Origin of the sequence: Streptomyces sp. NPDC050418, assembly GCF_044458745.1 — a bacterium.
Lineage (GTDB): Bacteria > Actinomycetota > Actinomycetes > Streptomycetales > Streptomycetaceae > Streptomyces.
The window spans coordinates 169,453-223,961 of record NZ_JBITIG010000007.1; the positions used below are offsets into that span (position 1 = coordinate 169,453).

The 54,509-nt window shown below is 70.9% G+C and carries 56 protein-coding genes, 1 tRNA gene and 1 pseudogene; 30 read left to right on the top strand and 28 right to left on the bottom strand.

Annotated features, from left to right (window positions below):
- The first annotated feature begins 153 nt into the window (after positions 1-153).
- The gene (locus tag ACIBI4_RS18480) at positions 154-345 is read left to right on the top strand and encodes a hypothetical protein (protein WP_399204971.1); all 192 of its coding nucleotides are present in this window, start codon (positions 154-156) and stop codon (positions 343-345) included.
- 41 nt (positions 346-386) lie between these two features.
- Here the strand turns inward: ACIBI4_RS18480 and ACIBI4_RS18485 are convergent, their stop codons facing one another.
- The 3 genes from ACIBI4_RS18485 to nth all read right to left on the bottom strand — a co-directional run bounded on the left by ACIBI4_RS18485 (position 387) and on the right by nth (position 3,328).
- A complete protein-coding gene (locus ACIBI4_RS18485; RefSeq protein ID WP_399204972.1) occupies positions 387-1,583 on the bottom strand; it encodes a MarP family serine protease in 1,197 nt (398 codons plus the stop codon).
- Between the two features lie 139 nt (positions 1,584-1,722).
- A complete protein-coding gene (locus ACIBI4_RS18490; RefSeq protein ID WP_399204973.1) occupies positions 1,723-2,421 on the bottom strand; it encodes an NUDIX hydrolase in 699 nt (232 codons plus the stop codon).
- 79 nt (positions 2,422-2,500) lie between these two features.
- Positions 2,501-3,328, bottom strand: a complete 828-nt coding sequence (nth, locus tag ACIBI4_RS18495; protein WP_399204974.1) for an endonuclease III — start codon at positions 3,326-3,328, stop codon at positions 2,501-2,503.
- A gap of 230 nt (positions 3,329-3,558) precedes the next feature.
- Between nth and ACIBI4_RS18500 the strand changes: the two genes are divergently transcribed.
- Positions 3,559-4,731, top strand: coding sequence for a sensor histidine kinase (locus tag ACIBI4_RS18500; protein ID WP_399205293.1), 1,173 nt, complete (start codon positions 3,559-3,561; stop codon positions 4,729-4,731).
- Between the two features lie 364 nt (positions 4,732-5,095).
- Entirely contained in the window at positions 5,096-5,770 is a 675-nt protein-coding gene (locus tag ACIBI4_RS18505; RefSeq protein ID WP_055515728.1) for a Crp/Fnr family transcriptional regulator, read from the top strand.
- A gap of 91 nt (positions 5,771-5,861) precedes the next feature.
- On the opposite strand, the gene ACIBI4_RS18510 is transcribed toward ACIBI4_RS18505, so the two are convergent.
- The 4 genes from ACIBI4_RS18510 to ACIBI4_RS18525 all read right to left on the bottom strand — a co-directional run bounded on the left by ACIBI4_RS18510 (position 5,862) and on the right by ACIBI4_RS18525 (position 8,475).
- Positions 5,862-6,692: an MBL fold metallo-hydrolase gene (locus ACIBI4_RS18510; RefSeq protein ID WP_399204975.1), complete on the bottom strand. Its 831-nt coding sequence runs from the start codon at positions 6,690-6,692 to the stop codon at positions 5,862-5,864.
- Entirely contained in the window at positions 6,689-7,561 is an 873-nt protein-coding gene (locus tag ACIBI4_RS18515; protein WP_399204976.1) for an NUDIX hydrolase, read from the bottom strand. Before ACIBI4_RS18515 ends, ACIBI4_RS18510 begins: the two co-directional genes overlap by 4 nt.
- Positions 7,562-7,846: 285 nt before the next feature.
- Complete coding sequence (locus tag ACIBI4_RS18520) at positions 7,847-8,317, bottom strand: RidA family protein (RefSeq protein ID WP_399204977.1); 471 nt, start codon at positions 8,315-8,317, stop codon at positions 7,847-7,849.
- On the bottom strand, positions 8,314-8,475 hold the full coding sequence (locus tag ACIBI4_RS18525; RefSeq protein WP_018386146.1) for a DUF4177 domain-containing protein: 162 nt from the start codon (positions 8,473-8,475) through the stop codon (positions 8,314-8,316). Before ACIBI4_RS18525 ends, ACIBI4_RS18520 begins: the two co-directional genes overlap by 4 nt.
- Before the next feature lie 126 nt (positions 8,476-8,601).
- On the opposite strand from ACIBI4_RS18525, the gene ACIBI4_RS18530 reads away from it, so the two are divergent.
- Entirely contained in the window at positions 8,602-9,576 is a 975-nt protein-coding gene (locus ACIBI4_RS18530) for an ArsA-related P-loop ATPase (protein ID WP_399204978.1), read from the top strand.
- Entirely contained in the window at positions 9,573-10,886 is a 1,314-nt protein-coding gene (locus ACIBI4_RS18535; RefSeq protein WP_399204979.1) for an ArsA family ATPase, read from the top strand. The genes ACIBI4_RS18530 and ACIBI4_RS18535 overlap by 4 nt, the downstream gene beginning before the upstream one ends.
- Here the strand turns inward: ACIBI4_RS18535 and ACIBI4_RS18540 are convergent.
- Positions 10,883-11,224, bottom strand: coding sequence for a WhiB family transcriptional regulator (locus tag ACIBI4_RS18540; RefSeq protein WP_399204980.1), 342 nt, complete (start codon positions 11,222-11,224; stop codon positions 10,883-10,885). The two genes, ACIBI4_RS18535 and ACIBI4_RS18540, sit on opposite strands and share 4 nt — an antisense overlap.
- Positions 11,225-11,719: 495 nt before the next feature.
- Between ACIBI4_RS18540 and ACIBI4_RS18545 the strand changes: the two genes are divergently transcribed.
- The gene (locus ACIBI4_RS18545; RefSeq protein ID WP_399204981.1) at positions 11,720-13,978 is read left to right on the top strand and encodes a transglycosylase domain-containing protein; all 2,259 of its coding nucleotides are present in this window, start codon (positions 11,720-11,722) and stop codon (positions 13,976-13,978) included.
- Positions 13,979-14,081: 103 nt separating this feature from the next.
- On the opposite strand, the gene ACIBI4_RS18550 is transcribed toward ACIBI4_RS18545, so the two are convergent.
- Positions 14,082-14,546 (bottom strand): GatB/YqeY domain-containing protein, encoded by a 465-nt coding sequence (locus tag ACIBI4_RS18550; protein ID WP_399204982.1) that lies wholly within the window; start codon positions 14,544-14,546, stop codon positions 14,082-14,084.
- A gap of 146 nt (positions 14,547-14,692) precedes the next feature.
- Here ACIBI4_RS18550 and ACIBI4_RS18555 point away from each other — a divergent pair, with 146 nt between their 5' ends.
- From ACIBI4_RS18555 to ACIBI4_RS18565, 3 genes are all read left to right on the top strand, one after another.
- Complete coding sequence (locus tag ACIBI4_RS18555; RefSeq protein WP_399204983.1) at positions 14,693-15,652, top strand: metallophosphoesterase; 960 nt, start codon at positions 14,693-14,695, stop codon at positions 15,650-15,652.
- The gene (locus ACIBI4_RS18560) at positions 15,649-16,398 is read left to right on the top strand and encodes a Pr6Pr family membrane protein (protein WP_399204984.1); all 750 of its coding nucleotides are present in this window, start codon (positions 15,649-15,651) and stop codon (positions 16,396-16,398) included. Before ACIBI4_RS18555 ends, ACIBI4_RS18560 begins: the two co-directional genes overlap by 4 nt.
- Positions 16,399-16,451: 53 nt before the next feature.
- Positions 16,452-16,525 (top strand) — tRNA-Pro (locus ACIBI4_RS18565).
- An 83-nt stretch (positions 16,526-16,608) separates the two neighbouring features.
- On the opposite strand, the pseudogene ACIBI4_RS18570 reads toward ACIBI4_RS18565, so the two are convergent.
- Positions 16,609-16,776 (bottom strand): annotated as a pseudogene (locus ACIBI4_RS18570) (site-specific integrase); the annotation flags it as partial.
- A gap of 45 nt (positions 16,777-16,821) precedes the next feature.
- On the opposite strand from ACIBI4_RS18570, the gene ACIBI4_RS18575 reads away from it, so the two are divergent.
- Positions 16,822-17,274 carry a hypothetical protein gene (locus ACIBI4_RS18575; protein WP_399204985.1) on the top strand — a complete coding sequence of 151 codons (453 nt, stop codon included), beginning with the start codon at positions 16,822-16,824 and terminating at the stop codon, positions 17,272-17,274.
- A 452-nt stretch (positions 17,275-17,726) separates the two neighbouring features.
- Positions 17,727-18,869: an ATP-binding protein gene (locus tag ACIBI4_RS18580; RefSeq protein WP_399204986.1), complete on the top strand. Its 1,143-nt coding sequence runs from the start codon at positions 17,727-17,729 to the stop codon at positions 18,867-18,869.
- A 77-nt stretch (positions 18,870-18,946) separates the two neighbouring features.
- Here ACIBI4_RS18580 and ACIBI4_RS18585 read toward each other — a convergent pair whose 3' ends face one another.
- Entirely contained in the window at positions 18,947-19,609 is a 663-nt protein-coding gene (locus ACIBI4_RS18585) for a Uma2 family endonuclease (protein WP_399204987.1), read from the bottom strand.
- A 113-nt stretch (positions 19,610-19,722) separates the two neighbouring features.
- Here ACIBI4_RS18585 and ACIBI4_RS18590 point away from each other — a divergent pair, with 113 nt between their 5' ends.
- Both ACIBI4_RS18590 and ACIBI4_RS18595 read left to right on the top strand, forming a co-directional pair.
- Positions 19,723-19,860, top strand: a complete 138-nt coding sequence (locus tag ACIBI4_RS18590; protein ID WP_399204988.1) for a hypothetical protein — start codon at positions 19,723-19,725, stop codon at positions 19,858-19,860.
- Between the two features lie 28 nt (positions 19,861-19,888).
- Positions 19,889-20,170 (top strand): hypothetical protein, encoded by a 282-nt coding sequence (locus ACIBI4_RS18595; RefSeq protein ID WP_399204989.1) that lies wholly within the window; start codon positions 19,889-19,891, stop codon positions 20,168-20,170.
- On the opposite strand, the gene ACIBI4_RS18600 is transcribed toward ACIBI4_RS18595, so the two are convergent.
- Both ACIBI4_RS18600 and ACIBI4_RS18605 read right to left on the bottom strand, forming a co-directional pair.
- Positions 20,167-20,724, bottom strand: coding sequence for a hypothetical protein (locus ACIBI4_RS18600; protein ID WP_399204990.1), 558 nt, complete (start codon positions 20,722-20,724; stop codon positions 20,167-20,169). The two genes, ACIBI4_RS18595 and ACIBI4_RS18600, sit on opposite strands and share 4 nt — an antisense overlap.
- A 129-nt stretch (positions 20,725-20,853) precedes the next feature.
- A complete protein-coding gene (locus tag ACIBI4_RS18605) occupies positions 20,854-21,306 on the bottom strand; it encodes a VOC family protein (protein ID WP_399204991.1) in 453 nt (150 codons plus the stop codon).
- A 148-nt stretch (positions 21,307-21,454) separates the two neighbouring features.
- On the opposite strand from ACIBI4_RS18605, the gene ACIBI4_RS18610 reads away from it, so the two are divergent.
- The 5 genes from ACIBI4_RS18610 (at position 21,455) to ACIBI4_RS18630 (ending at position 27,065) form a co-directional block, all read left to right on the top strand.
- Entirely contained in the window at positions 21,455-23,350 is a 1,896-nt protein-coding gene (locus tag ACIBI4_RS18610) for a serine/threonine-protein kinase (protein WP_399204992.1), read from the top strand.
- A gap of 136 nt (positions 23,351-23,486) precedes the next feature.
- Positions 23,487-23,963: a hypothetical protein gene (locus ACIBI4_RS18615; RefSeq protein ID WP_399204993.1), complete on the top strand. Its 477-nt coding sequence runs from the start codon at positions 23,487-23,489 to the stop codon at positions 23,961-23,963.
- Between the two features lie 129 nt (positions 23,964-24,092).
- A complete protein-coding gene (locus ACIBI4_RS18620) occupies positions 24,093-25,274 on the top strand; it encodes a PLP-dependent cysteine synthase family protein (RefSeq protein WP_399204994.1) in 1,182 nt (393 codons plus the stop codon).
- Positions 25,271-26,524 (top strand): MDR family MFS transporter, encoded by a 1,254-nt coding sequence (locus tag ACIBI4_RS18625; RefSeq protein ID WP_399204995.1) that lies wholly within the window; start codon positions 25,271-25,273, stop codon positions 26,522-26,524. Before ACIBI4_RS18620 ends, ACIBI4_RS18625 begins: the two co-directional genes overlap by 4 nt.
- Before the next feature lie 94 nt (positions 26,525-26,618).
- Entirely contained in the window at positions 26,619-27,065 is a 447-nt protein-coding gene (locus ACIBI4_RS18630; protein WP_399204996.1) for a hypothetical protein, read from the top strand.
- 65 nt (positions 27,066-27,130) lie between these two features.
- On the opposite strand, the gene ACIBI4_RS18635 is transcribed toward ACIBI4_RS18630, so the two are convergent.
- On the bottom strand, positions 27,131-29,389 hold the full coding sequence (locus tag ACIBI4_RS18635) for an MMPL family transporter (protein ID WP_399204997.1): 2,259 nt from the start codon (positions 29,387-29,389) through the stop codon (positions 27,131-27,133).
- A gap of 215 nt (positions 29,390-29,604) precedes the next feature.
- Between ACIBI4_RS18635 and ACIBI4_RS18640 the strand changes: the two genes are divergently transcribed.
- The 8 genes from ACIBI4_RS18640 to ACIBI4_RS18675 all read left to right on the top strand — a co-directional run bounded on the left by ACIBI4_RS18640 (position 29,605) and on the right by ACIBI4_RS18675 (position 35,568).
- The gene (locus ACIBI4_RS18640) at positions 29,605-30,138 is read left to right on the top strand and encodes a hypothetical protein (RefSeq protein WP_399204998.1); all 534 of its coding nucleotides are present in this window, start codon (positions 29,605-29,607) and stop codon (positions 30,136-30,138) included.
- Positions 30,139-30,325: 187 nt separating this feature from the next.
- Positions 30,326-30,838 (top strand): toxin-antitoxin system HicB family antitoxin, encoded by a 513-nt coding sequence (locus tag ACIBI4_RS18645; RefSeq protein ID WP_399204999.1) that lies wholly within the window; start codon positions 30,326-30,328, stop codon positions 30,836-30,838.
- A gap of 78 nt (positions 30,839-30,916) precedes the next feature.
- Positions 30,917-31,759 (top strand): DUF4097 family beta strand repeat-containing protein, encoded by an 843-nt coding sequence (locus ACIBI4_RS18650; RefSeq protein WP_399205000.1) that lies wholly within the window; start codon positions 30,917-30,919, stop codon positions 31,757-31,759.
- 93 nt (positions 31,760-31,852) lie between these two features.
- Complete coding sequence (locus ACIBI4_RS18655) at positions 31,853-32,848, top strand: ATP-binding cassette domain-containing protein (protein ID WP_399205001.1); 996 nt, start codon at positions 31,853-31,855, stop codon at positions 32,846-32,848.
- On the top strand, positions 32,845-33,669 hold the full coding sequence (locus tag ACIBI4_RS18660) for an ABC transporter permease (RefSeq protein WP_399205002.1): 825 nt from the start codon (positions 32,845-32,847) through the stop codon (positions 33,667-33,669). The genes ACIBI4_RS18655 and ACIBI4_RS18660 overlap by 4 nt, the downstream gene beginning before the upstream one ends.
- Before the next feature lie 108 nt (positions 33,670-33,777).
- On the top strand, positions 33,778-34,350 hold the full coding sequence (locus ACIBI4_RS18665) for a DM13 domain-containing protein (RefSeq protein WP_399205003.1): 573 nt from the start codon (positions 33,778-33,780) through the stop codon (positions 34,348-34,350).
- A 78-nt stretch (positions 34,351-34,428) separates the two neighbouring features.
- On the top strand, positions 34,429-35,250 hold the full coding sequence (locus tag ACIBI4_RS18670) for an SURF1 family protein (RefSeq protein WP_399205004.1): 822 nt from the start codon (positions 34,429-34,431) through the stop codon (positions 35,248-35,250).
- 156 nt (positions 35,251-35,406) lie between these two features.
- Positions 35,407-35,568: a hypothetical protein gene (locus tag ACIBI4_RS18675; RefSeq protein WP_399205005.1), complete on the top strand. Its 162-nt coding sequence runs from the start codon at positions 35,407-35,409 to the stop codon at positions 35,566-35,568.
- Between the two features lie 90 nt (positions 35,569-35,658).
- Here ACIBI4_RS18675 and ACIBI4_RS18680 read toward each other — a convergent pair whose 3' ends face one another.
- The gene (locus ACIBI4_RS18680; protein WP_399205006.1) at positions 35,659-37,458 is read right to left on the bottom strand and encodes a prolyl oligopeptidase family serine peptidase; all 1,800 of its coding nucleotides are present in this window, start codon (positions 37,456-37,458) and stop codon (positions 35,659-35,661) included.
- Between the two features lie 171 nt (positions 37,459-37,629).
- Between ACIBI4_RS18680 and ACIBI4_RS18685 the strand changes: the two genes are divergently transcribed.
- The gene (locus tag ACIBI4_RS18685; protein WP_399205007.1) at positions 37,630-38,013 is read left to right on the top strand and encodes a nuclear transport factor 2 family protein; all 384 of its coding nucleotides are present in this window, start codon (positions 37,630-37,632) and stop codon (positions 38,011-38,013) included.
- A 41-nt stretch (positions 38,014-38,054) separates the two neighbouring features.
- Here the strand turns inward: ACIBI4_RS18685 and ACIBI4_RS18690 are convergent, their stop codons facing one another.
- From ACIBI4_RS18690 to ACIBI4_RS18705, 4 genes are all read right to left on the bottom strand, one after another.
- The gene (locus tag ACIBI4_RS18690; RefSeq protein ID WP_399205008.1) at positions 38,055-39,323 is read right to left on the bottom strand and encodes a hypothetical protein; all 1,269 of its coding nucleotides are present in this window, start codon (positions 39,321-39,323) and stop codon (positions 38,055-38,057) included.
- Positions 39,320-39,916 (bottom strand): SigE family RNA polymerase sigma factor, encoded by a 597-nt coding sequence (locus ACIBI4_RS18695; RefSeq protein ID WP_399205294.1) that lies wholly within the window; start codon positions 39,914-39,916, stop codon positions 39,320-39,322. The genes ACIBI4_RS18690 and ACIBI4_RS18695 overlap by 4 nt, the downstream gene beginning before the upstream one ends.
- 546 nt (positions 39,917-40,462) lie before the next feature.
- The gene (locus tag ACIBI4_RS18700) at positions 40,463-41,533 is read right to left on the bottom strand and encodes an aspartate-semialdehyde dehydrogenase (protein WP_399205009.1); all 1,071 of its coding nucleotides are present in this window, start codon (positions 41,531-41,533) and stop codon (positions 40,463-40,465) included.
- Entirely contained in the window at positions 41,530-42,801 is a 1,272-nt protein-coding gene (locus tag ACIBI4_RS18705; RefSeq protein ID WP_399205010.1) for an aspartate kinase, read from the bottom strand. Before ACIBI4_RS18705 ends, ACIBI4_RS18700 begins: the two co-directional genes overlap by 4 nt.
- Positions 42,802-43,158: 357 nt before the next feature.
- On the opposite strand from ACIBI4_RS18705, the gene ACIBI4_RS18710 reads away from it, so the two are divergent.
- Positions 43,159-43,893 carry a tRNA-dependent cyclodipeptide synthase gene (locus ACIBI4_RS18710; RefSeq protein WP_399205011.1) on the top strand — a complete coding sequence of 245 codons (735 nt, stop codon included), beginning with the start codon at positions 43,159-43,161 and terminating at the stop codon, positions 43,891-43,893.
- Entirely contained in the window at positions 43,890-45,092 is a 1,203-nt protein-coding gene (locus ACIBI4_RS18715) for a cytochrome P450 (RefSeq protein WP_399205012.1), read from the top strand. Before ACIBI4_RS18710 ends, ACIBI4_RS18715 begins: the two co-directional genes overlap by 4 nt.
- A 79-nt stretch (positions 45,093-45,171) precedes the next feature.
- On the opposite strand, the gene ACIBI4_RS18720 is transcribed toward ACIBI4_RS18715, so the two are convergent.
- The 4 genes from ACIBI4_RS18720 to ACIBI4_RS18735 all read right to left on the bottom strand — a co-directional run bounded on the left by ACIBI4_RS18720 (position 45,172) and on the right by ACIBI4_RS18735 (position 47,165).
- The gene (locus ACIBI4_RS18720) at positions 45,172-45,885 is read right to left on the bottom strand and encodes a DUF5063 domain-containing protein (protein WP_399205013.1); all 714 of its coding nucleotides are present in this window, start codon (positions 45,883-45,885) and stop codon (positions 45,172-45,174) included.
- A gap of 74 nt (positions 45,886-45,959) precedes the next feature.
- Positions 45,960-46,112, bottom strand: a complete 153-nt coding sequence (locus ACIBI4_RS18725) for a hypothetical protein (protein ID WP_399205014.1) — start codon at positions 46,110-46,112, stop codon at positions 45,960-45,962.
- On the bottom strand, positions 46,105-46,704 hold the full coding sequence (gene recR, locus ACIBI4_RS18730; RefSeq protein WP_399205015.1) for a recombination mediator RecR: 600 nt from the start codon (positions 46,702-46,704) through the stop codon (positions 46,105-46,107). The genes ACIBI4_RS18725 and recR overlap by 8 nt, the downstream gene beginning before the upstream one ends.
- Before the next feature lie 116 nt (positions 46,705-46,820).
- Complete coding sequence (locus tag ACIBI4_RS18735; protein ID WP_187814992.1) at positions 46,821-47,165, bottom strand: YbaB/EbfC family nucleoid-associated protein; 345 nt, start codon at positions 47,163-47,165, stop codon at positions 46,821-46,823.
- 241 nt (positions 47,166-47,406) lie between these two features.
- On the opposite strand from ACIBI4_RS18735, the gene ACIBI4_RS18740 reads away from it, so the two are divergent.
- On the top strand, positions 47,407-48,162 hold the full coding sequence (locus ACIBI4_RS18740) for an SLATT domain-containing protein (protein WP_399205016.1): 756 nt from the start codon (positions 47,407-47,409) through the stop codon (positions 48,160-48,162).
- A gap of 18 nt (positions 48,163-48,180) precedes the next feature.
- Here ACIBI4_RS18740 and ACIBI4_RS18745 read toward each other — a convergent pair whose 3' ends face one another.
- From ACIBI4_RS18745 to ACIBI4_RS18765, 5 genes are all read right to left on the bottom strand, one after another.
- The gene (locus ACIBI4_RS18745) at positions 48,181-48,831 is read right to left on the bottom strand and encodes a hypothetical protein (protein ID WP_399205017.1); all 651 of its coding nucleotides are present in this window, start codon (positions 48,829-48,831) and stop codon (positions 48,181-48,183) included.
- A 114-nt stretch (positions 48,832-48,945) separates the two neighbouring features.
- Complete coding sequence (locus ACIBI4_RS18750; protein ID WP_399205018.1) at positions 48,946-51,348, bottom strand: dolichyl-phosphate beta-glucosyltransferase; 2,403 nt, start codon at positions 51,346-51,348, stop codon at positions 48,946-48,948.
- A gap of 6 nt (positions 51,349-51,354) precedes the next feature.
- On the bottom strand, positions 51,355-52,029 hold the full coding sequence (locus tag ACIBI4_RS18755) for a GntR family transcriptional regulator (protein WP_399205019.1): 675 nt from the start codon (positions 52,027-52,029) through the stop codon (positions 51,355-51,357).
- 161 nt (positions 52,030-52,190) lie between these two features.
- The gene (locus ACIBI4_RS18760) at positions 52,191-52,952 is read right to left on the bottom strand and encodes a hypothetical protein (RefSeq protein ID WP_399205020.1); all 762 of its coding nucleotides are present in this window, start codon (positions 52,950-52,952) and stop codon (positions 52,191-52,193) included.
- A gap of 98 nt (positions 52,953-53,050) precedes the next feature.
- On the bottom strand, positions 53,051-54,415 hold the full coding sequence (locus ACIBI4_RS18765) for an aspartate aminotransferase family protein (RefSeq protein WP_399205021.1): 1,365 nt from the start codon (positions 54,413-54,415) through the stop codon (positions 53,051-53,053).
- Positions 54,416-54,509 lie beyond the last annotated feature (94 nt).

Here is a 54,509-nt window from a genome sequence, read left to right on the forward strand (position 1 = left end):
CCGCGTTCCGTGCCGGGCAGGCGGCCGCGCGCCGCGTCCTGTCGCGGGCGTCCGGCGAACACCCGTGCTTCGAACGGCCTTTGCCCCGCGCATAAGCCAATTGAGTGGCGTGCGCGCGGTTACCGACCATGAGGCACGGGCAGAGGTCGGGGTATGGGCTGGACGCACGACTACAGTGACGCAGCACGCAACCGCCGCTCGGCCTCGGGGCCGAACCCGTTCCAGGGAGGCGGCCCACAGGGCCAGGGTCACCGGTCCTCCGGAGCGGCGATCGGGATTCCCCGTATTCTGCGCCGCCGCGCCCGCTGGGTGTCGGCGCGGCTGCGGCATACGTCGAGGGCGTGACCATCCCGTCGCCCTGATCACCTCCCCCGCCTCCGCGGGAGTTACAGCGCACACCTCTGGCTGTCGACCTGCTGGTTCGCCTTGCGGCCCTGGGTGATGTCGTCACGGATCTCGTCGACCGTGAGCGCGTAGCCGGTGTCGGGGCTGTCCAGGGACTTCGCGAAGATCACCCCGTACACCTTGCCGTCCGGGGTCAGGAGCGGGCCGCCGGAGTTGCCCTGGCGGACGTTCGCGTACAGCGAGTAGACGTCGCGGCGGACATTGCCCCGGTGGTAGATGTCCGGTCCGCTCGCGTTGATCCGGGCGCGGACGCGGGCCGAGCGGACGTCGTACGGACCGTTCTCCGGGAAGCCGGCGACGATCGCGCCGTCGCCCGTGCTCGCGTCGCGGTCAGTGAACTGCAGGGGCCGGGCGTCGAGATCCGGGACGTCGAGGACGGCGATGTCCCGCTCCCAGTCGTAGAGCACCACCGTGGCGTCGTATTTGCGGCCCTGGCCGCCGATCTGCACGACGGGCTCGTCGACGCCGCCGACCACATGCGCGTTGGTCATCACGCGACGGTCGGCGAAGACGAAGCCGGAGCCCTCCAGGACCTTGCTGCACTCGGTCGCCGTGCCGAGGACCTTCACGATCGAGCCCTTGGCGCGGGCCGCGACGGGGCTGCCGGCGAGCTTGGGGTCGGGCGGGCGGACCTCGGTGATCGGCTCGTTGGCGAAGGGGCTGAAGACCTGCGGGAACCCGTTCTGCGCGAGCACCGAGCGGAAGTTCGTGAACCAGGTGTCGGCCTGGCCCGGCAGCGCGCGGTCGATCCCGGTGAGCACCTTGGAGTTACGGACCTCCTTGCTCACCGTCGGCATCGTGGTGCCCGCGAGGAGCGAGCCGATCAGCCAGCTGACGATGAGCAGGGCCAGGACGTTGACCACCGCGCCGCCCGTGGCGTCCAGGGCTCTCGCGGGGGACCAGGTGATGTAGCGGCGCAGCTTGTTGCCCAGGTGCGTGGTGAAGGCCTGGCCGACCGAGGCGCAGACGATCACGACGACGACCCAGACCACGACGGCCGTGGTGCCCGCCTGCTCCTCCGTGAACTGCTTCCAGATCACGGGCAGCACATAGAGCGCGACGAGACCGCCGCCGAGGAAGCCGAGCACCGAGAGGATGCCGACGACGAAGCCCTGCCGGTAGCCGACGATCGCGAACCAGACCGCGGCGAGCAGGAGCAGGATGTCCAGCACGTTCACCGAATCACGCCTCGCCTCGCGTCACAGTCGCCACTCCTCGGCTGTCGGGTCTCCCGGGACCGTCCCGGGCCGGGCACAGGTCCCGGAGTCTCTGCCTGGCCACAGGCCCGGTCTGCGCCGGGCACGAGGGCCAAGCCTGTCATGCGCGCCAGTCGAGAGGGACCTGCTTCGTGCGGTCCCACGGCAGCTCCCAGCCCGCATAGTGCAGGATCCGGTCGATCAACCCGGCGGTAAAACCCCAGACCAGAGCCTCGTCGACCAGGAATGCGGGACCTTCGTGGCCGCGCGGATGGACCGAGGTCACGCGGTACGCGGTGTCCGTGAGATGTGCCACGGGAACCGTGAAGACCCGGGCCGTCTCGGCCGGATCCACCACGCCGACCGGGGTCGGCTCGCGCCACCACGCAAGGACGGGGGTGACGACGAAACCGCTGACCGGGATGTACAGCTTCGGCAGCACCCCGAAGATCTGGACGCCCGTGGGGTCGAGTCCGGTTTCCTCCTCGGCCTCGCGCAGCGCGGCGCGCAGCGGACCGTCGCCCGCCGGATCGCCGTCCTCCGGGTCGAGCGCGCCGCCCGGGAACGACGGCTGGCCCGCGTGCGAACGCAGCGAACTGGCCCGCTCCATGAGCAGCAGCTCCGGACCTCGCTCGCCCTCGCCGAAGAGGATCAGGACCGCCGACTGGCGGCCCGCGCCGCTCTCGGGCGGCAGGAAGCGGCTGAGCTGCTTCGGCTCGATCGTCTCGACCGCGCTCACCACCGGGTCGAGCCACTCGGGCAGCCCCTTGCTGGACACGGTCACGTCACCGCCGTACGTACCGCTGCTTGCGTGCGTCATGCCTCACCCCCGTACGAAGCCCTCAACGCACCGACGGCGCCCGATCGTTCCCCCGGCCGCCACCCCGGTCGTTCCCCCGTCACGCAGCCCCCATCGGCGGCGCGGCCTGCCCCGGGTAGTCCGGCGGGGGCTTCAGGCGCTGGCCGGGCAGCCCGCCCTTCTCGTACTTCAGGAGCTTCTTCGCCTTCTCCGGGTCGATCTCCCCTTCCCCGTACGACGGGCAGAGCGAGGCGATCGGGCAGGCGCCGCAGGCGGGCTTGCGGGCGTGGCAGATGCGGCGGCCGTGGAAGATGATCCGGTGCGAGAGCATCGTCCAGTCCGACTTCGGGAAGATCTCGCAGATCAGCGCCTCGACCTTCTCCGGGTCCTCCTCGTCGGTCCACTTCCAGCGGCGCACGAGGCGGCCGAAGTGGGTGTCGACGGTGATGCCGGGGACGCCGAAGGCATTGCCCAGGACGACGTTCGCCGTCTTGCGGCCGACGCCCGGCAGCTTCACCAGGTCCTCCAGGCGGCCGGGGACCTCACCGCCGTGCTCGTCGCGCAGGGCCTTGGCCAGGCCCATGATCGACTTGGTCTTCGCGCGGAAGAAGCCCGTGGGGCGGATCAGCTCCTCGACCTCCTCGGGGTTGGCCGCGGCCAGGTCCTCGGGGGTCGGGTACTTCGCGAACAGGCCCGGCGTCGTCTGGTTCACGCGCAGGTCCGTGGTCTGCGCCGACAGGACGGTGGCGACGAGGAGCTCGTACGGATTCTCGAAGTCCAGCTCCGGGTGCGCATACGGATAGACCTCGGCGAGCGCCCGGTTGATCTTCCGGGCCTGCCGCACCAGGCCGGTCCTGGTCTGCGGGGCCTTGGCCTTCCTGATCACCGGAGGGCCCGTGGCACCCGGCTCCTTGTCGCTCTTCGCCATGCCACGAGGGTACGGGGAGGGGGTGACAGCGGGTGGGTTGTTCACATTCCCGTCCGGCTCGCTGTCCGCTCCGTACGAAATGAGAATGGTGGCGACGGTCGGTTGCGGAGAGGGGTGCGGTGCGAGTGGACGCGGAACGGGCCGCAGGGGCGGAGCCTGCCGTCGGGCCGGCCGCCGGGCTGCCGCCGGCGGAGGAGGCCGATCCCGACGCGGGCTGGCTGACCGTCGTCATGCACCTGACGTTCTTCGCGCTGCACGGGACGGCCCTGATCCGCTTCATCTACCGGCACCCGCCGTCGGTGAACACCACGGTCGTGATCATTCTCGCCGCGCTCCTCGCCGTCCTGTACGCGACGGGCATGGGCCGTGACGCGTACGCGGCGAAGAACCCGTCCGCCCGGCGCCCGCAGTCGTGGCGGGTCGCGTGGCTGGCCGCCGTGGTCGTGGTCTGGGCGGTCCTGGTGGAGTTGGCGCCCAGCTTCGCGTGGGTGGCCGTACCGCTGATCTACGCGGCGCTGCGGATCCTGCCGCCGGTCGCCGCGTGCGTCCTGGTCGGGGTCCTGACCCTCTTCGTGATCATCGCGCAGATCACGCTCGCGCCCCGCTTCGACCTCGACCTCGTCATCGGCCCGGCGGCCGTGGCCGGGTTCGCCACCGCCGTGTTCCTGCACATGAAGCGGCTCGCGCAGCGGCAGCGGCTGCTGATCGACGACCTGATCCGTACGCGCCGCGAGCTCGCCGCCACCGAGCGGCGGGCCGGCACGCTCGCCGAGCGGCAGCGGCTGTCCATCGAGATCCACGACACCCTCGCGCAGGGCCTGTCCAGCCAGCAGATGCTGCTGCAGGCCGCCGAGCGGACCTGGGACCGGGATCCGGCCAAGGCGCACGGGCACGTACGGGCCGCCACGAAGATCGTCGAGCACAACCTGACCGAGGCCCGGCGCTTCGTGCACGACCTGGCGCCCGCGGACCTGGCGCTCTCGGGCAGCCTGCCGGACGCGTTGCGGGCGCTGGCCGAGCGCGAGAGCGACGAGCGGCTGCGGGTGTTCGTGCACCTGGAGGGGCAGCCCGAGCACGAACTGCCGGAACGCGTGCAGTCGACGCTGCTGCGGGTCGCACAGGGAGCGCTGGCTAACGTGCGGGAGCACGCGCGGGCCTCCACGGCCGTCCTGACGCTGACCACGCTCGACGACCGCGCTGTGCTCGACATCGCCGACGACGGCCGCGGCTTCGACCCGGCCACGCTGCCGGACACGCCCGATGGCACCCGCGGGCACGGCCTTCCGGCGATCCGGGTGCGGGTGCGGCAACTGGGCGGGACGCTGGCGGTGGAGTCGGCACCCGGGGAAGGGGCGGTGCTGACGGTGACGGTGCCGTTGGGGGGTGCGCGGGTGGACGGGTGAGAGGGGGTGTGCGGTGGGGTGTGCGGTGGCGTAACCGACTGACCCTTATGCCCTATTTGGGCGATTTATTGCCGCTCGCGTCGGCCCGTTCGAGCCGTGTTCGCCCACAGCAGAATCGATACGCGCAACCCTCCCTCCGTACACCCTTGGCCAGCGCTCTCACCGGCCTGTTGGACCTTCGGGCCTGTTCACGGGGACGGGCCCGAGGATGGCCGGAACTCGCCTTGCCGCCCCCGATTGGGCCCCCTGTCGCACTGGAGGCCCCTTCGGTACGGCAAACTTGTTGTGACTGATCACACTGTTTGCTACGTCCGGCAAGATGGGCACCACAGCCCCTTGAGCCGGTCGACATAGGAGAGAACTCGTGGACGACGTTCTGCGGCGCGCCCCGCTCTTCGCGGCGCTCGATGACGAGCAGGCGGCGGAGCTGCGCGCCTCCATGAGTGAGGTGACCCTCGCGCGCGGCGACGCGCTGTTCCACGAGGGCGACCCGGGTGACCGCCTCTACGTGGTCACCGAGGGCAAGGTGAAGCTGCACCGCACCTCCCCCGACGGCCGCGAGAACATGCTCGCCGTGCTCGGCCCCGGCGAGCTCATCGGTGAGCTCTCGCTGTTCGACCCGGGCCCGCGCACCGCGACCGCCTCGGCACTGACCGAGGTCAAGCTGCTCGGCCTCGGCCACGGCGACCTCCAGCCGTGGCTCAATGTGCGCCCCGAGGTCGCCGCCGCGCTGCTGCGCGCCGTCGCCCGGCGCCTGCGCAAGACCAACGACCAGATGTCCGACCTGGTCTTCTCCGACGTGCCGGGCCGCGTGGCCCGCGCGCTCCTCGACCTGTCGCGCCGCTTCGGTGTGCAGTCCGAGGAGGGCATCCACGTGGTGCACGACCTCACGCAGGAAGAGCTGGCCCAGCTGGTCGGCGCCTCGCGCGAGACCGTCAACAAGGCGCTGGCCGACTTCGCCGGGCGCGGGTGGCTCCGCCTGGAGGCGCGTGCGGTGATTCTGCTCGACGTCGAGCGGCTGGCCAAGCGGTCGCGCTGAGGCGCATTCGTCTGGATTACGTGGACGGGGTCCGGCCTTTTGGGCGGGCCCCGTTTGCGTGCCCGCCCCGTTCGAGTCGTGCCCGTCCCGCCTAGATGAGCCCGTGCTCCCGCAAATACTCCAGCTGCGCCCGTACCGAGAGTTCCGCCGCCGGCCACAGCGAACGGTCCACGTCCGCGTAAACCGACGCGACGACCTCCGAGGGGGTCGTATGGCCGGATTCGACCGCCGTCTCGACCTGGGCCAGGCGGTGGGCGCGGTGGGCGAGGTAGAACTCGACGGCGCCCTGGGCGTCCTCCAGGACCGGGCCGTGGCCCGGCAACACCGTATGGACGCCGTCGTCGACCGTCAGGGACCGCAGACGCCGCAGGGAGTCCAGGTAGTCGCCGAGGCGGCCGTCGGGGTGGGCGACGACCGTCGTGCCGCGGCCGAGGATCGTGTCGCCGGTCAGGACGGCCTGGTCGGCGGGGAGATGGAAGCAGAGCGAGTCGGCGGTGTGGCCCGGGGTGGGGACCACCCGGAGTTCGAGGCCGCCGGCCTCGATGACCTGACCCGCCGCCAGACCCTCGTCGCCCAGACGCAGGGCCGGGTCGAGGGCCCGTACATCCGTCCTGGTGAGCTCGGCGAACCGCGCCGCGCCCTCCGCGTGGTCGGGATGACCGTGCGTCAGGAGCGTGAGCGCGACCCGCTTGCCCGCCTGCTCCGCCGTGGCGATCACGTGCCGCAGATGGCCCTCGTCGAGCGGCCCCGGGTCGATCACCACCGCCAGCGGCGAGTCCGGCTCGGAGACGATCCACGTGTTCGTACCGTCCAGGGTCATCGCATTCGCGTTGGGCGCGAGCACGTTGACCGCCCGGGCCGTCGCCGGACCCGAGAGCACCCCGCCGCGGGGCTGGCCGGGCAGGGCGGAAGCGTCGGTCATCCCGTGGCGCCGTTCTTGAGTGCGATGTGCTTGGTGAACTCGTCGTGGCCCGGCCAGGAGAGCACCAACTCGCCGTTCTCCAGGCGCGCCTGGGCCAGTACGGGGGTGAGGTCGCGGTCCGCGGAGGAGGCGAGCGCGTCCTCGGACGTCGCGTACGGCTCCAGCTGGCGCAGCGTCGTGATCGTCGGCGGCATCATCGTCAGCTCGCCCCGGTCGTAGCCGCCCGCGGCCTCGGACGGCCGGATCCAGACCGTACGGTCGGCCTCCGTCGACGCGTTGCGCGTGCGCTGCCCGGCCGGGAGCGCCGCGACGAAGAACCATGTGTCATAGCGGCGCTGCTCGAACTCCGGGGTGATCCAGCGCGCCCACACGCCCAGCAGGTCGGAGCGCAGCACCAGGCCGCGGCGGGCCAGGAACTCCGCGAAGGACAGCTCACGTTCGACCAGGGCGGCCCGGTCCGCCTCCCAGTCGTCGCCCGTGGTGTCGCCGACGACCGAGTCCGCTGTCGGGCCGGCGAGCAGTACGCCCGCCTCCTCGAAGGTCTCGCGCACGGCGGCGCACACAATCGCCTGCGCCTCGGCCTCCGCGACGCCGAGGCGCGCGGCCCAGTCGGCGAGCGAGGGCCCGGCCCAGTCGACGTGCCGGTCGTCGTCGCGCGGGTCGACGGAGCCGCCGGGGTACGCGTACGCGCCGCCGGCGAACGCCATGGAGGCGCGGCGCCGCAGCATGTACACGTCCGTGCCCTGCTCACCGTCGCGCAGCAGCAGAACGGTGGCGGCCCGGCGCGGCGTCGCGGGCGTCAGCTCACCATCGGCGAGCGCCCTGATCCGGTCGGGCCATTCGGGCGGGTACCACTGGCCATTGGACATGGCCGGAGGCTATCTGCTCACGGCAGGATGTTCGAGAGGCAACCAAATTGGGGTGGGGGGTGGTGTGGGGCGGGTGCGTGCGCGGTGCGTGTTGGGGCCGGATCGTCTCCGTGCCCGGACAGTCCCCTCCCGCCCGGGGGCCGAAGCCCTTTCCAGACTATCGACCCCCACTGACAACGCGGGAAGCCGCAAGGGCCCCGGCCGCAACCGACCGGGACCCAAGCTCGTACGAACCACGTATGCCGTGCGCACTGAGCGCGTCCAACCGAACAGCAGACCCGCAGGTCAGCCCTGCTCCAGCTCCACGATGAACTCGATCTCCACCGGCGCGTCCAGCGGCAGCACCGCCACGCCCACCGCGCTGCGCGCGTGGACGCCCTTCTCGCCGAAGACCTCGCCGAGGAACTCGCTCGCGCCGTTGAGGACCGCCGGCTGGCCGGTGAAGTCCGTGGCCGAGGCGACGAAACCGGTGACCTTCACGATCCGCGCGACGCGATCGAGGTCGCCGGCGATCGACTTGACCGCGGCGAGCGCGTTCAGCGCGCACGTACGGGCCAGTTCCTTGGCCTCCTCGGGCGTCACCTCCGCGCCGACCTTGCCGGTCGTCGGCAGGCTGCCCTCGACCATCGGGAGCTGGCCCGCGGTGTAGACGTAGTTCCCGGAGCGGACCGCGGGCTGGTAGGCCGCGAGCGGCGCCGCGACGCCGGGGAGCTTCAGGCCGAGCTCGGCGAGCCGCGCCTCGATCGCCCCGCTCATGCCTGCTTCTCGCGCTTCAGGTACGCCACGAGCTGCTCGGGGTTGTTGGGCCCGGGCACGACCTGGACGAGCTCCCAGCCGTCCTCGCCCCAGGTGTCAAGAATCTGCTTGGTCGCGTGCACGAGGAGCGGCACGGTCGCGTATTCGTACTTGGTCATGGGGCCGAGCGTAGTGCCCCGGCGGAGCCCGCGGGTCGGCGGTGGGACCGCCCGGGCCGACACGGATACACGCTGGGTACGGAGCCCCCGGGAATCAACCGCGCCGTACTGGTTACGCTCGAAGGCGTGAGCAGGCTTCAGGTCGTCAGCGGCAAGGGCGGGACCGGTAAGACCACGGTCGCCGCCGCCCTAGCGCTCGCCCTCGCGACCGAGGGGAAGCGCACGCTTCTCGTCGAGGTCGAGGGCCGGCAGGGCATCGCGCAGCTCTTCGAGACGGAGGCGCTGCCGTACGAGGAGCGGAAGATCGCCGTCGCTCCGGGCGGCGGCGAGGTGTACGCGCTGGCGATCGACGCCGAGCTGGCGCTCCTCGACTACCTCCAGATGTTCTACCGGCTCGGCGGCGCGGGCCGCGCGCTGCGCAAGCTCGGCGCGATCGACTTCGCGACGACGATCGCGCCGGGTGTACGGGACGTCCTGCTGACCGGCAAGGCGTGCGAGGCCGTGCGCCGCAAGGACAAGCGCGGGCGCTTCGCGTACGACTACGTGGTGATGGACGCGCCGCCCACCGGCCGCATCACCCGCTTCCTCAACGTGAACGACGAGGTGGCCGGGCTCGCGAAGATCGGCCCGATACACAACCAGGCGCAGGCGGTCATGCGGGTGCTCAAGTCCGCCGAGACCTCGGTGCACTTGGTGACGCTCCTCGAGGAGATGCCCGTCCAGGAGACCGTCGACGGGATCGTCGAGCTGCGCGCCGCGGGGCTGCCGGTGGGCCGGATCCTCGTCAACATGGTGCGGCCCACGCTGCTCGACGGTCCGGTGCCACAGGACGTCAGGCGGACGGCCATCGCCAAGGAGCTGTCGCGCGCCGGACTCGGCGGCGCGCGCAAGGGCGGGCTCGCGGAGCAGCTGGTCGATCCGCTGCTCGCGCAGGCCGCGGAGTACGCGGAGCGGGTCGCGCTGGAGCAGGAGCAGCGCGCCGAGCTGGCCGGACTGGGCCTGCCCGTACAGGAGTTGGAGTTCCTCAGCGAAGGCATCGACCTGGCCGGTCTCTACACCCTGGCCGGGGCGCTGCGCAGGCAGGGAGTCGGAGCCGTATGACGCCGGACGTTTCCCCGATGGACGTTCCCCCCACGCTCGCCGTCGATCCGCTGCTCGACGACCCGAAGACCCGCATCATCGTGTGCTGCGGCGCGGGCGGCGTGGGCAAGACGACGACCGCGGCGGCCCTCGGGCTGCGCGCCGCCGAACGGGGCCGCAAGGTCGTGGTCCTGACGATCGACCCGGCGCGGCGGCTCGCGCAGTCGATGGGCATCGACTCGCTGGACAACACCCCGCGGCGCGTGAAGGACATCGACGGCGACGGTGAACTGCACGCCATGATGCTCGACATGAAGCGCACCTTCGACGAGATCGTCGAGGCGCACGCGGATGCCGAGCGGGCCCGCGCGATCCTGGAGAACCCCTTCTACCAGTCTCTTTCGGCCGGGTTCGCCGGCACGCAGGAGTACATGGCGATGGAGAAGCTGGGGCAGCTGCGGGCGCGCGACGAGTGGGACCTGATCGTGGTCGACACCCCGCCGTCGCGCTCCGCGCTCGACTTCCTGGATGCTCCCAGCCGGCTCGGCTCGTTCCTCGACGGGAAGTTCATCCGGGTCCTGATGGCGCCGGCGAAGGTCGGCGGGCGGGCCGGGATGAAGTTCCTGAACGTCGGGATGTCGATGATGACGGGCACGCTGGGCAAGCTGCTCGGCGGTCCGTTCCTCAAGGACGTGCAGACGTTCGTGGCCGCGATGGACACGATGTTCGGCGGCTTCCGTACGCGCGCGGACGCCACGTACCGGCTGCTCCAGGCGCCGGGGACGGCCTTCCTCGTGGTCGCCGCGCCCGAGCGGGACGCGCTGCGCGAGGCCGCGTACTTCGTGGAGCGGCTCGCGGCGGACCGGATGCCGCTCGCCGGTCTCGTCCTCAACCGTGTGCACGGCAGCGGCGCCGCACGGCTCTCGGCCGAACGGGCGCTCGCCGCTGCGGAAGCGCTGGGGGCTCCGGCGGCGCCGGACAACTCCGTGGAACTTGACGATTCCGTGGAACGTGACGATTCCGTGGAACGTGACGACTCCGCGGAAAATCATGAAGCGGCCGGCATTGTGGATCAGGAGGGCGGGAAGGAAGAGGGTCGTACCTCTCCCGAATCCCCCGAAGCTCCCGAAACCCCGGCATCCCAGCTCACCGCGGGGCTCCTGCGGTTGCACGCCGAACGGATGCAGCTGCTCGCACGCGAACAGCGCACACGTGACCGCTTCACCACACTGCACCCCGAGGTGGCAGTGGCCGAGGTGGCCGCACTGCCCGGCGATGTACACGATCTCGCAGGGCTGCGGGACATCGGCCGCCGGCTTGCGTCCGGCTAGCCCACCGCCGCGTAACTCTCGAAGGTCTCGTCCTCGGCGTCCACGGGCAACAGGCCCGTGCTGCGCTCGTATTCGCTACGAGCCGTCTCAAGGAGCCTGCGCCAGGACGTGACCGTGGGCCGCCGGCGCAACAGCGCGCGCCGCTCCCGCTCGGTCATTCCGCCCCACACGCCGAACTCGACGCGATTGTCCAGGGCGTCCGCCAGGCACTCCGTACGCACCGGACATCCGGTGCACACCGCCTTGGCCCTGTTCTGTGCCGCACCTTGTACGAACAGTTCATCCGGATCAGTAGTGCGGCAGGCTGCCTGCGCACTCCAGTCAACTACCCAGCCCATGCCGGCGCCGTCCTCTCCCGAATCGAGGCTCCCCCACGGCGGCAGCGGCATATTCACCGCCGCCAGTTGAGGACGTTACGGAAGGTGGGCACAGCGCAACACCCCCTTCGGGCCCAATCTTGAATGGCCCGAACGGACTATGCGTAAGCGGCAGATCACCCGACGGAGTGAGCTGCGGACATGCGTGATCAACCCGTCAAAACGGGGCAGTTCAGCTGGGCCACAACGGGCGTCGAATGACGCATGAGGCGGAAACGGACAGCGCTCCGGCGACTTCGGGGGTGACGGAGTCTTGATACGGGACCGCACTGCTGTGACAGTTGTGAGCAGCTTAGGCCAACGCCTGCGCGCCTGTCCGGCGAATCGGAACCTTGCCCTGCCGCCCTTTGTCGCGCGTCCGCGTGGCCGAGGTCACAGGAGTTACGGAAGCGTGTCGACTTTCCGATGAGGGTGCGATCCCTCGGCACGCATAGGTGTACGGATTAGGCTGCCTCCATGGGTAAGAAGCTCTCCGGCGGTGGACTGTCGCCGACGCAGCAGGCCGCGAAGTTCCTCGGCGTCAGCGTTCTCTCCGGTGCGGTCATGGCGGGTATCGCCCTGCCGGCGGTGGGAGTGTTCGGTCTGGCGGCCAAGGGATCGGTCGAGGAGTTCGACGAAATCCCGGCGAATCTCGCGCAGCCGCCGCTGATGCAGCGCACCACGATCACCGACGCGCAGGACAATCCCATCGCGACGGTCTACGACCGTGACCGCACGCTCGTGGACATCAAGGACATCTCGCCGTACATGCAGAAGGCGATCGTCGCGATCGAGGACTCGCGCTTCTACGAGCACGGCGCGGTCGACCTCAAGGGCATCCTGCGCGCGGTGAACGAGAACGCGCGCTCGGGCGGTGTCTCGCAGGGCGCCTCGACCCTCACCCAGCAGTACGTGAAGAACGTCTTCGTCGAAGAGGCGATGGACAATGCCGCCAAGTTCCGCGAGGCCACGCAGCAGACCCTGGGCCGCAAGATCCGCGAGCTGAAGTTCGCGATCCAGGTCGAGGAGAAGCTCGGCAAGAAGAAGATCCTCGAGAACTACCTGAACATCACGTTCTTCGGGCAGCAGGCCTACGGCGTCGAGGCCGCCTCGCAGCGCTACTTCTCCAAGCCGGCCAAGGACCTGAACCTCGAGGAAGCCGCGATGCTCGCCGGCATCGTCCAGTCGCCGAGCCGCTACGACCCGGTGAACGACGAGCAGGAGGCCAAGAAGCGGCGCAATGTCGTGCTGCAGCGGATGGTCGCCACTGATGACATCTCGCAGCAGGAGGCCGACAAGGCCAAGGCCACCGACATCAAGCTGAAGGTCTCCAAGCCGAAGAACGGCTGCATCACCGCCACCAACGGCGCGGGCTTCTTCTGCGACTACGTCAAGCAGGCCTTCCTCGACAGCCCGACCTTCGGCGACACGCGCGAGGAGCGCGCCGAGGTGTGGAAGCGCGGCGGTCTGCGCATCAAGACCACGCTCGACCCGCAGGCGCAGGAGTCGGTGCAGGCCTCGCTGAAGGACCACATCTACCAGACGGACAAGATGGCCAGCGCGGCCACGATCGTCGAGCCGGGCAGCGGCAAGATCCTCGCGATGGGCCAGTCGCGGCCGTACGGCGGTGACGCCAAGAAGAACGAGACGACGATCAACTACGCCGTCGACCACCGGATGAACGGGTCCAACTACGGCTTCCCGACCGGTTCGACCTTCAAGCCCTTCGTGGCGGCCGCCGCCATAGAGCAGGGCACGCCGCTGAACAAGACGTACCCGGCGCCGTACGAGATGCCGTATCCGAGCCCGATCACCGGGTGCGACACCACGTACAAGAACGTCGCGAACGACAAGGTGGAGAACGAGAACGAGTCCGAGGTCGGCCCGTACGGGCTGAAGGAGGCCATGGAGAAATCGGTCAACACCTACTTCGTCCAGATGATCTCCGACATCGGGATGTGCCCCGTGGTGGAGATGACGAAGAAGCTGCACATCGTGCAGGGTGACGGCAAGGCGATCCCCGAGCAGCCCTCGCCCCTGACCCTCGGCTCCAACGGTCTCTCGCCCCTGACGATGGCGAACGCGTACGCGACCTTCGCCAACCGCGGCACCTACTGCTCGCCGGTCGCCATCGAGGCGATCACCGACCCCAACGGCAAGGCGATGGAGGTCCCCAAGTCGACCTGCGAGCAGGCGATGTCGGTGAAGACGGCGGACTCCATCAACTCGCTGCTCAGCGGCGTGGTGGACTCCGGTACCGGTAAGCGTGCCGGTCTGTCGGGCCGTGACAACGCGGGCAAGACGGGTACGACGGACGAGCGCAAGAACGCCTGGTTCGTGGGCTACACCCCGAACATGTCCGGTGCCGTGTGGGTGGGTTCCCCGAGCCAGACGGTCGAGGGGACGAACCAGACCATCGGCGGCGTCTTCCACCCGCTGGTCTTCGGTGGTGACGTCCCCGGCCCGATCTGGCGGGACGCGATGACCGGAGCCCTGGCCGGCAAGGAAGCCCCGCAGTTCAACCGGGTGCACATCCCGGACGTCCGGGACAAGGAAAAGGACGACGAGGACGAGGACGACGGCAAGCCCGGCCGTCCCGGCGGCGGCCACAACGGCGGTGGTGACGGGGACGAGGACCCCTTCCCCGAGATCACCATTCCGCCGGGCGTGATCGGCGGCAACGACGGCGGGAACGGGAACGGCGGCGGGAACGGCGGCTGGCCGGAGCCGCGCTGACCATCTCCCGTAGTACGTGAAGAGGGCGCCCCCTGCGCAGGGGGCGCCCTCTTCGTACGTACGGGACGGGGCGGGCCTCAGCCCGCAGCGGCCGGAACCGGGCTCAGCCCGCCAGCGCCTGCTTCACCGCGGCGGCGACGCGGCCGCCCTCGGCGAGACCGGCCACCTTCGGATTCACGATCTTCATGACCTGGCCCATCGCGCGCGGCCCCTCGGCGCCCGCGGCCTTCGCCTCCTCGACGGCCTGGACGACGATGGCCTTGAGCTCGTCGTCGCTCAGCTGCTTCGGCAGGTACTCCGCGAGCACCACGCCCTCGGCCTTCTCGCGCTCGGCCGACTCGGCGCGCCCGCCCTGCGCGAAGGCCTCGGCGGCCTCACGGCGCTTCTTCGCCTCGCGGATGATCACCTTCTGCACCTCGTCGTCGGAGAGCTCGCGCTTCTCCTTGCCCGCGACCTCCTCCTTCTGGATCGCGGCGAGGGTCATCCGCAGGGTGGCGGAGCGCAGCTCGTCACGCGCCTTGATGGCGACATTGAGGTCTTCCTGCAGCTTGGACTTGAGCGTGGTCATGGGTTCAGTGTCGCAGGTACGGCGGGTGGGGTGCCTGCGCATTTCCTTCTTGTACGCGGGTGTGCGGGGCGGTCCCGTCCGTGGTCCGTCAGGCCGGTGCGCGGGCGGACTGTGACGCTCCGCATCGGTCTGCGACGATGGGGCTCATGCGCGCGCGATACGGAGTACCCCTGGGAATCACCGCGGCGGCCGCCGCCGGTGTCGGCTACGCGGCAGGGTTCGAGGCCCGCTCCTTCCGGCTCCGCCGGGTGACGGTGCCGGTGCTCCCGGCCGGGATGCGGCCGCTGCGTGTGCTCCAGGTCTCCGACATCCACATGGTGAGCGGCCAGAACAAGAAGCGCCGCTGGCTGCAGTCGCTCGCGGGCCTGCGCCCCGACTTCGTGATCAACACCGGTGACAACCTGTCCGACCCGGATGCGGTGCCCGAAGTCCTGGACGCGCTGGGCCCGTTGATGGACTTCCCGGGGACGTACGTCTGGGGCTCGAACGACTACTACGGTCCCAAGTTCCGCAACCCCGGCCGCTATCTGATCGAGAAGCTCCAGGGCAAGCACGGCCTCAACGGGCAGGGGCCCGCCGTCGGCGTCCCGCGCAACCCGTGGGAGGACCTGCGCGACGGCTTCGACGCGGCGGGCTGGGTCGGCCTGGTGAACTCGCGCGGCACGCTGAAGGTCGACGGCTACGAGATCGCGTTCACCGGCCTCGACGACCCGCATATCAAGCGCGACCGCTACGCGCACGTGGCGGGCGGTCCGGACGCGGGCGCCGACTTCTCGATCGGCGTCGTGCACGCCCCGTACCTCCGCGCGCTCGACGCCTTCACCGAGGACGGCTACCCGCTGATCCTCGCCGGGCACACCCACGGCGGCCAGCTCTGCATCCCCTTCTACGGGGCGCTGGTCACCAACTGCGACCTGGACACGGACCGCGTGAAGGGCCTCTCCACGCACACCGCCGGCGACCACACCTCGTACCTCCACGTCTCGGCGGGCTGCGGCGCCAACCGCTACACGCCGGTCCGGTTCGCGTGCCCCCCGGAAGTGACGCTGCTGACGCTGGTGGAGCGGTCGCCGGAGCAGGACGGGCTGTCTACCGTGGCCCCATGACAAGGGACGCGCTTTCCGGACCTCTCCCACCCACCGCGGTGGCGCCGGTCCCCACCCGCCGGCCCTTCGCGGCTGCGTTCCGCGCCCTGATCTCCCTCGCCGCGCTCACCGGCATCGTCATCAACCTCTTCCTGAGCAACTCCGCGCTGCGGGTCTTCAGCTACTTCACGATCCAGAGCAACGTCCTGGTGGCCGTCGTCTTCGCCCTCTCCGCCTGGCGCGCCTGGTCGGGCCGACCGCCCCTCCCCGCGTGGCTGACGACAGGAACCGTCCTCTTCATCTCCATCACGGGCCTCGTCTACCACGTGGTCCTCGCGAACGCGTCCTCCGGCTTCTCCATGACGGACGACGCCGCGGCCACACTGACCGGCTGGCGCGAGGCCGCCAACCAGCTCCTCCACACGGTGACCCCGCTCGCCGCGTTCGCTGACTGGCTCCTGCTGACCCACCCGGGCGGCCTCCGCCTGCGCCACGCCGCCCTCTGGCTGACGTACCCCCTGGCGTACCTGGTCTTCTGCCTGATCCGAGGCGCGATCATGTCCCCCGGCACGGAGGCCCGCTACCCGTACCCCTTCGTGGACGTGGACCAGCACGGCTACGGCGGTGTCCTGCGCAACGCAATCGTCCTCGGCCTCTGCTTCTACGCCCTGGCGCTGGCGTTCCTGGGCCTGGACCGCATCCGCCCCGCACCACCGGGCCCACCCCCTGCGAAAACCGGATTTCGTCTCCGGCCGCCGGTCCGCTAAAGTAATCGATGTCGCCGCGACCTGCAGGACTGTGGGGCGCGGAGCAACGACATCGGGGTGTAGCGCAGCTTGGCAGCGCGCTTCGTTCGGGACGAAGAGGTCGTGGGTTCAAATCCCGCCACCCCGACAGCTGAAACAGCAGGTGAGGCGCCTACCGGAATCGGTAGGCGCCTCACCTGTTTTTGTGTGCGTGTCTATCTGCGTGCGTGACTACGGCTCCCGGTCCCGCTTGAAGATCCCGTCCATGACTACGGCCCCCGTCTGGATCACGGGCCGGATCTGCTTCCGGGGCGTCCAGTCGTCTGCGTTGATCCCCGTCGCGTTCTTGGGCGCGGCCCGGAAGGCACGTCGGACGTTGGTCGCGTCCAGCGGCTTGCCGAAACACAGACGACAGGTGCCACCCCTGCCCAGCAGAATCCGAGCATGTCCACCGACGTGAGCGGGATGATCGAGTGCAGGCCGTGGGCCAAGGTCTGGGGCGAGGACGACGAGGACGTTGCCTGGACGGCAGCCATCGACCTGTTCCTCCTCAATACCGGCAACGCCTACGACGCCCTCGCCTGCCTCTTCGGGGTGCGCAACAGCTTCGGATTCCAGCCACTGGCCGAAGGGCGCGGACTGCCGGAGGACGCCTCCGCGGGGGTACGCGCCGACTTCGCCGCTCACGGCGGGCCCAATAACGTCCATGGCACCACCTGGATCACCTGGGCCGAGCTGGACGCCGCCAACTGGGACGAGACCGATGAGTCCGGCGCACGCAGCCGTCGTGCGGCCGCCGGAGACAACACCCACTGGGGCCCGGTCTGGGAAGTGATGCGAACGCTCGGTGCACTGCACGGTCCGGAGTACGTGCGGCTCGTGGTCTGGTTCGACTGACCATGGTGGTACGAGGACGAGGTGGGTGGGACAGGATGAGCCAGAGTCACCCGTCACCGAACGGGAAGGGCACATCGAGGAATCGCCGGCCTCCAGGAGTTCTCCTTCGTGGGGAACTACCGTGAGATCGCAGCGGAGCTCGGCCGCCAGCAGTTCCAGCGTTGCGGCAAGGCCGCCCGCGGCAGCGAGGTCAGGATGAGGTCGGAGTTCACCTCGCGCCGATGCCGTCGCCCTGAAATCAGGCGCCTAAGGGCAGCCCAGAATGGGGCCGTACACGGCCTCGGCCCGGGTCTGGCCGCAGTTTGCGGGCTTACCTCTGGCCCTGGGTCAGCTGCATCCAGGTAGACACTCACCCGCCCACTCATGCCTACGGCGAACTGGCTCTGACCTGGTGTTTTCCGGATATCCGCCTAGGCTGGTCAAACTGCCGGACACGGTCGGAGGGGGACTTCGTGAGCGAGAATGCCAACCGGTACGACGCTACCCACATCACGGTGGTGCACGCGGCGGAAGCCATTCGGAAGCGACCTGGGATGTACGTCGGATCGACCGGCGAACGTGGTCTGCACCAAGCGGTGTTCGAGGCCATGGAGCACTCGGTGAATGAGGTCCTGGCCGGACGCGCCAGTTCCGTCGATGTCACCCTCCAAGCCGACGGCGGCGTGCGGGTCGCCGACGACGGGCCGGGGGTATCCCCAGAGGCCACCGAGGACTCCGATGAGCCCAGCGGCCTCGAGGCTCTACTGACCCGCATGTATACCGGGGTACGACCCACAGGCCGCGCCACCGCCACCGTGAGCCTGGTCGGCATCGGCCCCAGCGTCACCAACGCCCTGTCGAGCCGGCTGACGGCGGAGGTGCGGCGCCATGGCACCCTCTGGGTTCAGGAGTACCGGTGCGGCGTCCCCGTAGCTCCGCCCACCGCCGTAGGTCCGGCATCCGGTAGTGGGACCACCATCACTTTCTGGCCCGACTCCGACATCTTCGAGACCGTGGAGTGCTCGTTCGCCGTGCTGGCGGGACGCTTCGAAGAACTGGCTTTCCTGAACCGGGGCCTGAGCATCTCTCTGACCGACGCTCGCCCTGCGGGCGAACCCCGGTCGGAGCGATTCCTGGGCGAAGTGCAGGACTTCAGCTTCTTCTTTGATGCCTCAGGGGGAGCACCCGTTCACCCGGACACCATTGCCTTCGCGTGGGAGGACTCGCGGATGGCAGGGACAGCGGAGGTAGCCCTGCGGTGGTGCACCTCCCACGAGGAGCGGGTCCGCAGCTTCGCCAACAGCCGGCCCACCTCCGAGGGCGGATCCCATGTGGCGGGATTCCGCGAAGGAGTGGCGGACGCGATCAACACCTACGCCCGGAAGCGGCAGTTGCCGGCAGCAGCAGATCCCGATCTCACCTCGGAGCGGATCGGCGAGGGACTGGCTGCGGTGGTGTCGGTGAAGCTGGACCATCCCCAGTTCGAAGGCGCCACCCACGGCCTACTGGGCAACGCGGAAGTGCGCACTTGCGTGCGCGAGGCCGTCCGTGAGCACCTGGGCAGGTGGCTGGAGGGACACCCGGAGGAGGCCGCAGCCATCGTCGGCAGGATGTGAGCGTCTGCGCACCACCAGCGCCGGGCGAACTTGCTCACGCAAATCGCGTTTGGGCCCAAACGGGCGGCCGACAGATTTCAGAACGCCAGGTCGTCCCAGGAGATGCTCATCGCGAAGGGTTCGGGGAACTCGATGGCGAGGCCGGTCGGCTCCCACTCGCCGACGGGCATGTAGACCATGGGGCGCAGCGGCTTGACGGTGTGCCCTGACTGGTCGACGGTGTACAGCTCGTAGCCCCGCACCGCGGTGACGTCCCACGTCCCGCCGGAGTCGAGCTCGACCTCCCAGTACCAAGGGATGCCGGCCTCCGCGTACCGGTCCATCTTCCACTGCCTGCGCTTGGGGGTGTCCGAGCCGGAGAGCACCTCGCCCACCAGAACGGTGTCGTCGGCGAAGGTGTCGGCTCCGCGTGGCAGACAGCGGCGGACCAGGAAGTCGGGGGTGAGGAAGCTGGACTTGTCGGGCTTGAAGAAGACGTTGGTCTCCGTCTCGACCTGCCAGCACTGCCGTGCCTCGCCGCCGGATCCGTCCTGCATGGCGCGGCGGGCATGCACTTCGAGCGCATTGCACATACGTCGGGCAACCCGCTGATGTTCCATCGGGGGGCGCCTGTTCCACACGACCCTGCCCTGCCACAGCTCGACGTCCTTGGCGATGTCACCCGGAAGCTCGTCGAGCTCCTCCCAGGTCATGGTCTCCGGCAAATCGAGCCCGGATGGCCCGTCCGCACTCGTTGACATGGCGCCTCCACGGTTCACGCTCCGCCGTCTTCACGGTAGCGGAACGGGCGGGCCGTCAGCCGACGGTGCGCAGGGCGTCACTCCGCCGGTCGTCGTCGACGTACGCAACTGCGGTGAGCGCGCTCAAGACCCGTGGCGGTCCGCGGCTGCTCGAGGTGCGGACGGCCCACACGTGCGCGACGGGCATGATGCTCGCCAAGCTGCCGTACAACCGCGGTCCGCGCACCGATGTGCTGACACGGCCCCTCTGAGCTGGACGAGAGGAGTGAGACTTTGACGATGCGCTGGTTTCGCAGCTATTGGGATGAGGAGGACACCTGGTTCTGCTTCGAGGTCGACGGCGATGAATGGGTGCGCCGCCAGGTGGAACTGGAGGGCCCGGACCGGCGTCCCGTTGCCGCTGCTTCGGCGGACGAGGAGGACGGGGCCACGTACGGCTTCACCGCGGAGTCACCCGTCACCGAGTGGGAGGGGCACGACGAGGAGCCGCTGACGGCCGAGGAGTTCGAGGAGATCTGGGCCGAGGCGCGACGGCGGCTCGGGGCCGGTCGGATCTCCTAGCCGGCGGTATGGGCCGCGCTGCGGGCAGCGGCCCGGTGTCGCGCGTAATAGGAGTACGTGACGGCGGCGGTCAACGGCCCCCACAGCACCAGGGGCTGGTAGAGCAGCCCGACGATCAGATTCCCCGCCGAGGTCATGTCGTCGTGCGGATGTGTCCACCACAGCGGGATGGTGGCCCAGATCCCCGTCAGCGCCACCGCCCCGAGCGCGCCCGGCACCACGGCGGCGAGGGGACGTACCCGTCGTCCGCCGAGTACCGGTATCCACCGCGGCACGACCTCACCCCACGGCTTGACGAGCCCGAGCGTGAGCAGGACGACCAGTTCGGTGAGGACGGTCAGCGTCAGCATCCACAGCTTGGCGCCGAACGTATCGAAGGCCACGAACCCTTCGTCCGTGTACCCGGCCGGGTGCCCCGCCACCATCACGAGCCGCCACACGGCACTGGGCAGCACCACCACCGCCGCCAGACGCGCACACCACACGGCCCAGCGCGGCGCCGGCGCGAGGGACGACCTGACGGGGGCGGCAGCGGCCGCTGCGGGAATCTCCATACGGCTCATCCTGGGCGGCGCCGCGCGCCTTTCCGTCAGCCTGACCGGCGGGATCGGGAGGCCGCGGGGACGAGGCGCGGGGCGGGGTGCTCCGCCGCGTGGGGGAGGCGCTCGTCCTCCCCCACGCGATCAGTCCAGGCAGAACTCGTTGCCCTCGATGTCCTGCATCGTGATGCAGGACTCGTTGAATTCGTCCGCGCGTTGGATCAGGACCACCGAGGCGCCGAGCTTCTGCAGCCGCTCGCATTCCGCGCTCAGCTTCGCGAAGCGCTCCTCGCCGCGCAGGCCCGTTCCCACCCGGACGTCCAGGTGGACGCGGTTCTTGACCGCCTTGCCCTCCGGTACGCGCTGGAAATAGAGGCGCGGGCCGTCGCCCTTCGGGTCGACGCACGCGAAGTCGGCGCCCTGATGTTCGGCGGGCAGCGTGGCGTTGAACGCGTTCCACGTATCGAAGCCGGCCGGCGGGGGCGGCACGACATAGCCGAGGACCTCGCACCAGAAGCGTGCGACGCGCTCGGGGTCCGCGCAGTCGAAGGTGACCTGGAACTTCCGGACCGTGGTTTCCGTGGGTGTGGCAGTCATGCGGGGCACCCTAGTGCCGCGGGTCATACATAAGGCCAGCCCTTTTCCGTGGGCCGTGGCCTCTCCTTCACCCTGCGCAGCAACAGCGTTTATTCTCAACGACGTTGCGCCGGACCGGGCGCGTCGAGGCCGGGGGAGCCAGATCGCCATGAGTGGTGCGTACGGGGACGAGCAGGACGGGACCGGGGAGGATTTCGTCGACGGGGGGATCAAGCCCCTCACCGCGGCCGACCCCGCACGGATCGGCCCGTATCTGCTGCTCGGGCGGCTCGGCGCCGGCGGTATGGGACGGGTGTATCTCGCGCGGGCCGAACGCGGGCGGACCGTCGCCGTGAAGGTCGTGCACGAGGAGCATGTGTCCGACGCGCAGTTCCGGGCCCGCTTCCGCCAGGAGATCGAGTCCGCGCGCCGCGTCGGCGCACGGCACACCGCGCCCGTGCTCGACGCCGGACCGGACGACGAACCGCCGTGGGTGGCCACCGGCTATGTGCCGGGACTCTCGCTCGAACAGGTCGTACGACGCCACGGACCGCTCCCCGACACCTCCGTGCACGCCCTGGCCGAGGGCCTGTTGAACGCGCTCGGGGACATTCACGGGGCGGGCATCGTGCACCGCGACCTCAAGCCGTCCAACGTGATGCTGACCGTGGACGGCACCAAGGTCATCGACTTCGGGATCGCCCGGGCGCTCGACGCCTCGGTCGAGTCCCTGCTCACCAGCACCGGCATGGCCGTCGGCTCGCCCGGGTTCATGGCGCCCGAGCAGATCCAGGGGGAGCGCGCCGGGGTCGCGAGCGATGTGTTCACGCTGGGGTGCGTGCTCACGTACGCCGCCTCGGGGCAGTTGCCGTTCGGGCACGGGGCGAGCAACCAGCACGCGGTGATGTACCAGATCGTGGAGGGCGAGCCCGATCTGACGGGCGTCGAGGACCCGGCCATGCGGGCGCTCATCACGCGCTGCCTGCTGAAGGATCCTCAACAGCGGCCCACTATCGCGGAGTTGACGGAAGATCCGGAACGTCCCCGGGCCGCCGTAGCGCGCGGCGCGTGGCTGCCGCCGGCCGTCGTCGCTCATCTCGCCCAGCAGTCGGCACAGTTGCTGGACGCGGAGGCGTCCCCGCTGCGGGAGGGGGACGAGGAGGAGGCCGGGTCCGCGCCTCGGGACCGGGCGACAGTCGGACTGCGGGCGCCGGGCGCCGCGGGTGCCGGAGCCGCCGCAGGTCCCGGAGCCGCCGCGGGCGCGGGAGCCGTCGGGGACGCCGAGCCCGCCGGCGCCCCGAGGCCCGTCGGCCCCGGTGCCGCGCCCCGCAAGGAGAAGTCCCGGCGCCGCACGCTCGTCGTCCTGCCCATCGTCGCCGTGCTCGCGGTCGGCGGCGGTACGGTCGCGCTGCTCCAGCCGTTCGGGAACGGGGGCGACGAGGACCGCGCGAAGCCGCCCGCCGGCAGCGCGAGCAAGACGCCCGGTGACTCCTCGCCCACGCCCAGCGGTTCGCCGTCCGACGGGAAGAAGGACGACGGCAAGGGCAAGGGCGACAAGGATGACAAGGACGGCGCCGAACCCGGGGACAAGGACACCGAGGGCAGCTCACGCGAGCCCGGCGCGGCCGGGGAGCCGTCCGGGGACGGGGCGGGCGGCGCCGACGGCGGGTCCGCGGACGGCGGCGCGGGGTCGGGGTCCGCCTCGGGCTCGGGTTCCGGGTCGGGTTCGGGCTCCGGCGGCGGCTCGTCCGCGGGGTCCAAGCCGGCCGACCTCACCTCCTACCGTCTCGACTACCTCCACGGCTGCTTCGGCGCCTGCGACATGCCCATCAAGGCGACCTGGTCCGCGATCCCGAAGGCGACGCGGTACGACATCCACTACATCAACAAGGGCAGCCAGTTCACCGAGAAGAACGTGGACACCACGTACTCGACGAGCAGTACGACCTTCACCATCAACGGCCCGTTCTCCGGCGACGAGATCTGCATCGAGATCCGCGCGGCAAATGCCGCCGGACCCTCGGCGTGGGCCGAGAGGTGGTGCGACAAGGTGCCGCCGGCCTGAGGGCACCCACCCAGCAGGTGAGGGCATCCAGCGGGTGAGGGCGGGTTCGAACCCGCGCCCCAAGCCCGTTCCCCGTACGGGCGACCCGGCCCCGCAGAAACGTGACGCCACGTAAGCGCTGAATTACGGTCGGCACATGATCGCGTCGTGGCGGAGGCTGGTGCGGGCGGTGCGGCGAGGCCGCCTCGCCCTCGTGCCGCTGCTCGCCGTGCTGATCACCGCGCACCTCGCGAGCGCCGCGCACAGCGCGCCGTTCACGGTCGGCCACACCGGTCCGTACGCGGGAATCCTCGCCGTCTGCCCGCCGCAGCACCACGTGCCGCAGGACGCGCACGCGGCCACGCACGGGGACCGGCTCGGCAGCGCGCACGACGCGGCGCACCAGGCCGCGCCCTCCCCCACGCACGACCACGACGGCGGCGAGCACATCGACCACTCCGTGGACCGGCCGCGCGACCCGGGCGCGCAGGACCTCGACGGGCCCGAACTCCCGGGGCTCGCCCGGACCGTCGCCCCCGCCGGTACGCCACGGCACAGCACGGCCGAGCAGCGCGCCGGGCCGCCGGGCGAGCGCACCGGCGACCGTTCACTGCTCTGCGTCTGGCGGCAGTAGCCGCGCCCCGCACCCCGCCCTCCGACGGGTCACCCCGGCAGGAGCCGCGGTGCGTCCGCGCGTCCCGATCCACCCCCTGCCATCCGTGCGCGGCGCCCTTGGCGCCCCGGCACGCAGGAGCCGTACGCCATGAACCACACGCACAGCACGCGCAACCACAGCACGCCCACCCACAACACGCACCCCCACCCCACCCCCACCCCGTCCTGCCGCCACCTCACCGGCGCCCCCGCCGTGGCCCGCCGTCCCGCCCATCTGGTCGGCAACACCCCGGTGCTCTGGGTCGACCAGCCCTTCGCGCCGCCCGGGCGGGGGTTCTACGCGAAGCTCGAAGGGGCCAACCCGGGCGGGATCAAGGACCGTCCGGGGCTGCACATGATCCGCGAGGCGCGCCGCCGCGGGGAGCTCGCGCCCGGCGCTCCGGTCGTCGAGTCGTCCAGCGGCACGCTCGGGCTGGGCCTTGCGTTGGCCGGACTGACGTACGGGCATCCGGTGACCGTGGTGAGCGACCCGGGGATGGAGCCCGCGATGGTGCGGCTGCTCACCTCGCTCGGCGCGCACGTGGACCGCGTCGAGCGGCCGCACCCCACCGGCGGCTGGCAGGAGGCCCGCCGGTCCCGGGTCGCCGAACTTCTCGCGGCCGCGCCCGGCGCGTACTGCCCGGACCAGTACAGCAACCCGGACAACGTGGCCGCCTACGCACCGCTCGCCGCCGAACTCGCCGCCCAGCTCGGCCGGATCGACACCCTCGTCGTCGCGGTCGGCACCGGCGGCCACTCGGCCGGGATCACGGCGGGCCTGCGCGCACACTCCCCCGGCCTGCGGGTCGTCGGCGTGGACGCGGTCGGCTCCGCGATCTTCGGCCAGCCCGCGACGGCCCGTCTGATGCGCGGCCTCGGCTCCAGCATCCATCCGGCGAACGTGGACTACGGGGCCTTCTGCGAGGTCCACTGGGTCGCACCCGCCGAAGCGGTGTGGGCCTGCCGCCAGTTGGCGCGGCGGCACTACGCGTCCGGCGGCTGGAGCGTCGGCGCGGTGGCGCTGGTCGCGGGCTGGGTGGCGCGGACCTCGGCGCCCGGGACGCGGATCGCGGCGGTGTTCCCCGACGGTCCGTACCGCTATCTGGAGACCGTCTACAACGACAACTGGTGCAAGGAGAACGGGATCGCGTGGGGCGCGCCGCCACCGACCGCGCCCGATGAGATCGCCGCTCCCGACGCACACGTGGTGACGTCCTGGACGCGGTGCGCCGACGTGCGCGATCCGCTGGGCCGCCGCCGCACCAAGGCGCCCGCGGCGGATGCGCGGTGAAGGGGCTGCGCGCGCAGGTCGCGTCCTTCGATCCGGCCGTACGGCTCCTGATGGTCAATCAATTCGCCATCAACTTGGGCTTCTACATGCTGATGCCCTATCTCGCCGACCACCTCGGCCACGGTCTGGGCCTGGCCGCCTGGGCGGTCGGGCTCGTGCTCGGCGTACGGAACCTGTCCCAGCAGGGGATGTTCCTGGTCGGCGGGACGCTCGCCGACCGCTACGGCTGCAAGCCGATGATCCTCGCCGGCTGCGCCCTGCGTACCGTCGCCTTCGCCCTGCTCGGTCTCGCACAGTCGCTGCCCGCGCTGATCACGGCCTCGGCGCTGACGGGGCTCGCGGGGGCGCTGTTCAATCCGGCGGTACGGGCGTATCTCGCCGCCGAGGCCGGTGCGGAGCGGCGTGTGGAGGCCTTCGCCGCGTTCAACGTCTTCTACCAGGCGGGCATCCTGATCGGCCCGCTCGCCGGACTCGCCCTGCTCACCTGGGACTTCCGGGCGGTCTGCGCGGCCTCCGCGGTGATCTTCGGCGCGCTCGCCCTGCTCCAGGCCCGCGCACTGCCCGCCCGTCCGCCGAAGGACCGCGACGCCGAACCGGCGTGGCGCGCGGTGCTCAGGGACTGGCGCTCCATCGCGGCGAACCGCCCGTTCCTGCTGTTCGCGCTCGCCATGTCCGGCTCGTACGTGCTCGCGTTCCAGGTCTATCTCGCGCTGCCGCTGCGGGCGCGCGAGCTGTTCGGGGAGCGGACGGGCCTGGTGACGGGCGCCGTCTTCGCGTTCTCCGCCCTGGCCGCCCTGTCCGGACAGCTGCGCCTGACCGCTTGGGCCAAGCGGCGGCTGTCCGGGCCGCGGGCGATCGCGCTCGGTCTGCTCGTGATGGGCGCGGCGTTCCTGCCCGTCCTGCCCGGGGTGTACGGGGCCTCGCAGCTGTACGGCGTCATCGGGCTCACGCTGTGCGCGGCGCTGCTCGCGTGGGGCGGTGCACTCCTGTACCCGTTCGAGATGGACACGGTGGTCCGGCTCTCCGGGGAGCGGCTCGTCGCCACGTACTACGGGGCCTACAACACCGCGTCCGGTATCGCCGTCGCCGCCGGGAACCTGGTGGTGGGGGCGCTGTTCGACACGGGCATCGCCTGGGTGCCCTGGGTGGCGCTCGCGGTGACGGGGGCGCTGTGCGCGGGGGCGGTCGGCCTGCTCGACCGCGGCGGGTATCTGCGGGTGCGGGAGAGGGAGCCGGCGCTGCTGGGCTGAGGGGGCGGCTCAGACGGGCTGAGTACCCACACGGTGTGGACGGATGAGTACCCGTACGCTGGCCGGGCCTGTGGCCTGCGGGAATGCTGAAGCCATGGAGAACAAGCTCACCGCCCGCCGCGTGATCGCCACCGTGGCCCTCGTCGCACTCACCCTCGGAGCCTGGGCCGGCTGGCTCGGCTGGGACCAGGAACGCGATGTGCACCCCGACGGTTCGACGACCGGACCGTACGAGGCGTGGCAGGTGATCGGCCTGGTGCTGACGCTGCTCGTGGCGGTGGTCCTGACGGCCTGGCGGATCCATCCCGCCGTACCGGTCGTCGGCGTCACGGCGGGGCTGGCAGGGGCCGCGTTCCACGACTGGTCGGACGACGCGACAGGGCTGTTCATGGTCGGGGTCGTCATGGTGTTCGTCGGGAGTCTCGCGGCGACCTCGGCCGTCGCGGCGGTCGTCTCGGCCCTCACCTCTTCACGGCAGCGCACGCCCGTGCCCGGCTTGGTCTGGCCGCCGGAGAACAGGTGGCCGCAGCAAGGGAGTTGAGCCCTGACGGCCCTCACGGAAACGGCCGCCCCTGAGCAGGGGGCGGTCGTTTCCGTATGCCTGGATCAGTGGTGCAGTTGCGGCTCACGCGGCCGGGGCGCGGGCGCCGGGACCGGCGCCGTGGTGAGCTTCGCGCCCTCCACGTCCATGTTCGGCAGCAGCCGGCCGAGCCAACGGGGCAGCCACCAGGCCGACTTGCCGAAGAGGGCGAAGAGCGCCGGAACGATGGCCATGCGGACGATGAAAGCGTCGAAGAGGACGGCCGCCGCGAGGCCGAAGCCGATCATCTTCACGAAGTCGTTGTCCTCCATGATGAAGCCGGAGAACACGCTGATCATGATGACCGCGGCCGCGGTGACCACCCGGCCGCCGTGCCGGAACCCCGTGACGACCGCCTGCCCGGGGCGCTCCCCGTGGACGTACGCCTCCCGCATCCGCGTCACGAGGAAGACCTCGTAGTCCATCGCGAGACCGAAGACCACGCCGATCATGAAGATCGGCATCGTGGACATGATCGGTCCGGTCTGCTCGACGCCGAGCAGGTCGCCGAGCCGGCCCCACTGGAAGACGGCGACCACCGCGCCGAGTGCCGCGGAGACCGAGAGCAGGAAGCCGAGCGCCGCCTTGAGCGGGACGAGGACCGAGCGGAAGACCAGCATCAGGAGCAGGAACGCCAGGCCCACGACCAGGGCGAGATACGGGATGAGCGCGTCGTCGAGGGTCTTGGAGAAGTCGATGAACATCGCGGTCTGGCCGGTGAGAAGGATCGTCGCGCCGGTCTCCGCCTTGAGGTGGGAGGACTGCGCCCGCAGGGACTTGACCAGGTCCTCGGTGCGCTCCTCGGTGGGGCCGTAGTCGGGGACGAGGTTGAAGACGGCGGTGTCGCCCGCCTTGTTGACCGTCGCCGGGGCGATGGCCGCGACGCCCTGCTCCTTCGCGAAACGGTCGGCGACCGTCCGGGCGGCGGCACCGGCGTCCGGGCCCTCGACGGCCACCATCAGCGGGCCGTTGAAGCCGGGGCCGAAGCCGTCGGACATCAGGTCGTACGCCTTGCGCTGGGTGGTCTCGGTGGGCATCGTGCCCTCGCCCGGCAGACCGAGCTCCATCTTGGTGGCGGGCACGGCGACCGCACCGAGGCCGATGACCGCGACCAGCAGGACCGCGACCGGGTGCCGCAGGACGAACGAGGCCCAACGGGCGCCCAGGTTGGGCTTGTTGCGGTCCTCGCGCGCTTCGTTCTTCCGCGCGAGCTTCGCTGCCTTGCGCTGCTGTCGCGCCGAGAGCGGCTTGCGGCGGTGCGCGAGGCGGTCGCGGCGGCGCAGGACGCGGACCGGCGCGAAGCCGAGCAAGGCCGGGACCAGGGTGACGGCGATCAGGACCGCGACGGCCACGGTGCCGGCCGCCGACAGGCCCATCTTGGTGAGCATCGGGATGTCGACGACGGCGAGACCGGCGAGCGCCACGATCACGGTGAGGCCCGCGAAGACCACGGCCGATCCGGCGGTGCCGACGGCGCGGCCCGCGGCCTCCTCGGGCGTACGGCCCTCGGCGATCTCGGAGCGGTAGCGCGAGACGACGAACAGCGCGTAGTCGATACCGACCGCGAGACCGATCATCATCGCCAGCGTCGAGGTGGTGGACGACAGTCCGAGGGTGGAGCCGAGCGCGGTGATGCCGCTGATGCCGACGCCCACGCCGATCAGCGCGGTGAGCAGCGGCATCCCGGCCGCGATGAGGGAGCCGAAGGTCAGCAGCAGGACGACGGCGGAGATCAGGATGCCGATCTGCTCGCCGGTGCCGCCCATCGTCTGGTCGATCTTCACCGCGTCACCGCCGGCCTCGGCGGTCAGTCCGCTGTCGCGGGCCTGGTCGAGCGCCTTGTCGAAGGCGGAGTGCGCCTTGTCGCTCACCTCGGGCGCGGGGACCTTGTACGTCACGGTGGCGTACGCGGTGGTGGCGTCCTCGCTGACGGCCTTGGCAGTGAACGGGTCGACGACGCCCGCCACTTGGGGCGCCCTGGCGAGGCTCTTGAGCAGGGCGGCTACTTCCTGCTCCTGCTCCGGGTCGGTGATCTTCCCGCCCTCGGGCGCCTTGACGACCACGCGGGCCGAGGCGGCGTCGGCGCTCGCGGCCGGGAACTTCCGCTCCAGGAGATCGAAGGCGCGCTGCGATTCCGTGCCCGGCATCGAGAAGGTGTCGGCGGGCGGGGCGGGCGCGGTGGACGCGGCGAAACCGACGCCGCCCAGGATCAGCACCCAGAGCAGGGTCATCAGGCCGCGTCGCCTGAAGGCCAGGCGGCCGAGTTTGTGGAGGAAGGTGGCCACTGCGGGCTCCCGTCATGGAGGGGGGTCGGTGACTTTTCCGAAGTGGCGCCATCATGGCGCCATAAATGGCGCCGCGTCAACCGCGATATGGCGCGCATGGCGCCATCGAAGGCTCTTCCGTGGCGCCAGTGCGCCATTTCCCCTGCTCATCCGTATCCACACGGGGTGGCACCCCTCGCATCCCCCATGGCGCCACACGCGCCATAATTGGCGTCATGGACCTCACGCCCTATGTGGACACCCTTCGCCAGGAGCTGGCGAACGCCGCCGACGCCTCCGGCCCCGAGGCCCGTGACCTGGCCGAGCGGCTCTCCGTACCGCTGGAGTCGGCCGCGCGCCTGACCCTCCTGCACGCCCTGTCCGCAGCGATGGACGAGGTCACGCGCGAGCTCGCGCCCGGCTCGGTGGATGTACGGCTGCGCGGGCTCGACCCCGAGTTCGTGGTGACCAACCCGCCTACCGCCGAGCCCGCAATGCAGCTGCCCGAGCCGCCGCAGACCCCGCCGCCGGCCGCCGCGCCCGTGGCACCCGAGGCCGACGACGGCTCCATGGCGCGCATCAACTTCCGCCTTCCCGCCCACCTCAAGGCCCGGGTCGAGGAGGCGGCGGCGCGCGACAGCCTGTCGGTGAACGCCTGGCTCGTACGCGCCGCCTCGCAGGCCATCAACCCGGCACCCCGCCAGGAGCAGCCGTCCTCGGTGGCCCGTTCGCGGGGCGCGGGGCAGGGCTTCACGGGGTGGGTCAGCTAGGCGCCACTTCGGAGTCACTCCGGGGTCCCGAGCCCCTGGCCGTCGCTTGCACCGCGACGGCCAGGGGCTTTTCTGATTTCTCCCGAAGCGCCCCTGACCTGCACAGACGTCATCCTGACCACCCATCTGGCACCACACCGCGCCACGATCGCTTGACTTGGCACCACGATGGCGCCATAGTGGCGTCATGGACCTCACGCCGTACGTTGACACACTCCGCCAGGAGCTGGCGAACGCCGCCGAGACGGCCGGACCGGACGCCCGCGCCCTCGCCGAGCGGCTGACCTGGCCGCTCGAATCGGCCACCCGCCTCACGCTTCTCAACGCGCTGTCGGACGCCATGGCCGAGGTCACCCGCGAGCTCGCACCCGGCTCCGTCGGCGTACGGCTGCGCGGGACCGACCCCGAGTTCGTGGTGAGCACGCCTCAGCCGTACGAGGAGCAGCGCGCCACCACGCCGATGGCGCCGCCCACCCCGGCGGACCCGGCCGGTGTCCTCGACGCCGACGACAGCGGCACCGCCCGGATCAACCTCCGGCTCTCCGCCCACCTCAAGGCACAGGCCGAGGCGGCCGCCGCCCGCGAGGGGCTCTCGGTCAACGCGTGGCTCGGCCGCGCCGTGGCCGCCGCCCTGACGCCGGCACCCGCGGGCGCCCACCACCCGGACCACGCACGGGACTTCACCGGCTGGGCCGGCTGAGCACCACCCCAGGACTTCGCGCACAACCTCCGACCGCCCGCACCCCGCAGGCCTCAACACCCTTAGGAAGGACCCGAGATGACCAGCTACGAGACCTCCGGACCGATCACCCTCACCGTCGAGGGCGACATGATCAACCTGCGGGTCACCGCGAGCGAGCGCACCGACGCCACCGTCGAGGTGACGCCGACCAACGAGGGCGCCGACCGTGACGTACGCACCGCGCAGAACACCCAGGTCAGCCTCTCCGGCGGCCGGCTGCTCGTGAAGGCGCCGAAGTCGCGGTCCGTGTTCAACAAGTCGGGCGGTATCGACGTGACCGTCGAACTGCCGACGGGCTCCGCGCTGAGCAGCAACGCGTCGATGATCTACATCGACGGCCAGGGCCGCTTCGGCGACGTCGACGTCAAGACCTCGATGGGCAACGTGCAGCTCGACGAGGTGGCCGCCGCCACCATCAAGACCGGCTTCGGTGACATCCGGGTCGACCGCGCGAGCGGCCACGACCACCAGTTCAGCTCCGGCACGGGACGGATCGACCTCGGCGAGATCGACGGCCCCGCGACCGTGAAGAACAGCAACGGCGACACCGCCGTCGGCGTGATCAGCGGAAACCTGCAGGTCAAGTCGGCGAACGGCCGGATCAGCGTGGGCACAGCGAAGGGCGATGTCGTCGCCACGTCCGCCAGCGGCGGTATCCGGCTCGACCGGGTCGAGCGCGGCAGCGTGCGCTTCGAGACCTCGGTGGGCCCCCTGGAGATCGGGATCGCCGAAGGCACGGCCGCCTGGCTCGACGTGAGCACCAAGGCAGGCGCCGTCCGCAACACCCTCGGCACCGGCTCCGGTCCCGGCGCCGCCAAGGAGACCGTCGAGGTCCGCGGCCGCACCGCCGTCGGCGACGTGATCATCCGCCGCGCCTGAGCGGCACGCACCACGGCCGAGCACCGCACCCGCACCCGCACCACGCCCCCGTACTCCACCTTTCCGCTCCCGCGACCAAGGAGACAGACCGTCATGACGGCAGCCACCGCGGCTCCCGCGGCCATCACGGCCCTGGGACTGCGTAAGTCCTACGGCGACAAGGTCGTGCTCGACGGGATCGACATCACGATCCCGGAGGGGACCATCTTCGCCCTGCTCGGCCCGAACGGGGCCGGCAAGACCACCACCGTGGAGATCCTCTCGACCCTGATCGCCGCCGACGCGGGCGAAGCCCAGGTCGGCGGGTACGACATGGTCAAGCAGGCCGAACGCGTACGGAAGTCCATCGGCGTCACCGGACAGTTCTCGGCGGTGGACAACCTCCTCACCGCCGAGGAGAACCTGATGCTGATGGCCGACCTCAACCATCTGCCCAAGGCGGAGGGCAAGCGCCGCGCCGCCGATCTGCTCGCGCGCTTCGACCTCACGGAGGCCGCGCAGAAGACGGCCGCCACCTTCTCCGGCGGCATGCGCCGCAAGCTGGATCTGGCGATGACCCTGGTCGCGGCCCCCGGCATCATCTTCCTCGACGAGCCGACCACCGGTCTCGACCCGCGCAGCCGGCGCATCATGTGGGATCTGATCCGCGACCTCGTGCGCCAGGGCACCACGATCTTCCTCACCACGCAGTACCTGGAGGAGGCCGATCAGCTCGCCGACCGCATAGCGCTCCTCGACCACGGCAAGCTGATCGCCGAGGGCACGGCGGAGGAGCTCAAGCGGCTCATCCCCGGCGGGCATGTGCGGCTGCAGTTCGCCGAGGCCGCCCAACTCGCCGCGGTCAGCGGCCTGTTCGGCGTCGCCCGCGCCGACGAGGAGGCACTGACGCTGGCGATCCCCAGCGACGGCTCGACCGCCAACCTCCGCGCCATCCTCGACGTTCTCGACGGTGCCGACGTCCACGCCGAGTCCCTGACCGTGCACACCCCCGACCTGGACGACGTCTTCCTGACCCTCACGGGCCGCCCCAAGGAGGAGCTCTCCGAAGGCTCGCCCATCCCCGACCAGCCGAAGGAGTCGTCCCGATGAGCACCGCGACCCTCACCCGCCCCGAGACGACCGCCGGCCGCTCGACCGCCGTGCGCGACTCGCTGACGATGCTGCGCCGCAACCTCAAGCACATGCAGCGCTACCCGGCGATGACGGTCTCGATCCTCGTCATGCCGCTGATCTTCCTGCTGCTCTTCGTGTACGTCTTCGGCGGCGCGATCGGCACGGGCACGCTGGGCCCGGGCACCGACCGCGGCGACTACATCAACTACATGGTGCCCGGCATCATCGTGATGACGGCGACCGCGGGCGCGGTGGCCACCGCCGTCTCCGTCTGCACGGACAAGACGGAAGGCATCATCAACCGCTTCCGTACGATGTCGATCTCCCGTGGCGCGATGCTCAGCGGGCATGTGCTGGGCAGCACCATCCAGGTCACGGCCGTACTCACTCTGATCACCGGCGTCTCCCTGGCGATCGGCTTCCGTCCGGACGCCTCGTTCGTCGAGTGGGTCGCCGCCGCCGGGCTGCTGATCTTCCTGGCCCTGGGCCTGAGCTGGCTCTGCGCCGGCATGGGCATGAACGCCAAGACCCCGGAGTCCGCGTCCAACGGGCCGCTGCCGCTGACGCTGCTGCCGCTCATGGGCAGCTCGCTCGTGGACCCCGCCTCGATGCCCGTCGGCCTGAAGTGGTTCGCCGAGAACCAGCCCTTCACGCCGATCACCGAGACCGTGCGCGGTCTGCTGATGGGCAGCGAGATCGGCAACAACGGCTGGATCGCCCTCCTGTGGTGCGCGGCCCTCGTCCTGTTCGGCTACTGGTGGGCGCTGCGCGCGTACAACAAGACCGTCACGAGGTGACGGAAGTCTTACGGCACCGTCCTTCCGCGACCGGACCGGCCGCTCGCTCCGTTGAATACGGGGAGAGCGGCCGGTCCGGTCGTTCGCCTGTCTTGTGTGGAGGACCTGATGTCCCGTCTCCGTGGATCCCTGAGACCGCACTACGTGGTGAGCGCGGCGGTGGCCGGTGCGGTGCTGCTCGGGTTCGGTCTGTACTGGTTCCAGCCGTGGAAGCTGGTGCAGGACGAGACGGTGAACGAGGCACTCCCTGAGGCGACCCCCGTGGCACCTTCCACCGCCCCCTCCTCGGCCCCGTCCTCGTCGCCCTCGCCCTCCGCCGCGCGCGGGCCGAAGACACTGGCCCGAGGGGACTTCATCAGCCATGAGCACGCCACGCGCGGCGGTGTACGGGTGCTCGAACTGGCCGACGGCTCCCGTGTTCTGCGGCTGACCGGCCTCGACACCAGCAACGGCCCCGACCTGCGGGTCTGGATCACGAACGCGCCGGTCAAGGAGGGCAAAGCGGGCTGGCACGTCTTCGACGACGGCAAGTACCTCAGCCTCGGCAAGCTCAAGGGCAACAAGGGCGACCAGAACTACACGATCCCCGCCGGCGTGAACCTCGCGGACTACGGGAGCGTGTCGATCTGGTGCGACCGCTTCGACGTGTCGTTCGGCGCGGCGGAGCTGCGGGAGGCGTAGAGGTACGGGCAGGGGGGTGCGGGCGGCGTTCGGGCCCCGGGACCGAGGCGCCGCGGGCGGGGCCGTACCGTGGAGGGCGTGTACCGCTTCCTGCTGACGCCGCGCTGGTGGGGGATCAACGTCTTCCTCGTCCTCGCCATCCCCTTCTGCATCTTCATGGGGTCCTGGCAGCTCGGCCGTTTCGAGGACCGCGTCGAGGGCCAGCGCACGGCGGAGAAGCAGAGCGAGCAGGCCGGCAAGGGCGCGGCGCACCCGCTCGCCGATCTGCTCCCCGTCACCAAGGACACCTCCGGGCGGCGGGCCGAGGTGAGCGGGACATGGGCGGACCAGTTCACCGTCCCCGACCGCGAGCTCGACGGGAAGCGCGGCTACTACGTACTCGGTCTCCTGAAGACCGACCAGGGCAAGGCGGTCCCGGTGGTCCGCGGCTGGCTGCCCGCCGGCACGGAGGAACCGGCCGCGCCGACCGGCGCCACCCGTCTGACCGGTTCGCTGCAGGCCTCCGAGAGCGCGGGCAGCGGCGGGGTGAGCGCGGCGGGCGGACTGCCCGAGGGCCAGCTCGGCATGATCAGCGCCGCGTCGCTGGTCAACCTCGTCCCGTACGACGTCTACGACGCCTGGCTCACCGCCGACCGCGCCACGAACGGCCTGAGCGCGGTCCCGCCGAAGGCGCCCCAGGGCAGCGGCCTGGATCTGAAGGCCTTCCAGAACCTCGGCTACACCGGCGAGTGGTTCATCTTCGCGGGCTTCGTGCTCTTCATGTGGTTCCGCCTGTTCCGCCGCGAGACGGAGTTCGCCCGCGACGCCGAACTGGGCCTGGCGCCCGCGGGCCCCGCGGTGGCGGCCGACGCACCGGCCCCGACCCCGGCCGACGCCGACCGCACCACCACCGACGCCTGACGCACCGGTCCCGGACGGCCACGGCCGGCCGCGGCCCCCGACGCCTACGGCGCGGGCCGCCGCCGATGTTCACGATTGCGCCAAGTGGCCGAACCCCCGCAGCAGGGGGACAGTGGAGGACGTATGCCGCTTCCGGCGCAAGGAGGACAGTGGATCATGGCCAAGCACGCCCACGACCACCCCAAGGACCCTCAGAACTCCAAGCTCTCCGCGGCCCAGGCCCGCTCCAAGGGCACCAAGCCCGAGGTGCAGTCCATCAGCGCGAAGACACGAGGAATGCAGCAGAGAGTCCAGGCCCGCCGCCAGGGCAACCGCTGACCCCGCGCTGACGGGTACCCGTCCCACCAGGAGCCCCGGCCCGTCCCGGCCGGGGCTCACCCCTGTCCGGGGGCTCGCTCGCCCCGCGTCTCACCCCAGATGCCGCCCCGCGAACTCGATCTCCAGGCGGACCTGCTTGATGCGCTCGTCCACCACCAGCGAGCCGTGCCCCGCGTCGTACCGGTACACCTCGTGGACCGCGCCCCGGGAGACGAGCCGGTCCACGTAATGGTCGATCTGGCGGATCGGGCAGCGCGGGTCGTTGACGCCCGCGGCGATGTAGACCGGGGCCTTCACCGCATCGACGTACGTGAGCGGGGACGAGGCCTCGTACCGCTCCGGGACCTCCTCCGGGGTGCCGCCGAGGAGCGTGCGGTCCATCGACTTCAGGTTCTCCATCTCGTCGTGGTACGCCGTCACATAGTCCGCGACCGGGACGGAGGCCAGGCCGAGGGACCAGGCGCCGGGCTGGGTGCCGAGGCCGAGCAGCGTGAGATAGCCGCCCCACGAGGCGCCCGCGAGGATCAGCCGGGAAGGGTCGGCGAGGCCGGAGGCCACGGCCCACTCGCGGACCGCCGCGATGTCCTCCAGCTCGATGAGGCCCACGCGGTGCTTGAGCGCGTCGGTCCACTCCCGGCCGTAGCCCGTCGAACCGCGGTAGTTGACCCGGACCACCGCATAGCCGTGGTCCACCCAGGCGGCCGGTCCCGCCGCGAACTCGTCACTGTCGTGCCAGGTCGGGCCGCCGTGGATGTCGAAGACCGTGGGGAACGGGCCTTCGCCGGACGGGCGCTGGACCAGTGCGTGGATCCGGCCGCCCGGACCCTCCACCCACACGTCCTCGACCGGGACCGAGCCGGGTGCCTTCAGGCCGGGCGGGTCGAGGACCACCTCACCCGTGGTGGAGCGGACCGCCGGCGGGAGGGCCGCCGAGGACCACAGGTACTCGACGGTCCCGTCGGGCCGCGCCGTCGCCCCGCCCACCGAACCGGGCGGGGTGTCGATCCGGGTCAGCGCGCCCGCGGCCAGGTCGTACCGGTAGAGCTCGCTGCGGGCCTCGAAACTGTGGCCGACGAGGAGCCCGGAGCCGTCCGGATACCACTCGGCGCTCACGTCCCCGGGCAGGTCGAGGCTCAGCTCCGTCTGCTCGCCGCTCGCCACGTCCCAGATCAGCGGCTCCCAGCGGCCGCGGCGCTGGTGGCCGATGAGCAGCCGGGTGTCCCCGTCGACCGGTGCGAAGCCGAGCACTTCGAGGCCGAGCTCCTCGCTGCCGCCCTTCGAGTCGTCCAGCTCGGCGACCGTCGAGCCGTCGAGCCGGACGATCCGCAGCGCCGCGTGCATCGCGTCGCCGTGCTCGGTGTGCTCGATGGCGATCAGCGTCCCGTCGTGGGACAGGTCGCCCACCCCGGCCGACTCGGCGTGCCGGTAGATCTCGTCGGGCGCTCCCCCGTCCCGTACGACATGCAGGGTCGTGCCGTCCTCGTCCGTGGAGCGGCCGACGACCACCACCGCGCCGTCCCGGCTGAGCGCGAGCCCCGCGGGATACGAGGGGGCGAGCCCGGGCACGGCCGGTTCGTCCGCGCCGCCGGTGAAGGGCTGGCGCATCCAGACGCCGAACTCGTCCCCGTCCGTGTCCGCGAACCACCAGATCGCCCGGCCGTCGGGGGTGAGCACGCCGTCCGTCGTCCCGTTCGGCCGGTCGGTGACCTGGCGCTGCCCGCCCGTGCCGCGGTCCCAGGCGTACAGCTCATACGTCCCCGTCGCGTTGGAGACGAACAGCGAGCGCTCCGGTGCGTCCTCCGCCCAGTCGGGCAGCGAGACGCGCGGCGCGCGGAAGCGCTGCTCCCAGGCGGGGACGTCGGTGGCGGTGGCGGGGCTGTCGTTGTTCATGAGCCCATGAAACCCGATCTCCGCCGATGCCGTGCGAGCCTGTGGATAACTTCGGCGGCGCCGCCGCCCGGCACGCATCCGGCACGCGTCCGGCACTGGTACGGCACCGGTACGGCACCGGTCCGCCGCCCGTCCGGCCCGATTGTCAGTGCCACCCGGCACACTGCCCTCATGACCCCACCCACCGCACTACGCAAGGCAGTTGAGACCTACTGGGCCGCGGCCGAGGCCCGGGACTGGGCGGCGTTCGGGGAGACCCTCGCCGATGACGTCGTTTACGAGATGCCGCAGTCCCGCGAGCGGATCCGTGGCAAGGAGAAGTATCTGCGGTTCAACCGCGAGTACCCCGGCGACTGGCACCTCCGCGTGCTGCGCATCGTCGCCGAGGAGCACGAGGCGGTGAGCTGGATCCATGTCACCGAGGGGCTGCGCGAGCTGTACGCGGTGAATCTGTTCACGGCCGACGCGTCCGGCCGGATCGTGGCGATCACCGACTTCTGGCCGGAGCCGTACGAGCCGCCGTTCGCCCGCGACCACCTCACCGAGCGCTACTGAAGAGGATCTCCACCAGGAAGACCACCGAAGCCGCCGAGCCGTCAGGAGGCGGGCAGCGCCTCGGTCCGGTAGATCGTCCCTGCACACGCGTTGGAGATCTTCGCGTCCACCGTGGGTGCACCCGGCTCGGCGGTGTGGGTGATCGACACACTGCCGTCCGAGGTGCCGCCCTCCTCCGTGACGAGCTGCGTCTGCATATCGGAGCCGGTCTGCCCGGAGCCGCCCACGTCCCCGGCGTTCTCGCTGGGGGACGGGTCGGGCGACGGGTTCGTGGTGGGGCAGGGAGCCGACGGCACCCAGGCGAACTGGACCTCGTACGACTGCCCGGGCTGCAGGACGACCGAGCCCGGTTCCGCGGACGGCGCGGGCAGCCCGCCCGCCGGGTCGCCCGCCGCGTGGTCCACGACCCTGATCTTGGTCTGCTCGGCCGCGCCCTGCGCCGCGAAGGTGACGCTGCCCGAGCCCCCGACGGCGCAGGCGGAGGTGGAGGTGTTGGCGACCTTGAAGCTGCCGTAGACCGAGCCGTCGGGGTGCGCGGCACCGGTCGAGGACGTGGGCTCGGCCAGCATCGAGGCATCGCACACCGGCGCGTCGGCGGAGGCGTCACCGGTCGGGCTGGTGCCCGCGGAGGCGCCGCTGGACGCGGTGTCGCCCGTGCCCGGCTCGTCGTCGCCCTTGCCCTTGTCCTTGTCCTTCTTGCCGTCCTTGCCGGACTCCTTGCCACCGCCGGTGTCGCCGGAGCCGGCGCCCTGGGCGTCCCCGTCCTCACCCGGCATGTTGGAGGAGTCGCCGGCCCCGATCAGGCTGTCGTCGGACGCCGGTGATGTGGCGACGTGAAAGACGGCCGGCACGGCGGTGCCGATGAGCAGTGCCGCGGCCGCCATGCCGACGACGGCCTGCCGCTTGCGGGCCCGTCGCGCGGGGACGGCACGGCGCAGATGCGCCAGCGCATCGTCCGAGGGCGCGATGTCCTGGACCGCACCGCGCATCATCCGCCGCAGGGCCACCTCGTCGGGGCCGAGGCCCTGCCGCGAGGCATCCTGTCCTGGCCGGTCGGGGTCGTACTCGGGGCCGCTCGCGCCGTTCACCGTTCCGTACCCACCATGCTGTTGATGCTGTCCGTACTGCTCGTACTGCTCGTGGTGCCCGTACTGCTCGTGCGGCTCGCCCTGCTCATGCCGCTCGTGCCGCTCCGGTCCGTGCTCACGTCCCGCCCAGGACGCGCCACGGCCGCCCCGACCGTACCGGCCGTTGGGGCTCTGCCCGTCATCGGGGCGCCGGCCCGGCCCGTCGCCTCGGTGCTCGCTCATGACGACGCCTCCATGGCGACGCGCAGCGCCGCGATGCCGCGCGAGCCGTAGGCCTTGACGGAGCCGAGCGAGATGCCGAGGGTCTCGGCGACCTGCGCCTCGGTCATGTCGGCGAAGTAGCGCAGCACGAGAACCTCGCGCTGGCGCCGCTGCAGCCCGCGCATCGCCTTGATGAGCGCGTCACGCTCCAGCTGGTCGTACGCGCCCTCCTCCGCGCTCGCCATGTCCGGCATCGGCTTCGACAGGAGCTTCAGGCCGAGGATGCGGCGGCGCAGCGCGGACCGGGACAGGTTGACCACGGTCTGGCGCAGATACGCGAGGGTCTTCTCCGGCTCGCGCACCCGCTTGCGCGCGGAGTGCACGCGGATGAAGGCCTCCTGGACGACGTCCTCGCAGGAGGCCGTGTCGTCGAGGAGCAGCGCGGCGAGGCCGAGCAGGGAGCGGTAGTGCTGACGGTAGGTCTCGGTGAGGTGGTCGACGGTCGTGCCCGCGGCGGTGGCGTCAGTGCCCGCTGCCATGGCGTCGTCAGCGCCGTCGCGCTGGCTGGGTATGCGGGCAGGCCGCGTCGCGGGCATGGGCGCGATCACCGGCATGCCGCTGTCGTCGCCGCGGCTGCGCGGTGGTGCGCCTGCCGCAGACGGTCGCGGGCGCCGCTGCGCGCGCGGCCCTGCGAGGGCCATGGAGAACTCGAGTACCTCTGCCACGCCTGTTGGACACGCTTCCCCCCGTCAGGGTTGTACGTGTGTGGCATCACGTTTGCGGCGGATTTCGCCCATGACGTGGTGTCAGATGCCGTCATACGTACCAGCTCTTCCCCTATGCCCCATTTACTGCGGCGCTCAAAGAGGGCGTCGGCATAGACGCTCCCCGCCATGTGCCCGGTTGCACATCGACGGGGAGGAGTTCCGGCGCCCGGAGCGGTCCCGGCCGAAGTGGCCTGGACCTGTGACCCGCACACACAACTTACACAGAAGTTATGCCGGACGAGGAGGCCGGACGGAGGTCGAAGTGCCCTTTAATTCGGGCATTTTGGCCCCATCCGGGATCACCGGGCAAAGCTCCGGGTTCACCGAGGCAAACGGAGAATTCGGGCGCCTTCACCCGGGGTGCAGGTCAGCCGGAAGGCCCGCGAAAGATGATCAAGCGGACCACTCGGCGGCGATCAGCTCCGCGATCTGCGCCACGTTCAGCGCGGAGCCCTTCCGCAGGTTGTCGCCGCAGACGAAGAACTCCAGGGCCTGCGGATCGTCCAGGGAGCGCCGTACGCGCCCCACCCACGTCGGGTCCGTGCCCACCACGTCGGCGGGCGTGAGGAACTCGCCGGCCGCCGGATTGTCGAAGACGACGACGCCGGGCGAGGTCGACAGGATCTCGTACGCCCGCTCCACGGTGATCTCATGCTCGAACCGCGCGTGCACGGCGAGCGAGTGCGTGGTGATCACGGGGACGCGCACACAGGTCGCGCTGACCTTCAGCTCCGGGCGGTCCAGGATCTTCCGGGACTCATTGCGGATCTTCATCTCCTCGGAGGACCAGCCGCCCTCCGCGAGCGCGCCCACCCACGGCAGCACATTGAACGCGATCGGCTCGGGGAACGGCCCGGTGGCGTCACCGACGGCGCGGCGCACATCACCCGGCGCGGTCCCCAGCTCCGTACCGGCGACGAGCTTCGTCTGCTCGCGCAGCGCCTCGATCCCGGCGAGCCCGGCGCCGCTCACGGCCTGGTACGAGGACACGACCAGCTCACGGAGCCCGAACTCGGCGTGCAGCGCGCCCACCGAGACGATCATCGAGAGCGTCGTGCAGTTGGGTACGGAGACGATGCCGCGCGGACGGACCCGTACCGCGTGCGGATTGACCTCGGGCACCACGAGCGGCACATCCGGGTCCATCCGGAAGGCCGCGGAGTTGTCCACGACGACCGCGCCCTTGGACGCGGCGATCGGCGCCCACTGGGCCGCCACCTCGTCGGGGACGTCGAACAACGCGATGTCCACGCCCTCGAAGGCTTCCTCCGAGAGTGCGTGGACCTCGACTTCCTCACCGCGCACGGCCAGCATCCGCCCGGCCGAGCGCGCGGAGGCGATCAGCCGGATCTCGCCCCAGATGTCCGCGTGCTGGGACAGGATCTGGAGCAGGACCGTGCCCACGGCGCCGGTCGCCCCGACCACGGCAAGGGTCGGGGCGGCCCGGTGCCGCGGCTGGTTCATCGCCCGGTGCCTCCGTAGACCACGGCCTCGTCCGAGTCGCTGTCCAGACCGAAGGAGGTGTGGACGGCGCGCACGGCCTCGTTGACGTCGTCGGCGCGGGTGACGACCGAGATACGGATCTCCGAGGTGGAGATCAGCTCGATGTTCACACCCGCGTCGGAGAGCGCCTCGAAGAATTGCGCGGTGACGCCCGGGTTGGTCTTCATGCCCGCGCCGACCAGGGAGATCTTGGCGATCTGGTCGTCGTAGCGCAGCGAGTCGTAGCCGACCTGCGCCTTGATCTTCTCCAGCGCGGCGGTGGCCTTCCTGCCCTCGGCCTTGGGGAGCGTGAAGGAGATGTCGGTCAGGCCGGTGGAGGCCGCCGACACGTTCTGCACGATCATGTCGATGTTGATCTCGGCCTCGGCCACGGCACGGAAGATGTGCGCGGCCTCGCCCGGCTTGTCGGGCACGCCGACGACGGTGACCTTCGCCTCGGAGACGTCATGGGCGACGCCCGAGATGATCGCGTGCTCCACCTTGTGATCCCCTTGCGGCTCGTTGCTGACCCACGTACCCGGAAGACCCGAGAACGAACTGCGCACGTGGATCGGAATGTTGTATCGGCGTGCGTACTCGACGCAGCGGTGCAGGAGCACCTTGGAGCCGGAGGCGGCGAGCTCCAGCATGTCCTCAAAGGAGATCCAGTCGATCTTCTTCGCCTTCTTCACCACACGCGGGTCGGCGGTGAACACACCGTCGACGTCCGTGTAGATCTCGCAGACGTCCGCGTCGAGCGCGGCGGCGAGGGCGACGGCGGTCGTGTCCGAGCCGCCGCGGCCGAGCGTGGTGATGTCCTTGGAGTCCTGGCTGACGCCCTGGAAACCGGCGACGATCGCGATGTTGCCCTCTTCGAGGGAGGCGCGCAGACGGCCCGGCGTGACATCGATGATGCGCGCTTTGTTGTGGACCGAGTCGGTGATCACGCCTGCCTGGCTGCCGGTGAACGACTGGGCCTCGTGGCCCAGGTTTTTGATCGCCATCGCCAGCAGGGCCATGGAGATCCGCTCTCCCGCGGTCAACAGCATGTCGAGCTCGCGGCCGGCAGGGATCGGGGATACCTGCTCGGCGAGATCGATCAGCTCGTCCGTCGTGTCGCCCATCGCGGAAACCACGGCCACGACCTGGTGGCCGTTCCTCTTGGCTTCCACAATCCGCTTGGCGACGCGCTTGATGCCCTCGGCATCGGCTACGGAGGAGCCTCCGTACTTCTGCACGACAAGGCTCACGTGCGCTCCTCGCTCAGTCCATAGGTGGTCGGCTCAGTTTAACGAGCGGGCCGCCTCGGCCCGGCGGCGGCCGCATCGTGAGATGTCCCGCTCACGACGTGATCACCCAGGCCCCGGCCCGCTCCGGTGAGGCATCTGCCCTCGGGGTGCGTGGAGCACTCGGAACGTGTCCTGGTTCACAGAGTGGAGCCGTCGCCTCCGCACCGCAACGAAATCCGCAGCGAGTCGTCCGACCGGTCGGCCGGTCAGTATCCGTTGACGCCTCTGAGTAGCCCGTTATTAACTGTCCGTCGTCGTTGCCACACCAGGGGCACAAGGCCCCATTGGGACTAGCAGCGGCCAAAGGAATCACCTCAGTTGACAGCTGCGACCGTTCTCGAGATCCAGCCGTTCACCCAGAAATTCCACGTCGCCCCCTACACCGCGCATTGCCGGGTCATCTGCGAGGACGGCGATCATGCCGTCATCGGGGTCTCCCCCGGCAACAGCTATTTCTCGGCCCGGCGCATCCAGGACCTGGCCCAGTGGGGCCTCGCCCTCTTCCGGCAGGTCGACTTCGTCTATACGGATCTGTACGTCGCCGAGATGTACGAGGCGTTCGGCTATCCGCCCGACGAGGCCCGCCGGAAATTCATCAAGAATCTGCGGGGCGTCCGCGCGAAAGTGAACAACGCCGTCGAGGCGCTCGACCCCGAGGGCGTGCGATTGCGCGCCCGGCCCATGTCCTCGTTCACGGAGAACCCCGCGTACAAGGAGATCCACAGCCACCTCCAGGACCGTCTCGCGCACGACGACGATTTCCGCAGCACGTGCGACGCGCTCGTCGACACCTTCCTCTCCTCGAAGGTGCTCGACGGCGCCAAGGCCACGGAGCAGCAGCGCGAGGTCTGTCTGCGGTACGTGTGCGCCGAGGCGCCGCTGTTCCTGGACACGCCCGCGATCCTCGGGGTCCCGTCCTCGCTGAACTGCTACCACCAGCTCCTGCCGATGGCCGAGCTGCTCTACTCGCGCGGCCACGGCCTGCGCGCCTCCCGCAATCAGGGGCACGCGATCGTGACTCCCGCCGAGTCCGCCCAAGGAGAGACCGCATGACCGCGCCGACACTCGCCCTCGACAAGCTGCTCGACTTCCCGTTCTCCGCGCGCGGCGATCAGCTCCCGTACCAGGTGGAGGAGTTGCGTGAGAAGACTCCGATACGCCGCGTACGGACCATCGCCGGTGACGAGGCCTGGCTGGTCTCGTCGTACGCGCTGTGCAAGCAGGTCCTGGAGGACCGGCGCTTCAGCCTCAAGGACACCTCGGCGCCCGGGGTGCCGCGGCAGTACGCGCTGACGATCCCGCCCGAGGTCGTCAACAACATGGGGAACATCACGGGCGCCGGGCTGCGCAAGGCCGTCCTCAAGGCGCTCAACCCGAAGGCGCCCGGGCTGCAGGACTTCCTGCGCTCGTACGCGGCCGAACTGATCGGCTCGTTCACGGCACAGGGGGCGCCGGCGGATCTGCGCGAGCAGTTCACCGACCCGTACTCCTCCGGTCTGCACTGCCACATCCTCGGCATCCCGCCCGAGGACGGCGCGAAGCTGATGCGCAGCCTGCACATCGCGTTCATGAACTCGGCCTGCCCCATCACGGGCGCCAAGCTCAACTGGGACCGCGACATGGCCTACATGGTCGAGCGGCTCGACGACCCGGCGACCACGGGTCTGATGGCCGAGCTCGCGGCGCTGCGCGAGGACCCGGAGTACGCGCACCTGACGGACGAGATGCTGGCGACGGTCGGCGTGACGATGTTCGGCGCGGGGGTCATCTCCACCGCCGGCTTCCTCGTCATGGCCGTCGTCTCGCTCTTCCAGCATCCACAGCTGTGGACGGAGCTGCGCGAGGACCGCTCGCGGATCCCGGCGGCCGTGGACGAGCTGCTGCGGATCAACCTCTCGATCGCGGACGGGCTTCCGCGCCTGGCGACCGAGGACATGCAGGTCGGCGACGTGCTGGTGAAGCAGGGGGAACTCGTCCTCGTACTCCCCGAGGGCGGCAACTTCGATCCCGAGGCCTTCGCCGACCCCCGGAAGGTGGACCTGGACCGGCCGAACAACGCGCAGCATCTGTCGTTCGGCGGCGGGCAGCACTACTGCCCGGCGACCGCGCTCGGCAAGAAGCACGCGGAGATCGCCATCGAGGCGCTGCTCGACCACACTCCGGAGCTCCGTCTCGCCGTGCCCATCGAGCAGTTGGTGTGGCGTACGGGCTTCATGAAGCGGCTGCCGGAGCGGCTGCCCGTGATGTGGTGACGGTCCGCTGACATACGTGAGGCCGGTGAGGCGATCCCTCACCGGCCTCACGTCGACGGCTACTTGCCTCCGTATACGCCTACTTGACCGGGCGCAGGCCCAGCGGACCGGCGATCTCCTCCACCATCACCTTGCCGGCCTCCTCCGCCAGCGCGTCCTCGCCGAGGTCCTGGTCGGTGTCGAGGCCGTCCAGCTCCTCCAGGGGCTGGTTGAGGCGGACATGCGCGACGAGGGACTGCAGGGCGCGCAGCGAAGCGGAGGCGGTGGAGCCCCAGTTGGAGAAGTAGGAGAACTGCCACCACCACAGCGCCTCGGTGGTGCGGCCCGCGCGGTAGTGCGCCATGCCGTGCCGCAGATCGGTGATCACATCGGCGAGATCGTCGGAGATACGGCAGGCCACCGGGGCCTTGCGCGGCTCGTACGGGTCGAAGACCTCGGAGTACACATCGACCGGGTCGAGCATCGCGGCGAGCCGCTCGCGCAGCTCGTCGACATCCGGCTCCGGGCCCAGGTCCGGCTCGTAGCGCTCGTCCGGGACGATGTCCTCGTGCGCGCCGAGACGGCCGCCCGCGAGCAGCAGCTGGGAGACCTCGAGGAGCAGGAACGGCACCGCCGAGTCCGGCTCGTCGCCCTTGGCGACCTCGGTCACGGCGACGATGAACGACTCGACCTGGTCCGCGATCTGGACCGCGAAGTCATCCGGGTTCTGCGCGGCGGCGTGCGGCAGCGGGGTGCCGGCCGCCGCGGCGTCCGCCGTGGCGGCGGGATCAGCCGTAGAAGACGACGAAGACATAGCGAGCTCGACCTCCCATGGATGCGCCATGCAGAGGCGCCGTAACGTCACCGAACATCTCGTCACCGAACATCTCAGACATCAAGCAGCCGCCTTCCCTCGAAGGCGCGCCCCAGGGTGACCTCGTCCGCGGCCCCTCTTTTCTGCACCCCTCGCACTGCTTCGCAGGCAGCGGGGTGCTGCGCCGGACTCCGTCCGACGAGAGGGTGGCGGGCGACGTCACACATCAAGCAGCCGCCTTCCCTCGAAGGCGCGCCCCAGGGTGACCTCGTCCGCGTACTCCAGATCGCCGCCGACCGGCAGGCCGCTGGCGAGGCGGGTGACCTTCAGGCCCATCGGCTTGATCATGCGGGCCAGGTACGTGGCCGTGGCCTCGCCTTCGAGGTTGGGGTCCGTGGCGAGGATCAGCTCGGTGACCGTGCCGTCCGCGAGGCGGGCCAGCAGCTCCCTGATCCGCAGATCGTCCGGGCCGACGCCCTCGATCGGGCTGATCGCCCCGCCCAGGACGTGGTAGCGGCCGCGGAACTCGCGGGTCCGCTCGATCGCCACGACGTCCTTCGGCTCCTCCACCACGCAGATCACCGCGGCGTCGCGGCGCTCGTCACGGCAGATGCCGCACTGCTCCTGCTGCGCCACATTGCCGCAGACGCTGCAGAAACGGACCTTGTCCTTCACTTCGAGCAGGGCGTGCGCGAGCCGGCGCACATCCGTCGGCTCGGCCTGCAGGATGTGGAAGGCGATCCGCTGCGCGCTCTTGGGACCGACGCCGGGCAGCCTGCCCAACTCGTCGATGAGGTCCTGGACCACGCCTTCGTACAACGGACTGCCTTCCTCTGATCCCTCGGGGATTGCTTGATACGTACGGTAGTTGGTGCGCCGGACCCGCAGAAGGCCCGTTGCCGACTGTCACTTGGACGGGCGCACCTCCGGCGGGACTAGAACGGGAGTCCGGGAATGCCGCTGCCGCCGCCGAGGCCCTGCGCGAGCGGGCCGAGCTTCTGCTGCTGCAGCGTCTGGGCGTTCTCGTTCGCCGCCTGGACCGCGGCGACGATCAGGTCCGCGAGGGTCTCCGTGTCCTCGGGGTCCACCGCCTTCGGGTCGATGACGAGGCCGCGCAGCTCACCGGAGCCGGTGACGGTGGCCTTCACCAGGCCGCCGCCCGCCTGACCGTCGACCTCGGTCCGTGCGAGCTCCTCCTGCGCCTGGGCGAGGTCCTGCTGCATCTTCTGGGCCTGCTGCAGCAGCTGCTGCATATTGGGCTGGCCACCACCGGGAATCACGATCGGCTCCTGCTCTCGTCTGGTCCTGCCGGGTCCTGCCGGTCTCTTGCCACGAGCCTACGTGCTCGCCGGGCGGCACGCCCCGGCACTCTTTCGAGTGACGAGAAGGTGCCCTATACCCGATGAACGCCCACGTACGGACGGAAAACCCGCCGTAACGCCCCCATGCCCACCCATTGGGCGGTAGGAAGATGCCTGCACATCTGTCCCAGCCGTACCAATACGCAAAGGGAGTACCGGTGTGAGCCAGCCGGGGATGCAGCCCGAGAGCCCGCCGCCGGGCGGGCACGACGAGGGTGCGCCCGCCCAGGGCGCGGGCCGTGAGGGGTCGAAGGATCTCACCGCGCGGCCGTTTCCGCTCGGCGACTGGGGCGAGCCGGCCGAGCGTCTGGACGAGCTGTACCGGTGGGTCGAGGACGGGGCGCTCGCCACCGCGGACTGGTATCTGACCGACCGCGGCTTCAAGCGGCGCGGGGCACGGGTGCTGCGCACCGGTGCGGCGCTCGGCGGGGTGGCCGCGGCCGCGCTCCCCCTGCTCGACCTGACGTCGGCGGTCTCGGGCGCCGCGCCCTGGGGCTATCTGTCGCTGCTCCTCGCGGTGGCCTGCATCGGCTGCGACCGCTACTTCGGGCTGACCTCCGGCTGGATAAGGGACGTGGCCACGGCCCAGGCCGTCCAGCGCCGGCTCCAGACCCTGCAGTTCGACTGGGCCTCGGAGTCCGTCCGCGAGGTGCTCGGCCCGACGGACGGCACGGCGGGCGAGGCGGCGGAACGCTGTCTGGGCGTCCTGCGCCGCTTCTCGGAGGACGTGACGGAGCTCGTGCGGACGGAGACGGCGGACTGGATGGTCCAGTTCCGCTCGGGCCACGCCCCCCTCCTGATGCAGGCAGCAGCCGCCTCGGCCCCCCGCACGGAGGGCCCCGCCCCCACCCGCTTCCCGCTCCCCCCGGGCAGCCGCCCGAACATGCCGCGCCAGCGGCCGCCGGACGCGCGGTGAGGTTGCCGGCGCTCCGGTTCAGCTGAACACGATCATCGACCCCTGCCCCAGGCTCCGCGTCACCGCCGCGTGCAGGCCCAGCCACACGTGCCGTTCCCGGGCGAACGGGCTGGCGTCGTAGGGGGCGGGGGCCGCGGGTTCTTCGAGTTCCGTGGGGTGTGGGGGCGGCGTGGGGGCCGGTGGGGGGTTGGCGGGGTCCAGGCCCAGGGCCGGGGCCACCAGTTCGAGTTCGCGCAGGAGGGACTGGGCGGAGCCCAAGGGGCCGCCCGATTCCAGGAGTTCGTCGCTGACCAGGGGCGTCGGGAAGTCGACGGGGACGTAGGCGCCCGCGTGGTCGTAGTGCCAGACCAGGTGGGACTGCTGTGCCGTCGACTCGAACATCTCCAGCAACTGCTCGTAGTCGCCGCCCAGTTCGTCGACCGGGGTGACCGCGAGGCCGCAGATCTGGAGCAGGTAGGCGCGGCGCAGGAAGTGCAGCGCGTCGTAGTCGAAGCCCGCGACCGGAGCCACGTCGCCGGAGAGGCCCGGCATGTACGAGAAGACCGGGACCGGTGGCAGTCCCGCCTCGGCAAGGACCTTGTCGTAGAGCGCCAGCTCTTCGGAGAAGGGATTGTCGGGGCTGTGGCAGAGCACATCGACAAGGGGGACCAGCCACAGGTCACAGGCCAAGGGAGCTCCTAGGGTCGCCGTGCGCGTGCGGGCAGCGTAGTCGGTGGGGTGCGCTGTGTGCAGGGCTTCGGCCACAGCCTCGTACACCGGCCACCTCTCGTATACCCATCGCTCCTACGAGCCGTACGACACGTCCCAGACCCACATCCCGCCCACGAACTCCGGCTGCTGCCCGCCGAGCAGCCGTGTCACCGTCTCGCGCAGCGCGTCCTGGTGGTGCTGCGGGGCGAGGACCAGGACGCCCGCCTTCCAGAACGCGAGGTCCTCACGGGCCTGGGCCTGCCAGGACGGGCCGAGCGCGGGGACCTCGCCCGTGCCGCGGACCTCCGCGAGCAGCGCCGAGGTGTGGCGGGGCACGGCACCGTAGATGCCCTGGCGCTCGGGTCCGTACGGGCCGTTGAAGTAGCCGCCGGGGAGCTTGAAGCCGAGGCCGGCGGCCGTCTGCCAGTGCAGGGGCTCCGCGACGCCCGGGTCCGGGAGCGGTACGGGCACGAGGGTCTCGCCCTCGTCGATGTACGAGGCGTAGGTGCCGTCCGCGATGAACGCGGGGACCGGGATGCGGTCCACGGCCTTCAGCGGCAGCGGGATGATCGGGAGCAGCGCGGCCGCGACGGCCGCGCACCCCCACACGCGATGCGCCCGCCGCGCGGTCCGCAGCCGGGCCAGGGCTAGCGCGACGAGCAGTCCGAGGACGGGGGCGCAGATCATCGCGAGGCGGGACTCGATGACCGCGGAGAGCAGCGGCTGGTGCGCGAGCGCCCGCCACGGTCCGGTGACGGTGATCGCCGTGCCGGGGATGTCGAAGCGCGAACCGAGCGAGAGCAGGGCCGCGGCGAAGCCCGTGAAGGCGAGCGCCTTCACCAGCGCGCGGTCCCACAGGCGCACGACGATCCCAACCGCGAGGGCGGCGAGCGGCCAGCCGTAGAAGGCGTTCTGCTCGGTGATGTTCATCGCGAGCGACTGCGAGTTCTCCCGGTCGCCGGCCAGCGAGCGCTCAGCGAACGAGACGAGGGCCAGCGGGCTGTTGCCGGTGTTGGACCCGTGCAGCACGTCCGAGTAGCTCTGCGGCCCGAAGAACTGCCACCACAGCGGGAGCGCCACGATCGGCGCGGCCACCGCGGCCGCGATCCCGAGCCCGCGCAGCACGGGCCGCCACACGGCGGCGAACACATCGCGCCGTACGAGCGAGTAGCCCGCCGCGAAGAGCAGCAGCCCCATCGCCGCGAGCAGCAGCGGCTCCTCGCCGAGGAAGATCTGGTACGCGGCGAAGAGCCCGAGCAGCACCCCGTCCCGTACGACCCGCTCGCCGTGCACGAGCCGCAGCGCCCGGTCGATGATCAGCGGGATCATGAAGAGGACGATGAAGTTCGGGTGCGCGTTGGCGTGGCTGATCATCGGCGGCGCGAAGGCCGCGAGGGCCGCGCCGATGGCCGCGGGGACCCTTTCCCGTACGGCATGGCGGCGGATCAGCCAGTACCAGGCGTACGCGGTCGCGGCGAGGCCGAGCGTCATGACGAGCTGGAGCGAGAGCGCCGGGCCGAAGAGCGCCGTGACCGGGGCGAAGGGGACGGAGAGCCCCAGCATCACCGTGTTCGCCATCAGGTTCACACCGTCCGGGAACCCTTGCAGGTCCGTGAACAGCGGGTTCTGCAGGTTCAGGATGTTGTGGGCGGTGACGTCGAAGAACCACTCCCACTGGTTCTGGTCCTGCAGCGCGTCCGGCAGATAGCGGCCGTCGGGGTCACTCCAGCGGTTCTTGTAGAGCAGGAACGACGCGAGGACGAAGAGCCCGGCGACGGCGAGCGAGCCGCGGTCGAGCGTGCGCGCCTTGAGGACGGCGAGTTCGCGCAGTACGGAGAAGTAGTCGCGGGCGCGGACCTTCGAGCCGTCCTGATGGGACCAGCGCACCGGGACCTCCGCCACGGGCAGTTGCTCACGACGGAAGTACTGCAGGACCTCGACGTCGATCGCCCAGCCGTCGAGCCGGGAGTGCGCGAACGCGGCGCGGGCGCGCTCGCCGTCGAAGAGCTTGAAGCCGCACTGCGTGTCCCGTATGCCGGGCACCGCGAGCAGCCGGATCAGCAGGTTGCCGGTGCGGCCCAGCGCCTCGCGGACGGGGTGCTGGTGGTGCTCGATCCGCGCCCCGGCCGCCGCGCGCGAGCCGATCGCCGCGGCGTGCCCGTCGGCGAGCGCCTTGTCGAGGCGCTCCAGCTCGCTGATCGGGGACGCCAGGTCCGCGTCGGTGATCAGGACGCGCTCGCCGCGCGAGGCGAGCACCCCGCGGCGCAGCGCGTGCCCCTTGCCGTGGTTGACGTCGCCGGGCAGCACCCGGATCCGCGGCTCGGCGACGGAGGCCTCCATGGCTATCCGGCGGGTGGCGTCGTCGGAGCCGTCGTCGACGACGATCAGCTCCCAGCTGCGGGTGTCAGCGAGGTGCTCGGTGATCGCGTCGAGGGTCGGGCGCAGCCGCTCCTGCTCGTTGTACGCCGGGACGACGACCGTCAGCTCCAGGGCCAACGGGACTCACCCCGCCAGCTTGTCGACGAGGTCGAGCGAGTGGCGGTTGTACGCGGTGATGAGGTCGTACGCCGCCGGGGCGTCACGTCGCCCGACCGCGTCCACCAGTTCGGTGTGGCCGCTCCACAGGCGGCCTTCGAGGGGGCCCGCGGCGCGCAGCAGCGGCACCGCGAAGGCCCAGGCCTGGACGCGCAGCCGGTGCAGGAAGTCGGTGAGATAGGCGTTGCCGAACAGCGAGCTCAGTTCGCGCCAGAAGCGCAGGTCGTAGCCGATGAGCACATTGAGGTCGCCGCTCGCGGCCGCCCGCGCGGACTCCTCGGCCCGGCGGCGCACGGACACGAACGAGTCCTCGGGCCGGTGGATCCCGCGCTCGGCGATGCCGCGGAAGATCGCCTCGGCGACCAGGGTGCGGGCCTCGACCATGCCGCGGTAGTCGTCCGCCGTGTACTCGTGGACCTTGAATCCGCGGTGCTGCGCGCTGTCGAGCAGGCCCTGCGCGGACAGGTCGACGAGGGCCTCACGCACGGGCGTCGCGGAGACCCCGTACTGCTCGGCGATCTCCTTGACGGTGAACTCCTGGCCCGGGGCGAGACGCCCCGCGAGCACCTCGTCACGCAGCGCGTCCGCGATCTGCTGGCGCAGCGTACTGCGGGTCACCGCAGAGCTGCCGGCCGTGCGCATCGTGGGTTTCCCTCCCCGGGTGGCGCCTTGGGTGCGCGGTCAACACCCGCGCCCGTGCACCTTACGCGCCCGTGGCCGGGCGCACCGCCCCCGCGCGCCCCCGCACCGCGGCGGTGCGGGCCTTCGCGGGGGCCCCGGCCTCTTCGGGAAGGGCTCCGGAGTTACGGGTTGGCCTTGCGCTGCTCGCACCGCTCCTCGGACTCGGGGATGCCGTCACCGGCGCGGTAGTCGTGGTGCGGGACCGCCGCCACCTTGCCGTCCGCGGTGCCCATCGACAGGCATGACGGGGCGAACGGGACGCTCAGGTCGAGGGTGAACCGGACCGCGCCGGCCGACTCCGCGGGCGCGACAAGGCGCTCGGCGGGGTAGCCGAGGTCCCGCAGGGTGTCCGCGACGGCCGCCGGGGTGAGCCCGGCCCGGCCCTCCAGGGCCTTGGTGACGCGCTTCGTGTGGGTGTCGGACACGCACTTCTCGACCTTGTCGAGCTTGGCCTGCTCGCGCTCCCAGTCCGCCTGGTCCTCGCGACCGGCCTCGTCGCCTTCCTCGGCTTCCTTCAGGTCGTCCGGGCCCGGCTTCTCCGTACTGTCGCCGGGCAGCGGCACCGGCTCCTTGCCCGGCTCCTCGTCGGACGTACCCTCCTCGGGCAGTGTGCCGCCGTCCTGCGGAAGGTCCTTGAGCAGCTCGGCCGGGTCCTGGCCGCCGCAGTCCACCTGCACCGTGCGCAGCGCCTCGGGGAGCGTGAACGCCGCCCGCAGCTCGTCGGGCGAGCCCGGTTCGGGTGAGGTCTCCGGGTTGGCCGCCGCCTCGGCCTGTACCTTCGAATCCGCCGCGTCCGTACGCGTACCGTCCGCGTTCTGCGCGCCGCAGGCCGCGAGCGTCAGCGTGCTGACGGCGGCGATGACCAGGAGGGGAAGTCGTCTCATGCCGGTCAGTCTCGGTTCGCGCAACCGCGGCGGGAATGAGTACGCATACTCACCCCCGCCCGGTCCCGCTACCCAACTCCCGCCGCCCTGGGGCACCGTCAGCCGGTGACGTACTCGTCCGCGACCGACAGCGCGTGGTCCAGCGCCGTCAAGCCCTCCTTGGCCTCGGCCTCCGTGATCGTGCAGGCCGGGACCACGTGCGTGCGGTTCATGTTGACGAAGGGCCACAGGCCCTCCTTCTTGCACGCGGCCGCGAACGCGCCCATGGGCGCCGCGTCCGCCCCGCTCGCGTTGTACGGCACGAGCGGTTCGCGGGTCTCGCGGTTCTTCACGAGCTCCAGGGCCCAGAAGACACCCATGCCGCGCACCTCGCCGACCGACGGGTGGCGGGCGGCCAGCTCGTGCAGGGCGGGGCCGAGCACGTCCGCGCCGATCTTCGCGGCGTGGCCGACGATGCCCTCCTCCTCCATCACGTTGATCGTCGCGACGGCGGTGGCGCAGGCCAGCGGGTGCCCGGAGTAGGTCAGTCCGCCCGGGTACGCCTTGCGCGCGAAGGTCTCCGCGATGGCCCCGTTGACGGCGACGCCGCCCAGCGGCACGTAACCCGAGGTCACGCCCTTGGCGAAGGTCAGCAGGTCGGGGGTGACGTCGAAGTGCTCGGCGGCGAACCACTTGCCCGTACGCCCGAACCCGGCCATGACCTCGTCGAAGACGAGCACGATGCCGTAGCGGTCGCAGATCTCGCGGACGCCCGGGAGGTAGCCCGGCGGCGGCACCATGATCCCGGCCGTGCCGGGCACGGTCTCCAGGATGAGCGCGGCGATCGACTGCGGGCCCTCGAAGGCGATGGTGTCCTCGAGGTGCTGCAGCGCGCGGGCGCACTCCTGCTCCTCGGTCTCCGCGTGGAACGGCGAGCGGTAGAGGAACGGCGCCCAGAAGCGCACGACGCCCGCCGAGCCCGTGTCGGAGGCCCAGCGGCGCGGGTCGCCGGTGAGGTTGATGCCGGTGGCCGTGGCGCCGTGGTACGAGCGGTAGGCGCTGAGGATCTTCGGGCGGCCGGTGTGGATCCGGGCCATGCGCGCGGCGTGCTCGACGGCCTCGGCGCCCGCGTTGGTGAAGAAGATCTTGTCCAGGTCGCCCGGGGTGCGCTCGGCGATGAGGCGTGCGGCCTCGGAGCGCGCCTCGACCGCGAAGGCCGGCGCGAACGTCGTCATCGTCGCGGCCTGCTCCTGGATCGCGGCGACGACCTTCGGGTGCTGGTAGCCGATGTTCGTGTAGACGAGCGCGCTGGTGAAGTCGAGGTACCGGTTGCCCTCGTAGTCCCAGAAGTGCACGCCCTCGGCTCCGGCCACGGCGAGCGGGTCGATCAGTTCCTGGGCGGACCAGGAGTGGAACACGTGCGCGCGGTCGGCGGCCTTGACGGCGGCGCCTTTCGCGAGGTCAGCAGCTTCATGAGGGGTCATGGACCGAGGGTAGGTGTCCGCGATACGGACATTCCATCGGCGCCCTGTACGGCGTCGGGGCGTCGTCCTCGACAGGGCGTCGAGCCACCGTCTC

Bases quoted from the DNA above. Each gene is read 5' to 3' on its own strand.
- ACIBI4_RS18480 (WP_399204971.1), top strand. From the start codon at position 154: ATGGGCTGGACGCACGACTACAGTGACGCAGCACGCAACCGCCGCTCG.
- ACIBI4_RS18490 (WP_399204973.1), bottom strand. From the start codon at position 2,421: ATGACGCACGCAAGCAGCGGTACGTACGGCGGTGACGTGACCGTGTCC.
- nth (WP_399204974.1), bottom strand. From the start codon at position 3,328: ATGGCGAAGAGCGACAAGGAGCCGGGTGCCACGGGCCCTCCGGTGATC.
- ACIBI4_RS18500 (WP_399205293.1), top strand. From the start codon at position 3,559: ATGCACCTGACGTTCTTCGCGCTGCACGGGACGGCCCTGATCCGCTTC.
- ACIBI4_RS18510 (WP_399204975.1), bottom strand. From the start codon at position 6,692: ATGACCGACGCTTCCGCCCTGCCCGGCCAGCCCCGCGGCGGGGTGCTC.
- ACIBI4_RS18515 (WP_399204976.1), bottom strand. From the start codon at position 7,561: ATGTCCAATGGCCAGTGGTACCCGCCCGAATGGCCCGACCGGATCAGG.
- ACIBI4_RS18520 (WP_399204977.1), bottom strand. From the start codon at position 8,317: ATGAGCGGGGCGATCGAGGCGCGGCTCGCCGAGCTCGGCCTGAAGCTC.
- ACIBI4_RS18525 (WP_018386146.1), bottom strand. From the start codon at position 8,475: ATGACCAAGTACGAATACGCGACCGTGCCGCTCCTCGTGCACGCGACC.
- ACIBI4_RS18535 (WP_399204979.1), top strand. From the start codon at position 9,573: ATGACGCCGGACGTTTCCCCGATGGACGTTCCCCCCACGCTCGCCGTC.
- ACIBI4_RS18540 (WP_399204980.1), bottom strand. From the start codon at position 11,224: ATGGGCTGGGTAGTTGACTGGAGTGCGCAGGCAGCCTGCCGCACTACT.
- ACIBI4_RS18545 (WP_399204981.1), top strand. From the start codon at position 11,720: ATGGGTAAGAAGCTCTCCGGCGGTGGACTGTCGCCGACGCAGCAGGCC.
- ACIBI4_RS18550 (WP_399204982.1), bottom strand. From the start codon at position 14,546: ATGACCACGCTCAAGTCCAAGCTGCAGGAAGACCTCAATGTCGCCATC.
- ACIBI4_RS18555 (WP_399204983.1), top strand. From the start codon at position 14,693: ATGCGCGCGCGATACGGAGTACCCCTGGGAATCACCGCGGCGGCCGCC.
- ACIBI4_RS18560 (WP_399204984.1), top strand. From the start codon at position 15,649: ATGACAAGGGACGCGCTTTCCGGACCTCTCCCACCCACCGCGGTGGCG.
- ACIBI4_RS18575 (WP_399204985.1), top strand. From the start codon at position 16,822: ATGTCCACCGACGTGAGCGGGATGATCGAGTGCAGGCCGTGGGCCAAG.
- ACIBI4_RS18585 (WP_399204987.1), bottom strand. From the start codon at position 19,609: ATGTCAACGAGTGCGGACGGGCCATCCGGGCTCGATTTGCCGGAGACC.
- ACIBI4_RS18595 (WP_399204989.1), top strand. From the start codon at position 19,889: ATGCGCTGGTTTCGCAGCTATTGGGATGAGGAGGACACCTGGTTCTGC.
- ACIBI4_RS18600 (WP_399204990.1), bottom strand. From the start codon at position 20,724: ATGGAGATTCCCGCAGCGGCCGCTGCCGCCCCCGTCAGGTCGTCCCTC.
- ACIBI4_RS18605 (WP_399204991.1), bottom strand. From the start codon at position 21,306: ATGACTGCCACACCCACGGAAACCACGGTCCGGAAGTTCCAGGTCACC.
- ACIBI4_RS18610 (WP_399204992.1), top strand. From the start codon at position 21,455: ATGAGTGGTGCGTACGGGGACGAGCAGGACGGGACCGGGGAGGATTTC.
- ACIBI4_RS18615 (WP_399204993.1), top strand. From the start codon at position 23,487: ATGATCGCGTCGTGGCGGAGGCTGGTGCGGGCGGTGCGGCGAGGCCGC.
- ACIBI4_RS18620 (WP_399204994.1), top strand. From the start codon at position 24,093: ATGAACCACACGCACAGCACGCGCAACCACAGCACGCCCACCCACAAC.
- ACIBI4_RS18630 (WP_399204996.1), top strand. From the start codon at position 26,619: ATGGAGAACAAGCTCACCGCCCGCCGCGTGATCGCCACCGTGGCCCTC.
- ACIBI4_RS18640 (WP_399204998.1), top strand. From the start codon at position 29,605: ATGGACCTCACGCCCTATGTGGACACCCTTCGCCAGGAGCTGGCGAAC.
- ACIBI4_RS18645 (WP_399204999.1), top strand. From the start codon at position 30,326: ATGGACCTCACGCCGTACGTTGACACACTCCGCCAGGAGCTGGCGAAC.
- ACIBI4_RS18650 (WP_399205000.1), top strand. From the start codon at position 30,917: ATGACCAGCTACGAGACCTCCGGACCGATCACCCTCACCGTCGAGGGC.
- ACIBI4_RS18655 (WP_399205001.1), top strand. From the start codon at position 31,853: ATGACGGCAGCCACCGCGGCTCCCGCGGCCATCACGGCCCTGGGACTG.
- ACIBI4_RS18660 (WP_399205002.1), top strand. From the start codon at position 32,845: ATGAGCACCGCGACCCTCACCCGCCCCGAGACGACCGCCGGCCGCTCG.
- ACIBI4_RS18665 (WP_399205003.1), top strand. From the start codon at position 33,778: ATGTCCCGTCTCCGTGGATCCCTGAGACCGCACTACGTGGTGAGCGCG.
- ACIBI4_RS18675 (WP_399205005.1), top strand. From the start codon at position 35,407: ATGGCCAAGCACGCCCACGACCACCCCAAGGACCCTCAGAACTCCAAG.
- ACIBI4_RS18680 (WP_399205006.1), bottom strand. From the start codon at position 37,458: ATGAACAACGACAGCCCCGCCACCGCCACCGACGTCCCCGCCTGGGAG.
- ACIBI4_RS18685 (WP_399205007.1), top strand. From the start codon at position 37,630: ATGACCCCACCCACCGCACTACGCAAGGCAGTTGAGACCTACTGGGCC.
- ACIBI4_RS18690 (WP_399205008.1), bottom strand. From the start codon at position 39,323: ATGAGCGAGCACCGAGGCGACGGGCCGGGCCGGCGCCCCGATGACGGG.
- ACIBI4_RS18695 (WP_399205294.1), bottom strand. From the start codon at position 39,916: ATGCCGGTGATCGCGCCCATGCCCGCGACGCGGCCTGCCCGCATACCC.
- ACIBI4_RS18700 (WP_399205009.1), bottom strand. From the start codon at position 41,533: ATGAACCAGCCGCGGCACCGGGCCGCCCCGACCCTTGCCGTGGTCGGG.
- ACIBI4_RS18715 (WP_399205012.1), top strand. From the start codon at position 43,890: ATGACCGCGCCGACACTCGCCCTCGACAAGCTGCTCGACTTCCCGTTC.
- ACIBI4_RS18720 (WP_399205013.1), bottom strand. From the start codon at position 45,885: ATGTCTTCGTCGTCTTCTACGGCTGATCCCGCCGCCACGGCGGACGCC.
- ACIBI4_RS18725 (WP_399205014.1), bottom strand. From the start codon at position 46,112: ATGTGTGACGTCGCCCGCCACCCTCTCGTCGGACGGAGTCCGGCGCAG.
- ACIBI4_RS18755 (WP_399205019.1), bottom strand. From the start codon at position 52,029: ATGCGCACGGCCGGCAGCTCTGCGGTGACCCGCAGTACGCTGCGCCAG.
- ACIBI4_RS18760 (WP_399205020.1), bottom strand. From the start codon at position 52,952: ATGAGACGACTTCCCCTCCTGGTCATCGCCGCCGTCAGCACGCTGACG.
- ACIBI4_RS18765 (WP_399205021.1), bottom strand. From the start codon at position 54,415: ATGACCCCTCATGAAGCTGCTGACCTCGCGAAAGGCGCCGCCGTCAAG.